The sequence below is a fragment of the Bradyrhizobium sp. CCGB12 genome (assembly GCF_024199845.1).
In the GTDB taxonomy this organism is placed as follows: domain Bacteria; phylum Pseudomonadota; class Alphaproteobacteria; order Rhizobiales; family Xanthobacteraceae; genus Bradyrhizobium.
This window is the reverse complement of record NZ_JANADO010000001.1, coordinates 3,963,441-4,021,111: the sequence shown is the minus strand read 5'-3', so window position 1 is coordinate 4,021,111 and position 57,671 is coordinate 3,963,441. Positions and strand designations below refer to the sequence as shown.

The following is a 57,671-nucleotide window of genomic DNA, read 5'->3' as shown; positions in this document are numbered from 1 at the left end:
CATGGTCGGCATCATCGCGGTGAGCATCGGTCTCACCTTCGGCGTCTGCCTCGGCTTGATCGCATCTGCCAAGCGCGGCTGGACCGAAGAGATCATCATGCGGTTCGCAGATTTCAGCTTCGCCTTTCCGGCCGTGCTCTCCGCGATCATGCTGGCCGCGGTGGTGGGGCCGGGCATGGTGACCTCGATCGTCGCGATCGGGATCTTCCAGATCCCGACGCTGACGCGGCTGACGCGCGGTTCAGCCAACGCGATCTGGGCGCGGGAATTCGTGCTGGCCGCGCGCGCCGCTGGGAAGGGGCGCTTCCGCATCACGATCGAGCACATCCTGCCCAACATCCTGTCGATCCTGATCGTGCAGGTCACCATCCAGTTCGCGCTCGCCATTCTCGCCGAAGCCGCGCTGTCCTATCTCGGTCTCGGCACCCAGCCGCCGCAGCCGTCCTGGGGCCGCATGTTGAACGATGCGCAGACGCTGCTATTCCAGTCGCCGATGCTCGCGGTCTATCCGGGTGCTGCGATCGCGATCGCCGTGCTCGGCCTCAATCTCCTTGGTGACGGATTGCGCGACCTGCTCGATCCCAGACTGGCGCGGGAGCGGTGACGATGCCTGATCACGCAGCCATGCCGCTGATCGAAGTCGGCAATCTTGGGGTCCGCCTCAATACCAGCCGCGGGCCGGCGCAGGCCGTGCGCGGCGTCAGCTTTGCCCTCAAGCGCGGCGAGACGCTCGGGCTCGTCGGCGAATCCGGTTGCGGCAAGTCGGTGACGGCGCTGTCGCTGATGGGCCTCTTGCCGGACAGCGCGGTCGTCACCGGCAGCATCAAGCTGGATGGCAACGAGCTCGTCGGGCTATCGGATGCGGATTATTGCCGCCTGCGCGGCAACCGCATCAGCATGATCTTCCAGGAGCCGATGACGGCGCTCAATCCGATGCACACGATCGGCCACCAGGTCGCCGAGCCGCTGCGGCGTCACAAGAAATATTCGGCGTCGCAGGCGCGGCGCGAGACCATCGCGTTGCTCGACCGCGTCGGGCTGCCTGATGCCGCACGGCGGGTCGATGCCTATCCGCACCAGTTCTCCGGCGGCCAGCGCCAGCGCGTCACCATCGCCATGGCGCTCGCCTGCGAGCCGGATCTTTTGATCGCGGATGAGCCGACCACCGCGCTCGACGTCACCATCCAGGGCCAGATCCTCGACCTCATCGCCGATCTCGTCGAGGAGCGCGGCATGTCGATGATCCTGATCTCGCACGATCTCGGCGTCATCGCCGAGAACGTGCAGCGCATGATGGTGATGTATGGCGGCACCGTCGTCGAGAGCGGGCCAACCGACGAGGTGTTCCGGCGCATGGGGCATCCCTACACGCAGGGCCTGTTCCGTGCCCGCCCCAAGCTCGGCGCACGCAAGGGGACGCGGCTGAAGACGATCTCGGGCACGGTGCCGGAGCTCGCCGATTTGCCTTCCGGCTGCACCTTCTCCGATCGGTGTCCGCTCGTGATCGATCAGTGCCGTGCGGCGTTGCCGCCGATGGTGGACGTCGGCCCAGGCCACTTCGTTCGCTGCATCAGGACTGATGTTTCGATGGCTGAACGCGTCGGAGCGCTAACCGCATGACCGCCGCAGCAGAGCCGCTTCTCGACGTGTCGGATCTGGTGCAGCGTTACACGCTGCCGCGCGAAAGCCTGTTTCGTCCTCCGGGAGAGGTGCGTGCGCTCAACGGCGTGAACGTGCGGGTCGCCGCGGGCAAGAGCCTTGGTGTCGTCGGCGAGTCCGGATCCGGCAAGTCGACCTTCGCACGGCTGGTGATGGCGCTGGAGCGGCCGACGTCGGGACGGGTCGCGCTGCTCGGCCGCGATCTCAACCGCATCCCGGCCGACGAGCTGCGCCGTGCGCGCCGCGATTTCCAGATGGTGTTCCAGGATCCCTATGGTTCGCTCGACCCGCGCCAGACCATCGCCCGCATCGTCGCCGAGCCGCTGACTGTTCTGGAGGGGGCCGACCGCGCCACGTTCCGCGAACGTGTCGCCGCGGTGCTGCGCCAGGTCGGCTTGCGCGATGCCGACATGGACAAATACCCCCACGAGTTCTCCGGCGGCCAGCGCCAGCGCATCGCCATTGCGCGTGCCCTAATCACCCAGCCGAAGCTCATCGTCGCCGACGAGCCGGTCTCCGCGCTCGACGTCTCCGTGCAGGCACAAGTGCTGAACCTGATGCAGGACCTCCAGGAGCAGTTCGGCCTGAGCTACATCCTGATCAGCCATGACCTCGCCGTCGTCGACTATCTCTGCGACGAGGTCGCGGTGATGTATCTCGGCCGGATCGTCGAGCAGGGCCGCCCCGCGGATCTGTTCGAGCGCTGCGCCCATCCTTATACGCGGGCGCTGCTGGATGCCGTGCCGCGGGCGCGCGCCGGTGGCGGCCGGCGCCGGCGCGGGGCCCAGGCGATCGCCTCGCAATCGGCGGCGGCGTCCGGATGCCCCTATGTCTCGCGCTGTGCCCTCGCTGACCAGCATTGCCGCGAGGTTCCGCCTGAGTTACGCAGGGTGGGCGAGGGACACCTTGCCGCCTGCCACAAGGCGGAGGCCGTGATGGCGTTGCCGCAGACGGCCATGGAAGGTTAGTGTCCACCGCGGAATTGGCGTAGGCATAAGACAAGAACAGGCCGGGGAGTTACGCATGTTGAGGAAACTATCGATTGTCGCATTTGCTGCCGCGCTCGTCACGGCGCCTCTGCCCGTGCTGGCGCAGAGCAAGAAGGACAGCGTCGTCATGGCGATGGCGCTGGAGCCGCCGGGGCTCGATCCGACCAACGCCGCTGCCGCCGCGATCGCCGAGGTCACGCTCTACAACATCTATGAGACGCTGACCAAGATCAACGAGGATGGCTCCGTCTCGCCACTGCTGGCCGAGAGCTGGACCGCCTCGCCGGACCTGAAGACCTATACGTTCAAGCTGCGCAAGGGCGTCAAATTCCACAATGGCGAGCCGTTCAATTCCGCCGCGGTGAAGTTCTCGTTCGAGCGCAACGCCGCGCCGACCAGCACCAACAAGGACAAGAGCCTGTTCCAGGCTTTCGAGAAGGTCGAGGCGCCTGACGCCGACACGATCGTGGTCACTTTGAAATATGGCGAGCCGAACCTGCCGTTCCTGCTGGGGCAGGCGAGCGGCTCGATCGTCGAGCCGAAGAGCGCCGCCACCAATGTCACGCAGCCGGTCGGCACCGGTCCCTATCAGCTCGGGGCTTGGGCCAAGGGCTCCTCGATCACCCTGACCAAATGGGCCGACTATCGCAACGCCGCTGCAATCAAGCTGTCCAAGGTGACGATCCGCTTCATCTCGGATCCGGCCGCCCAGACTGCGGCGCTGCTCTCGGGCGACGTCGATGCGTTCCCACGCGTGGCGGCACAGCGGACCATGGCGCAGTTCAAGGCCGATCCGCGCTTCAACGTCCAGGTCGGCGGCTCGCGCGCCAAGACCATCGTCGGAATCAACGAGAAGAAGAAGCCGCTCGACGACGTCCGCGTGCGCCGCGCCATCCTCGCCGCGATCGATCGCAAGGCGATGATCGACGGCGCCGTCGACGGCTTCGGCACGCCGATCGGCAGCTTCTACGTGCCGGGCGCGCTCGGCTACGTCGACACGACAGGCATCAATCCCTACGACCCCGAGAAGGCCAAGAAGCTGCTCGCGGAGGCCGGCGTCACCACGCCGCTCGAATTGTCGCTCAAGCTGCCACCGCCGTCTTATGCGCGGCAGGGCGGCGAAATCCTCGCGGCCCAGCTCGCCAAGGTCGGCATCGTCGCCAAGATCGAGAACGTGGAATGGGCGCAATGGCTGTCGCAGGTGTTCGCGGCGAACGGTCCTCATAACTACGACCTCACCATCGTCAGCCATGTCGAGCCGTTCGACCTCGTCAAGATCACCGAGCCGGACTACTATCTCGGCTACAACAACGAGGCCTTCAACGCGCTCTACAAGCAGATCGTCTCGACGCCTGATGAGGCCGGCCGCGCAAAACTGCTCGGCGATGCCCAGCGCATGCTGGCCACCGACGCGGTCGCCGGCTTCCTGTACCAGCCGCAGCTGATCACCATCACCAACAAGAAGCTGAAGGGCGTCTGGAAGGACGTCCCGCAATACGAGAACGATTTCTCGACCTGGCATTGGGAGTAGGGCCTGCTCGATCAAGTCGAGATAGCCTTCGTGTCGATCTCTCCCCGGCGGGGAGAGGTGACGACGCACCCAAAACAAAAGGCTGAAAAACAACCCCATGCACAGTAGCCGGGGTTAGTCATTTCAATGGCTTGCGTGTTACTTGGGCAATGGTCTGCGCGAGACGTGGAGACATTGACCCGTCGGGCAAAACACTGGCATGATGCCATCGTCGCGGCCTTATGGTCAGGGACGCGCGCCGACAGGCGAGGGCCGCCTTGAAGAAGCCGATCCGCCGCGATGTCGGCATCACGGCGGCGGCCGTCAGTGCCGAGGCGTCGGCCACCCCAAAACTCGACAATGCAGCGATGAGCGATATCGCTCAGGCGCTGGCCAGTGGGCAGGTCAATGCGACGGCACTGACCAAAGCGTACCTCGCGCGCATCGAGGCCTATGATTGCGGCGGGCCTGCGCTCAACGCCGTGCGCTCGCTCAATCCCGACGCGCTTGGGATCGCGGGCAAGCTCGACGGCACAAGACCGTCGGCCAAACGGCCGCTGGCCGGCATCCCGATTTTGGTGAAGGACAACATTGCGACCGGCGACAAGCAGCCGACCACGGCGGGCTCGCTGGCGCTGGAGGGCGCGCGCGCAAAGAGAGACGCGACCGTCGTCAAGCTGCTGCGAAACGCCGGCGCGGTGATCCTCGGCAAGGCAAACCTGACCGAGTTTTCCAACATGCTCGCGATCGACATGCCCCACGGCTACTCGTCGCTGGGCGGTCAGGTGAAGAATCCCTACGCGCCAACGCTGATGGACGATCGGGGCATTCCGGTCGTAACCCCCGGGGGCTCGAGCGCGGGTTCGGCGGTTGCGGTGGCGGCCGGTCTGTGTGCGGCCTCGATCGGCACCGAGACCTCGGGCTCGCTGCTGTTTCCCGCCAGCCAGAATGGCGTCGTCACTGTGAAGCCGACGCTCGGGCTGATCAGCCGTGCCGGCATCGTCCCGATCGCGCATAGCCTGGACACCGCAGGGCCGATGACGCGCACGGTACGCGATGCGGCACTGCTGCTCAACGTGGTGGCCGCGAAGGACCCGCGCGATGCGGCGACAGAGCTGCAGCGGCGGCCAGCCGATTACACCGCCGACCTCACGCGCGATGCGATGAAGGGCGCGCGTATCGGCGTGCCGAGCGACCCCGCCGACCCGCTGAACGATCCTTACTACGGCAAGCTGCCACCCAAATGGGCGGAGGTGACGGCGGAGGCGATCAAGGTGCTGGAGGATCTCGGCGCCGTGATCGTGCGCGCCGGCATGCCGACGGCCGGCTGGATGAGCGGACCAGGTACGATCATGGCTGTCCTCAACCGCAATCCGTTGAGCGGCAGCAAGGGCAATCCGGTCCCCCAGCGGATCGTTTTCCTCTACGAACTGAAGCACGATCTCAACCTCTACCTCAGGGATTGGGTGACCAACACGAAAGTCAGGAGCATCGCAGACATCGTCGCCTTCAACGAGGCGCATGCGGAGAGGGCGCTACGCTTTGGCCATGACAATTTCCTCGCCGCCGACCTCACCAGAGGCGACTTACGCGAACGCGAGTACAAATCGGCACTTGCCATGGACCTGCTCAGCGCCAGGACCCGCGGCATGGATGCCTATATGAACCAGCACAAGCTCGATGCCGTGCTGTTCCCCGGCAGCGGAGGCGCCGCGATCGCCGCCAGGGCAGGCTATCCCAGCGTCATGGTGCCGTGCGGCTTTGTCCACGAGGTCGACGGCAAGGACACTCCCGACTATCCGCTCGGCGTCACCTTCGCAGGCCGCGCCTGGAGCGAGCACAAGCTGCTGCGTCTGGCCTACGCCTATGAGCAGGCCTCCAACATGCGCAAGCCGCCGCCCGGCTTGCCCGCGCTTTAGAGTTCACAGGTAGAGTTCACAGGTCTTCGCGCGCTTGCCAACGAGCGCGCGGCACGCACTCACGAAATCCGGATGTCTGCTTTGGGAGGGATTTTGTTGAAAAAGTCGACGCTTGCGCCGATTGATCTTCGCTGATTCAGTCGTCGCGAGAGGACTGAATCATGATGGGACATCAGCTGGGTGAGCAGGCTGCGTTGTTCTACGAGTTTTCGCTCGAGCGGCACATTCCGAGCGATCATCTGTTGCGATCAATCGACAGGTTCGTGGACCTCGATGGGCTGAGGCGAGAGCTGTCACCCTTCTACAGCACGATCGGGCGTCCCTCGATCGCCCCCGAGCTGATGATCCGGATGCTGCTGGTCGGCTACTGCTTCGGTATCCGATCGGAGCGTCGCTTGTGCGAAGAGGTCCACCTCAACCTGGCATACCGCTGGTTCTGCCGCCTTGGGCTCGATCGTGACGTGCCCGATCACTCGACCTTCTCGAAGAACCGACATGGCCGCTTCCGCGACAGTGATCTGTTGCGACAGCTGTTCGAGGCCGTATTGCGCCGCTGCATCGACGAGGGGCTGGTTGGCGGAGAAAGCTTTGCAGTCGATGCCAGCCTGATCAAGGCCGACGCGAACCGGCAGAACGGCGTCGAGGGCGAGAAGGGGTTGCCCCCACAAGCTGCAAGCCGTGCCATCGACGAGTATCTAGCCGTCTTGGACGATGCGGCTTTTGGGGCCGCGACCGAGATCGTCCCCAAGTTCATCTCACCGGCTGATCCAGCCGCACGCTGGACCGGCGCCCATGGCGGGCAGGCTTTCTTTGCCTACTCTACCAACTATCTGATCGATGTGGAGAACGCGATCATTGTCGACGTGGAGCCGACCACGGCGATACGGCAGGCGGAAGTTCTCGCTGCCAAGCGCATGATCGAGCGAACCGCGAAGAACTTCGCTCTCCACCCGTCCAGACTCCTCGGTGATAGTGCCTATGGTTCAGCCGACATGCTGGGCTGGCTGGTCGATGAACACGGCATCGAGCCGCATGTGACCGTGTTCGACAAATCGGCACGCAAGGACGGCACCTTCGCACGGGAGGACTTCAATTATGATCCAGCCGGCGACGTTTATATCTGTCCTGGCGGCAAGACACTGACCACAACAGGGACACGTGTGAATGATGGCGAGACGTTGCTTTATCGAGCGAGCAAGGCTGACTGTGACGCTTGTGCTTTGAGGCCACGCTGCTGCCCGAACACGCCTGCTCGAAGGGTGCCTCGTTCGATTCATGAGGAGGCCCGCGACATGGCGCGGGCGATTGCCAACACCTGGGAGGGGCGAACATCAAGACGACTGCGCAAGAAGGTCGAAATGTTGTTCGCTCACCTCAAACGCATTCTCAGGCTAGACCGACTGCGACTACGTGGACCGAATGGTGCCCGTGACGAGTTCCTCCTCGCAGCAGCCGCGCAGAACCTTCGGAAACTAGCTAAGCTGGTCCCAATGCCGCAGCCAAAAGCGGCCTGAGAGATGGTCGGTTCGCGCTGCAATTTGCGGCCGCCTCTGCCGCGAGACGGACTTCTTCAACGGAATCGACCCAGAGCGGACACTGAGCTGGGTCCGATTTTTATCTGGCCTTCGGATCACGTTTCAGGGACGCCGGCTAGGCGCATCCCCTCATAGAACCGAAGATGAGCTGTATTATTGACTCTGGCCTTGGTGCGGTAGCGGCGGATCGTGAAGCTGGGATCGACCGCAAGGCCGGCTAAGGTGGCGGCGCGTGCCTCCCCTAGGTCTCCCACCAGCGCCAGCGCGGTTGCGAAGTGAAAATGGGCGAGCGCGTGATTTCGGTTGCATTCGATGCTCCGGCGAAACCAATCAACGGCTTCGCCGTCTGCGCCGATGCTCAGCTTGCCGAGCCCGACAAACATGTACCAGAGGTAGGTGCGCGTATCGTGCGGTGACAGCCGGAGTGCTTCACGGATATGTTCCTCGACCTCTTCGCCGCGACCGAGCAGAAACTTGCCAAGTCCGATGAACCCATGTGCATCCGCCAAATTCGGATCCAGCAGGAGTGCCTGTCGGCATTCGGCGATGCCACTCAATGCGCGCCTGGTCTGCATCTGAACGGCGCCTAGCAGCATGTGGGTTCTTGGATGATTGGGCGCATGAACCAGAACCTTATGCAAGGCGGTCTCTGCGGATTCGAAATGCACGGATGGGTGATCGGTCAGGAAGGCTGATGCTACGGACACGTCGATCTGGGCCGCAGCGACGGCCGCTTCGACGTTGCCAGGATCAAGCGCGAGCGCGCGCGCGAAGAAATCCCGCGCCTGTGCCAAGAACACCGGCGTCACGCCCTTGTTGATGCAAGCCCTACCTTGAAAGTACAAATCCATTGCGTCGGGTCGAGGCGAGCGCTCTGCACGTCTCGCTTCGGCCTTGATGAGCTCGGCGTTCAAGGTATTGGCGAGGCGCGAGACGATCTCGTCCTGCATGTCCAGCAGGTCGGCTGCGGGCTTGTCAAATCGCTCAGCCCACACATGGCTTCCCGTCTCGGTGTCGGTCAACTGCGCATTCAGGCGAAAACGGTTGCCGCCACGCTGCACCGAGCCTTCCAGCACATAGCGCACGTTCAGGTCTCGACCGATCCGCCTGGCGTCGACGGCTTTCCCTTTAAAGGTGAAGGCAGTGTTGCGGCCGATGACGAACGACCCGGCAAGGCGCGACAAGTCGGTCGTCAGGCTTTCGGTCACGCCGTCGGCGAAGTAGTCTTGCGTGGAATCGCCGCCAATATTGGCAAACGGTAGCACTACGATCGATAGGTGTGGCATCGGTGAAGATGGCGGCAGTTCTTCGAGTTCGGATGGCCGCGCCGTGTCGCAGGAAACGGCGAGGGTGTCGATAGGCATTTCATCGACGACCAGCATGTAGCCGCGGCGCGGCAGCGTCTTCAGGGCCGACCGACCCGCGTCTCCCAAAGCGCGCCTGATGTCACCGACGGCCTGGACGAGGGAGTCCTCCGTGACCTCGCAGTCGGACCAGACCTCAGCCATGATTTCGTTCTTGCTGACCATCTGTCCGGCCCGTGTCGCAAGCAGCCGAAGCACCGCCCAGGCGCGCGGGCGCAGGGAGACGATGTCGCCCCGGCTGTCGCGCAGGGTTTCGCGGGCCAGATCCAGGATCCGGTCGCCGACGACGATTGTGTGCTGCGATGACCTCAACAAGGGGTGGCTCGTGAACCCAGCTTTCGGAAAATTTCGGCGGAGTTTCGGGACGCAGGGACGATTGTACAGCATCATCTTGCGACTCGGGATAGCAAATCGCTCTCCTTCGAAGCCGCCAAGACGAGGTATTCCTCCATGATCCGGCCCCTTATCCTTGCTGCTTTAAGTCTTTCAGTCGCTGCTTCGTCAGCTGTCGCGGCCGACAGGAAGTACGGTCCCGGCGTTAGCGACACCGAGATCAGGATCGGCCAGACGGTTCCCTATAGTGGGCCGATCTCGTCGCTGAGCCGCTTCGGCCGGATTGAAGCGGCCTACCTCAAAATGATCAACGCGGCCGGCGGCATCAACGGGCGCAAAGTGACGCTGGTTTCGCTCGACGATGCCTTCACGCCGGCGAAGACGGTGCAGCAGACGCGGAAACTCGTCGAGGATGACGAGGTGCTGGCGATCGTCGGATCGATCGGCACACCGACCAACCTGGCCGTAGCGAAATATCTCAACAGCAAGCAGGTTCCGCAGATCTTGTTGCTCGCCAGCACACCAAAGCTAGACGATCCCGAGAACCTGCCATGGACGACTACATTCATGTTGCCGCAACCGCTTGAGACCAAAATCTATGCGGATTATCTGCTGACGAACAAACCTGACGCAAAGATCGCCGTGATTTATCAGAACGATGATCTTGGGAAGGGCAATCTGGCCGGCTTCAAGGCCGCTCTGGGATCACGCGCTGCAACGATGGTGGTGGCAGAGGCTAGCTACGACATCATGGAGCCGACGGTCGATTCCCAAATCCTGGCGCTCAAGGCCTCTGGTGCCGATACGTTGTTTCATGCGTCAAACGCACGCTTTGCGGCGCAATCGATCCGCAAGGCGCACGAGATCGGCTGGAAGGTGCAACATGTTCTGCTGTCCGGCGTCAGTAGCATTTCGGCTGTGCTGCGACCGGCCGGACTTGCGGCCTCGACCGGCGCAATCAGCGCGTTCTGGCTGAAGACCTCGGAGGATCCCGCGTGGGATGACGATGCTGGAATGCGCAAGTATCGCGCCTTCATGAAGGCGTGGGCGCCGAACGACGACGTCGAGGAATCGATTTTTCCCTATGCGACAGCTCAGATCATGGTGGAGGTCTTGCGGCAGTGCGGTGATGACCTATCTCGGGAAAATCTCATCAGGCAGGCCACCAACATTCAAGGGGTTCAGCTGGCGACGTTCCTGCCAGGCCTAACCATCAACGTCACCCCGTCCAATCGGATTGGCTGGCGAAAGGCCAGGATGGCACGCTTCGACGGCACCAGATGGGTGCTGTTCGATAAGGTGGCCGGAAATTGACGATCGGCTGTTTCGCACAATCAGAATGTTCGCTAGGGATCGGATCATGCCCGTTGCACTGAATATTGCCATCGTCGGTGCGGGCATTGGGGGATTGTCTGCCGCGCTCGCGCTAGGTGTGAGGGGCATGAGCGTCACAGTTTTTGAAGGCGCAGAGGCTCCACGTGAGGCCGGCGCAGGTATTTCTATCCCGCCGAATGCATCGATGTTGCTTAAACGCCCCGGCCTTCGCGGTGCGCTTGAAAAGCTCACCACGAGGAGCTCGGGTCTCACGCTGCGAACGTCGCAAGGCGAATGCGTTGCGCGCCCGAATGCGCCCACGGTGCCGAGTTATCAGATTCATCGGGTCGATCTCCTTGAGATGCTTCTTGGCATGGTGAAAGCACCGGTCAAGTTCGGGCATCGCTGTATTGCCGTCGATGAGACGCAGGACGGTGCGCGGATGTCCTTTGACAATGGCGCCATCTGCGATGCGGATGTAGTCATCGGCGCGGACGGCATCCATTCGGTGATCCAGCGGCAGATCGGCTTGACGACGCGGCCGATCAGCGAAGGCATCGTGGCCTACAGGGGCTTGGTGCATACCGAAAAACTCGCATGGGGCGCGGAGCTGCACGGTCTGAACATGTGGATGGGGCTTGGCCGCAGCCTCATTTGCTTTCCGGTATCGCAGGGGCGGCTGATCAACATTGTCGCATTTGTTCCTAGCATGCACGACCTCGAGGAGACCTGGTTCGCGCCGGGCAACGTCGGCACGCTGGCAGCCGAGTACGAGGGCTGGGATGCGCCGGTCCGCGACCTGATTGCCGCGCTCGACCATACGTTTTGTTGGGGAATCTACGATCGGCCGCCGCTGCCATATTGGTCGTGCGGTCATGTGACGTTGCTCGGCGACGCCGCCCATCCGATGGTGCCGCATTTCGGTCAAGGAGCCGGGCAAGCCATCGAAGACGGTTTTGCACTTGCCGTGCTACTAGAGGACGCGCGACGTGATGAGATTCCGGCGCGTCTGAAAGCTTACCAGGATTTGAGATTGACGCGAACTAGCCGCGTGCAAATCGCCTCGCGCCTCGCCGGCCGGTTCTACCGATCCGCGGGCGGAGATCCCGCAGAACAGGCCGAACAGATGCGCGGTTGGGCATCGGCAGCGGAGTGGATATTTCCCTACGACGCGGAAAAGGCCGCCTTGGCTCTTCGGTAGGTTTGTCCTCACCTTTGAGCCCGTGCAAGGCTGGACGTCCGCTTATAGCCCCCAAAGCGGACATCTGGTCCCGATACGCCGTAGGCTTTGTTGCCCCAAGCTGATATGGTTGAAACTAAACTAGGGCCAAATGCTGTGAAGCGGCGCTATTTTATAAGCGTCATGGGTGGCGCATCCTTGTCAGTTGCGATGTCGCGTTGGGTAAATGCTCAGCGTCAAAGTCCGCGGGTGCGTCCGCTCGTGGTGTGGCTGATTTCGTTCACTCCGAGAAAGATGGCGGGCGTCAGCTTTTTCGAGATTTTCACCCAAACCATGCAGACCTATGGGTACGTCAATGGCCGCAACTTCGACCTGATTATGCGCTCCGCGGAGGGCGTGCTGGAAAGGCTGCCCGCGATCGTGCAGGAGGTCGTTGATCTCAAGCCTGCCGTCATCGTGGCGGGGGCCACTCTGGAAGCGGTGGCTCTGCGGAAAGCTACCTCAACCATTCCGATCGTGTGTCCGGCGCTCGCCGACGCGATCCATCTGGGGCTGATCGAAAGTGAGTCGCGGCCGGGAGGAAACGTCACCGGGATCGAACCATATATCGCAGGCCTGCCCGCAAAGCAGATCGAACTTGCACGAGAACTCATTCCCGACGCCCGCAAATTGGGGTTGCTTACTAATCAGGAAGATCCGAAAGGGCCACCACAGGCAACGGAACTGGAGGCCGTCGGCAAGGCCGTCGGCCTAACTATGGTCGTCGCAAATGCCAGTAGCCGAGACAACATCGAGGGAGCATTACAGGCGTTGGCAGGCGAAAAGGTAGACGTTGCGATCGTGCTTCAGACTAATCTGCTCATTTTAAACAATGAACTGATTGCGAAATCGTCTCTGGAGAAGCAACTCGCTACTGTGTATGGATATCGTGAAAACGTTGTCGCCGGTGGACTTGTCAGTTACGGGGTTGATTTGCGCTGGTGCTTTCGTCACGCCGCTTATTTCGTCGACAGAATCCTTCGCGGCGCGTCACCCGACAATTTACCTATCGAATTCCCAACCGGCTTCTGGTTGGCCGTGAATGTCAGGACGGCCAAGGCGCTCGGCATCGTTGTGCCCGCGTCAATGCTTGCTCGGGCTGACGAGATTGTCGAATAAGATCCGTTTGTCCGCTTCTGACCGATTTTGTTGAAAAAGTCGATGCTTGCGCCGATTGATCTTCGCTGATTCAGTCGTCGCGAGAGGACTGAATCATGATGGGACATCAGCTGGGTGAGCAGGCTGCGTTGTTCTACGAGTTTTCGCTCGAGCGGCACATTCCGAGCGATCATCTGTTGCGATCAATCGACAGGTTCGTGGACCTCGATGGGCTGAGGCGAGAGCTGTCACCCTTCTACAGCACGATCGGGCGTCCCTCGATCGCCCCCGAGCTGATGATCCGGATGCTGCTGGTCGGCTACTGCTTCGGTATCCGATCGGAGCGTCGCTTGTGCGAAGAGGTCCACCTCAACCTGGCATACCGCTGGTTCTGCCGCCTTGGGCTCGATCGTGACGTGCCCGATCACTCGACCTTCTCGAAGAACCGACATGGCCGCTTCCGCGACAGTGATCTGTTGCGACAGCTGTTCGAGGCCGTATTGCGCCGCTGCATCGACGAGGGGCTGGTTGGCGGAGAAAGCTTTGCAGTCGATGCCAGCCTGATCAAGGCCGACGCGAACCGGCAGAACGGCGTCGAGGGCGAGAAGGGGTTGCCCCCACAAGCTGCAAGCCGTGCCATCGACGAGTATCTAGCCGTCTTGGACGATGCGGCTTTTGGGGCCGCGACCGAGATCGTCCCCAAGTTCATCTCACCGGCTGATCCAGCCGCACGCTGGACCGGCGCCCATGGCGGGCAGGCTTTCTTTGCCTACTCTACCAACTATCTGATCGATGTGGAGAACGCGATCATTGTCGACGTGGAGCCGACCACGGCGATACGGCAGGCGGAAGTTCTCGCTGCCAAGCGCATGATCGAGCGAACCGCGAAGAACTTCGCTCTCCACCCGTCCAGACTCCTCGGTGATAGTGCCTATGGTTCAGCCGACATGCTGGGCTGGCTGGTCGATGAACACGGCATCGAGCCGCATGTGACCGTGTTCGACAAATCGGCACGCAAGGACGGCACCTTCGCACGGGAGGACTTCAATTATGATCCAGCCGGCGACGTTTATATCTGTCCTGGCGGCAAGACACTGACCACAACAGGGACACGTGTGAATGATGGCGAGACGTTGCTTTATCGAGCGAGCAAGGCTGACTGTGACGCTTGTGCTTTGAGGCCACGCTGCTGCCCGAACACGCCTGCTCGAAGGGTGCCTCGTTCGATTCATGAGGGGGCCCGCGACATGGCGCGGGCGATTGCCAACACCTGGGAGGGGCGAACATCAAGACGACTGCGCAAGAAGGTCGAAATGTTGTTCGCTCACCTCAAACGCATTCTCAGGCTGGACCGACTGCGACTACGTGGACCGAATGGTGCCCGTGACGAGTTCCTCCTCGCAGCAGCCGCGCAGAACCTTCGGAAATTAGCTAAGCTGGTCCCAATGCCGCAGCCAAAGGCGGCCTGAGAGATGGTCGGTTCGCGCTGCAATTTGCGGCCGCCTCTGCCGCGAGACGAACTTCTTCAACGGAATCGGAGGCAGAGCGGACACGCGGCCCCGCCCACTGCTTTTGGCGACAGGGAGGCTGTTTTGCGCGCCAAACCGATGTTCCCGGGGCTCGAGCCTGTGCGCGCTTTGGCGCGCCACGGCTTGCGATCATCGAACACGCCACTATCGCCGCAATCGGCGACGCATCGCGGAGATAACCGTGTGTCTTGAACGTCTATCAACTCTTCGTTTCTCGGCTTGCTCCACCCGGCTGCGAAGACTTTGAAGCTCTTCCAGTTGAGAGCTCAGCAACCAGATGCGCTCGCGCAAAATCACTATGCGGTCACGCACCAGACCACGACTACACATCAGCGCCCCTTTATTGTGACTGTTTAAAAACAACTGTCGGCGGGCCGAAAAATGGAAAATAACTGCAGGTCCAAATTAAATCGTAACGCAGGTTCATGAAAAAGCTGTGAAACACCTCACAAGCACGGGGAAGATGCATTTTTGAGCAGTTCGTCAGCTTTTAATTTGGCATCAAGCGCCCGAATTAACCATTTCGGCAGTTTCAATTTTAATGAGGCAATAATACTGCTTGTCTGCGCAGGCCGCGCAGATCAACGTGCAAATCTTGCTGTTTTCCACGCGTCGGCGGGAGCGGAAAACTGATCTTGCAGAGAGTACCATCGCGGTCGCTGCGATCGTTCGATGGGAAGTTATCTCTTCGTTCGGAGACTCTCGCCATGATCGAACGTCGTGCAATGAACCGGATACCGATCAACCGGGCGGCCCGTCTGTCATTTGGTGGAATTAGTGGAGCTCACCCATGCATCGTGCGCGACATCAGCGCTCTCGGGGCCTGCATCTCCACGCCGTACTACATATTTGCCAACGAATTTGCTCTGTCGTTCGACGGCCATTCCGGGATCTTCTTCTGCCGCGTCGTGTGGAGGAAGGGGACGCTTTGCGGCGTATGCTTCGTTCTGCGCCGCCGCTCGCCGCAATCAGCGAATGATTGCAGCAACACGACAAACGTGGTCCGACTTGGCCACGCTTGATCGTGTGCCGGCGTGGGCGTTTTTTGGCCGGACCGCAAAAACGACCGACCAGCACTTGGCGGCCCTGCAGCGGGATGTCGCTGCCGCCCAACGGCGTCCGTTCGGAAGCGTAGGTCACTCGATCACCTCATCTGCGCCGGCAACGAACGCAGAGGAGAACGCGTGACCTAGCAGTTTGGCCGCCTTCAAATTGATAACGAGCTCAACCTTCGTAACGAGCTGGACTGGAAGATCAGAAGGCTTCTCGCCCATCAGGATCCGTCCGGCATAGATTCCTGCGCGCCGGTGCGACTGCATGAAATCTCCTCCATAGCTCATCAAACCGCCAGCAATGGGAAAATCTCGGGTCTGTGTGATTGCGGGCACGCGATACTTGACCGCGAGGGCAGCCAACTGCGAGCTGCGAAAGGCAAAATAGGGATCGGAGGTAAACACAAGTCCGCTTGCCCCGTCCTTGGCCACGGCAGCGAACACCGAGTCAAACTCAGCTTCCTTGCTTGCGCCCAAGATTTCCAATCGAACACCCAGGGTGTCTGCGGCTGCGTGAAGCTTCTGCAATTGTGACTGTGCGGTCGGACTTGTGGGGTTGACGACAACCATCAGCTTCGTCGCGGTGGGCATCAGGTCGCGCATGAATTCAAGCCGCTTTGGCGAAACGTCGACACTCAGGCTCGAAACCCCCGTGATATTTCCGCCCGGCCGCGACAAGCTATCGACCACGTGGAGTTGGACGGGGTCGCCGCCCATCTCAAAAACGATTGGCTTTGTCGTACTCGCGGCTTTCGCGGCGAGTGCCACGGGAGCGCCCCCAGGCGCCACGAGGACATCCACATTGCGGGCGACCAGTTCGGCGGCCAAGCCAGGCAATCGAGAATATTGTCCGTTGGCCCATTGAAAGTCGATCTTCACGTTGCGTCCCTCGACAAAGCCGGCTTCTCCCAGTCCCTGATGGAAGGCCTGAAGTCGACTCGCAAAGAGCTCGGGCGACTCCGGACAAAGATAGCCAATGACGGGCATGGAGGGTTTCTGCGCATACGATCTCGTCGTCCACGTCGCGACGCCTGCCATCAAAAGCAGGACATCTCGCCGCTTGACGCGTCTTCGCAGCGTCACTGCTCTGGAGTTGGCGCATCTCATGGCTACGAACCCGCTGCCGTCAGCCGATTGTCGGAGCATAGCCCCGAACGCTCAAGCAGTCCTCAAGTTGATTATGCTAGCCATCCGGCGAGCGGCCCGCCTCTGCTAGAGAGAGGGAATTGAAGGATATCCCGAAGATCGGAATAGCTTCGTCAAATCCCTTGATTTTGCGCCCACCAAGATCCTCAACGGGCCGCTTGCCTTTGACGCCGGCGGCGACTTTGGCGTCGATCAGGATTTCCTTGTCTGCGGCAGATGCGCACAGTCGGGCGGCGAGATTCACGACGCTGCCAATGGCGGTGTAGTCGAGCCGGTCCTTGTAGCCGATCCGGCCGACAGTCGCGGGCCCGCTGGCAAGGCCGATTCCGAAACCAACGTGGTAGCCACGTGATCGCCAGCCGGCGATCAGGGCTTGCACATTCTTCTGCATGTCGACGGCAAGATCGATAGCTCTCAAAGCAGGTTCTTCGATGGGGACTGGTGCGTTCACCAGAACCATCAGTCCGTCTCCGGAGAAGTTGATCAGCGTTGCTTCGAATTTCGCGACGACAGTGCCAAGGCTCTCATAGTACTCCGACAGTACGCTCATGACCTCGTCAGGCGTAGCTCCTGCTGAAAACGCGGTGAAACCTCTCAGATCGCAGAAGACAACGACGACGTCCGTGCGGCGGCCGTCCAGCACACTGTCGTCGCCGGCTCTATCGACGAGATCTGCGACCTGAGGGGCAAGGAACCGCTTGAGCTTGGCTATGCGCTCCTGGTGCTGCTGCGCCAGCTCCAACTCGGAAGCCATTCTGTTGAAACTGTCTGCAAGGCGTTGGAATTCGTCCCCGGTGTGTATTGAAATGCGGTGGTCAAGGGCCCCGGCACCAATTCTCTCTGTGCCCTCCTCGAGCAATTTGATTGGCTCCGTCATTCGGTCCGCCAATGCATAGGCCAGAATCCCCGCGAGTATGCTGCTTATTGCGAGCAGCATTGCGGTCCGCCACAGGGCGGCATAGAGCGGCGCGTAGGCTTCAGATAGCGGTTGCGCGACCACGACCGTCCAATCGGGGCCCTGTACGGGAGCCGCGCTGGCAGCAACATAATGTCCTTGTGCATCCCGGCTCGTTGCGAAACCCCGTGTCGGACCTATCGCATCCCGCACGGCGCGAAAGGGTTTGGAGGTTGCTTCTTCCGCCCCGCGCAGAACGAGGCTGATATCGGGATGGGCGATAAGGCGGCCCGATCGATCCAGGATGAAGGCGTAGCCGGTCCTGCCAAATTTGAGCGCCGAGACCACGTCCCAAATCAGCTTGAGGTTGACTTCGGCCACGACGGTGCCGACAGCCGGTCGGTTGCCGACCATCGCAACCGTCAGGTACGGTTCGGAGCCTCGATTGTAGCTGACGTCGCTGAACCAGATCCGGGCTGCCCGGGCACCGACAAGGGCGGGATCGGCTGATCGGTCTGCGCGGCTCTCAATGCGATTGAGACCGATCCGCGAGATGTAGAGACGCTCCAGACCGTTGCCGTCGAGGAGCGTGAGACTGGCGATGGCAGGCGTCTGTCGAAGGAGGCGCAACGCGTCGGTTCGCCGGCGTTCGTCGGGCTCCTCGGTCCACGGAAGCTGGACCAGCCAGCCAAGCTGAGTTGTGATGCCGTGGATGAAATCGTGTATTTCGGCGGCCGCTGATGCGGACTGAAGACCAAGCCACTGGTCAAGCCTCGCGCGCTGATCGCGATAACCGAACCACCCTTCGATAACGGCGCTAAAAGCCAGTGGGGTTGCGACAGCCACGAAAAGCGCGAGGAAATACTTATAAAAGAGGCCGCGAAACCGATCTCGAGGAAACATCATCCGGTCTCCTGTACAATCACAACAGAATAGTATGGTTTGGATTAAATGTCGCTCCGCCCTCCAGCGGAGTTGAATTGAGAGGGTGAAGCTCAAGGCGGTACGCTGGCAAGGTCGTCGACGCGATCTCTTCAAGCAATAGCGTGTTCAAGTTGACGCAAACCGCAAAACCAGGGGCCTGAGTGTTGAGGCCGGTGAGGGGGGCTGCGCCGCCAAGGACATTGAACGTTTGGAACCGTCATGCGTTAGCCGGAAGAAGTCCGGATGCGACATCCGGCATGATGAAGCGGCCACGGAGTTCGGTTCTTGCTTAAATTTTTCAGGTGGCCGACCGAGGACTGGCGAGGCATCGGCCCGGAACTACCCTCGGAGATCATCTGGGCCGATCTCTTGAACGCGACTGATGAGGAAAAGCAGTTTGTCGAACAACTGCTCGGGATCCGCGTTCCCTCGGAGGAGTCCCTCAGCGAGATCGAGGCGTCGAGCCGCCTGATCCTCGACCGCGGCACGCTCTATCTCAGCGCGCCGGCGGTCCGACTCACCGAGGACAACGAGGCCGAGATCACTCCGGTGGGGTTCGTCATCGGCCCTCATGTGTTGGTGACGGTGCGCTTTGCCGAGCTGCCGATTTTCAACGATATCGGCGAACGCATCGGCTCGGACGACAGCCTGGAGAACGGCATGTGCGTGTTCACCAGCCTGCTCGAAGCCATGATCAACCGTGGTGCGGATGCTCTGGAGCATCTCGCTGCGAAACTCGACAAGCTTTCGCGTGGTGTCTTCAAGGGCGGACTCGTTCGCACCAGGCGGCCGGTTCGCTCCAGCCGCCGGATGCGCGAGGCGCTGGAGAATATCGGCGAGTTGGCCGACCGATTGGCCAAGGCACGCGACGTTCTGCTCGGCGTCGGCCGTATCGCCTCGTTCGCGGGCGATGTTGGAAACGAGTGGATCACGGCCGGCTCAAAGAGGCGCCTCGAGGCCGTGTCGAAGGATGTCGTTTCGCTCAGCGACTACGAGACGCGACTGTCCGACAAGATCCAGCTTCTGCTCGATGCGGTGCTCGGCTTCGTCAACATCCAGCAGAACGAGCTGTTCAAGATCCTGACGATCGTCTCCGTCGTCGGTGTCCCGCCTACCATTTTGGTCGGAATCTGGGGAATGAACTTCAAGCATATGCCCGAGCTGGATTGGACCTTTGGCTACCCGCTGGCCTGGCTTGGGATCATCGCCAGCGCCTTGCTGCCGCTCATCTGGTTCAAGCGGCGCGGTTGGTTCGAGTGAAGCTGCGGCGCACCGTTCGCAAACGATGCGCCGCTGCTTGATCATGCTGCCCTGGCGTCGACGTTGCCGATCCAGTCGCGGGCCAGCGTCACGTCGGCTTGCGACAATTGGTGGCCTGCCGGCAACACCTTGTGGTCGACACGCGCTCCGGCTTGCGACAGCAGTGCCGCAAGCCTTGCGGAATTGCTCGCCGGGACGATCGGATCGGCTTGGCCGGAGAGCAGCAGGATCGGCTTGCCACCAAGCTCTGCTTTTGGCGGATCCGACAGCGGCACCATGGCCCGCAGCAGGATCGCGCCTGCAAGCGCGTCCGGCCTGAGCAGCAACAGCGCCGCGGCGATGTTGGCGCCGTTGGAGAAGCCGACCGCGACCGGGGCGGCGATGCCGTATTGCTCCCGCGCCTCCGCGACGAAGTCGCCGAGATCGCCTGCGCGGCGGCGTACGTCGTCCTCGTCGAACACACCCTCGGCGAGACGGCGGAAGAAGCGCGGCATGCCGTGCTCGAGCACGCGGCCGCGCGGCGAGAGCAGGGCGGAGCCGGGCGAGATCATCTTGCCGAGCCCGAGCAGGTCGTTCTCGTCGCCGCCGGTGCCATGCAACAGGAGCAGAGGCGGAGAGCCCGCGCCGGCCGCGGGCTCGAAACGATGGATGAAGGCACGCTCGATCATGACGCGGTCTCTTCCAAATTTGGCAGAACGCCCTCGATCTGCTTGCGATGCGCTTCGAGGAAAACAGGCAGCTTCAGGTCGCGACCCAAGGTTGCGACGGGTTCATCGACGGCAAAGCCGGGGATGTCGGTCGCGATCTCGAACAGCACGCCGCCGGGCTCGCGGAAGTAGATCGAGCGGAAGTAGTTGCGGTCCTTCTGCTCGGTCGGGTGCAGGCCGTGATTGTTCACGAGTCTCTCCGCCATCTTGCTCTGCTCGGCATCATCAGCCGCGCGGAAGGCGATGTGGTGTACCGAGCCGCCGCCTTGATGGCCGCGCAGAAAACCCTTGGCCTCGTAGATGTCGACGACGCTGCCCTCGGCATTATCAGGTGCCTTGAAGCGGATCACTGAGCCTTCGCGTCCGGTCTCCTTGAAGCCGAATACGTCGGTGAGGACGGCAGCCGTCTTCGCGGCGCTGTCGAGCAGCAAGGTCACGCCGTGGAAGCCGCGGATCGCATGCTCGGCCGGCACGTCGCCATTGCTCCAGCCGGGCTCGTTCTCGGCGCCGGGAATGCCGACGAGCGCAAGTGCCATGCCATCGGGGTCGGTGAACGGCAGCACCGATTCACCGAAGCGCTTCTCCAGGGCTTCGTACGCAATGCCCTTCTCGGTGAAGCGCTGCGTCCAGTAGCCGAGCGAGCGCTGCGGCACGCGGAAGGCGGTCTGATGGGTCTCGCCGACGCCGCGGCGCCCGGCCGAAACGCCCGCCCACGGGAAGAAGGTCAGGATGGTCCCGGGCCGGCCGGTCTCGTCGCCGTAATAGAAGTGATAGGTGCCGGGATCGTCGAAATTGACGGTCTTCTTGACGAAGCGCAGGCCGAGATCCCGGGTGTAGAAGCCGAAATTGCGGATGGGATCGCCGGCGATCGCGGTGACATGGTGCAGTCCAGACATTGTCGTCCTCCAGAATTCGGGGAGCGGTCTTGCTCTGCCTGGAAATATCGTTCCGCTTTGGATTGGAGACAATCCATGCAAATATGACGGCTATGTCTACGATTTGGAAACAATCGCCGGGGAGGGCCCTTGGATAAAGTTGCCAGCCTCCGGGCGTTCGTCAAAGTGGTCGAAAGCGGCAGCTTTGCCGAGGCCGGCCGGCAGTTGCGACTGTCGCGCTCGGCGATCAGCAAGTACATCGCCGATCTCGAGGAGAGCCTCGGCGTTCAGCTCCTGAACCGGACCACGCGCCACGCCAGTCCGACCGAAAACGGCCAGCGCTATTTCGAGCGCGCGGTCGTGATCCTCTCGGAGATCGAGGCCGCCGACCAGGCCGTGACGCAGGCCCAGTCGGCGCCGCGGGGGCTGTTGCGCGTCAACGCGCCGATGTCGTTCGGCACGATGCGGCTCGGGCCGGTGCTCGCCGATTTCATGGCGCGGTATCCGGAGCTTCAGCTCCAGATCGTGCTCAGCGACGACCTGCTCGATCCCGTGCAGGACGGCTTTGACGTGACGCTGCGGATCGCGGAGCTGGAATCCTCGAGCCTGATCGCGCGAAAAATCATGCCGGTGGCGCGCATGATCTGCGCTTCGCCCGACTATCTCGCGCGTCACGGCACGCCGGGACATCCGCAGGATCTGCGCGAGCACGCCTCGCTGACCTATGGCTTCCTGCTCACCGGCAATCAGTGGAAGCTCACCGGTGCCGACGGCGATCATTGGATCCAGCCGGTCTGGTCGCTCTGCGTCAACAATGCCGAGGTGCTGCGCGACGTCGCGATCAAGGGCAGGGGGCTGGCGTTGCTGCCCGAGTTCATCGCCGTTGACGCTTTGCGGAAGGGCGAGCTGCGTACTGTGCTGGATGACTATTTTGCGCCGCCGCTCGCGCTCTATGCGGTCTATCCGCCGACGCGGCATCTGTCGGTGAAGGTGCGGCTGTTCATCGATTTTCTGGTCGAGCGGTTTGGGCGCGAGGAGGGAGAAGGCGGCGAGCGCAGATACGATTTTACCGGAGCGCAAATCTGAACTTTCTTCTCGTCGCTTGGGACACATATTTGCGTCCCGGCTTCGCGCCTTAGGACGGAGAGCTTCAGCCGCTGCCGGGTCGTTACCAAGGGCTCTCTTCCGTGCCACCGCAAAGAACCGGGGCATGACGAGTAGCTCGCCAGCACTTCTCGACTTGATTTCAACAAGCGCAGGAGGAAGCTATGCGGAATTCTCTCACCTTTTTCCTTTCTGGCGTGGCATTAGCCGTCGCGGCGTCAACAGCCGTAGCCGGTGAGAGGGTGCTCGAGTTCAAGTTGGTCACGAAGGCGATCGACCTCAAGGTCATCGAGGCCGCAAACGTCGAGGGACAGTCGGTTGTGTCCGGCAAATTCTTTGGCGTCGCCGTATTCAACGATGGCCGTATCGGAGTGAAAGAGTTCGTCCATAGTTCGGACTTGCTCAAAGGGGCGGGCCCCTTCTTCGGCTACAGCACTTACACGTTCGAGGAAGGCTCGATTACGGCGCGCTACACCGGTTCGGCCAAAGACGGCAAATCGACCGGCGAATACACGATCCTGTCGGGCACAGGTGCCTATGCGAACGCCACGGGTACGGGAACGATTGAAAACGCGCCGAACCCATTCAAGGGCGCCAACATGTGGAACATAAAGCTCGTCGTTAAAACTTCGGGCTCGTGACGGCGCAATGTTCTCAGGTCCCGCACTAGGGAAGTTGATCCCTTCTGTGGCGCATTGGCCCGGTCGGAAGCACATCGCCGGCCGGGCGACCCGCTGAAGAAACAACTGGAGTCGTGAGATTGATCACCCACCCGGCCGGCTGACTGGGTCGATGTCCGCGGTAGGAGCGAACGCTTGGGAGCTCCAATCTGAGCAAATCTAGCTGACGGAACGTTGCCCGGCGGGCTGAAGCAGATCATCCAGCGCGCGCATCGAGGCCTGCTGAAGCGCGGCAAGCTCACGCGCAGCATTTTGATGCTCGGGCGGTGACATCGCAGGCGCTGTCAGCTCGACGTCGCGGCAGCGATCGAACAGGCGGACGAGCCCGAGCGCGCTGGCGGCACTGCCGAGCTGGTGCGCCGAACGTGCGAGCTGCGCGTGATCGCCGCTCGCGGCAGCCTTGGCGATGTCCTCGATCAATCTTGCGCTGGTCTCGCCCAGCAGATGGTGGAGCTTTTCGATCTGCGCAGACCCGAGCAGCTCCCGCTGATCGTCGAGGAAGTGTCGGTCGATCAATTCGTCTGCGGCAAGTTGCGATGCCGCCGGAGCGTCCCAGGGATCGTCCTCGATCGCCTCGCGCAGCGCGTTGATCAGGATCGGCTTGCTGACGACCTTGGCGATGCCGGCGCCTGCGAGCCGTTCGCGGGCGCTGGTGGACACATCGGCGGTCACGGCGATGATGCGCGGCATCTTGGGCAGATCGAGCTTGCCGATCCGCGACGACGCCTCCACCCCGTCCATGTCCGGCATGTGCAGATCCATCAGGATGACGTCGAACGCCTGGTCTCGGGCGAGCTCTATGGCCGATGCGCCGTTCCTTGCGATCATGGGGCGATGGCCAAGCTTGTTCAGGATCGCTTCGCCGACCTCGCAATTGACGGGATCGTCGTCGACCAGCAACACGCGGAGCCGTCGCGACGGCGGCGCAAGCGCGCCTTGCGCGATGCCGTTTCCGGCAAGGCCCAGCGGCACTGCAAGCGTGAACGTGCTGCCCGCGCCCGGCGTGCTCTCAACCGTCAGCTCGCCGCGCATCAGGCGCGTGAGGCGGCGCGCGATCGCGAGGCCCAGGCCCGTGCCGCCGAACCGCCGCGCGATGCTGTCGTCGGCCTGGACGAAATCCTCGAAGATCCGCTCGTGCAGGTCGGGCGCGATGCCGATGCCGGTGTCGCGAACGCTGATCCGCAGCAGGACATGATGGTCGTGCCGCTCGGCCACAGCGCTCAAGCCGATCCCGCCGCTGGGGGTGAACTTGATCGCGTTGCCGATCAGGTTGAGCAGGATGCGGTTGAGCCTGACGGGATCGCCATGCACTGCGGTGTTGACCGTCGCATCGCAGGCGAGGTCGAAGGTCAGTCCCTTGTCGAAGGCCTGCGGGCGCATCAGGTCGGCAGCGACCTCGATGAGTTGGTCGAGCCGGAAGTCGCGCGTCTCCAGCATTTCCGTGCTGGCCTCCAGGCGGGCATATTCCAGCACCGCATCGACCAGCGCGATCAGGGTTTCCCCCGACGCCGCCGCGGTGGCGAGATGGCGGCGCTGGATTTCGCTGAGGCTGCCGTCGTTGAGTAACTGCAGCACGCCCATGACGCCGTTCAGCGGCGTACGCAGCTCGTGGCTGACGACGGCGAGGAAACGCGACTTGGTCTCATTGGCCGCTACGGCCGCGCTGCGCGCGCGCTCGGCGGCGTCGTGCTCGGCAAGTGCGTGATCCCTGGCCTTCTCGAGCTCGGAGGTCCGCTCGACCACCTTGCGCTCCAGCGTCGCGTAGGACTCGCGCAGATGCGCGGCCATCCGGTTGAACTGGTCGCCGAGCGCCTCCAGCTCGTCACCGGTCTTGATCGCAAGCCGCTGGCCGAGATCGCCGCTGCCGATCCGCCGCGCGCCCTGCGTCAGGATCTGGATCGGCACGGTCATGCGCCGGCTGAGAAAGAGGGAGACTAGAACGGCACCGGCCAGCAGGATGAGCAGCAGAAACGTCGAGCGCCCGATCGATGCATAGATCGGCGCGTAGGCTTCGGTGAGCGGCAGCTCGACGAACACCAGCCAGCCGAGCGAGGGCACGGTCGCATAGGTCGAGAGCACGCGTTGGCCGGACAGATCCTCCTTGACCAGGCCGCCCGAGGGCGGCCCGACGCCGTCGAGCGCGGCGCGGACGTCCGCATGGCCGGAGAGATCACTGCGCTGCAGCGCCCGCCACAGATCGGGGTGCGCGATCAACACCCCCATGCGATCGACAACATAGGCTTTGCCGGTGTTGCCGACCCTGATGCCGGCGACCAGGTCCCAGATGAAGCGTAGATTGACCTCAGCAACGATCACGTCGGCAGCGCGGCCGGTGCCGCGCGTGGCGAGCGTCATGAACGGCTCGGTGTCGCCGAAGAAGTAGACGGGTCCGTAATAGGCCCGGCTTTCGTTGGCGCCGCGGAAGGCCGGCGTCGCGGAGAGATCGAGCTTGCTGCCGATCCTGTCGGCGACACGGCGCGATACGCGCACCTGCTCGCGGCCTTGCGCATCGAGCTGGGCGATCTCCGCGATCGCGGGCGAGAGGCGCAGGAGACGGATGGCGTTCAGCCGCTCGTCCTCGTTGGTCGACAGCTCCGGGGGCAGGCGCGAGAGCCATCTGATCTGGTTTTCGATCTGGCCGATGAACTGGCCGATCTGGATGGCGGCGCTTGCTGCCTGCTCGCGCTGGGTTGCAGCGAGAAGCTGCTTCTGCTCGCGATAGGAGAACCAGACGTCGAAGCCGGTATTGATGGCGAGCGCGGCAAAGGCGAGGGCGACGATCGAGTAGAGATATTTGCGGAACAGCCGGCCCGGAGGCGTCCGCAAATGTCCCTGGTCGATCTCTTCGTTCACTCGCGGATCTCGTCGGCGCGCGCCAGCAGCGTGAACGGGACCGTCAGCCCGAGCGCCCTGGCAACGGTGCGGTTGATCAACAGCTCGTATTTTCGTGGCGACTGCACCGGCAGATCGCCGGCCTTGGTGCCGCGCAGGATGAGATCGACGTAATCGGCCGAGCGCACCTCCAGCGTCGGCCCGTAGCTCATCAGCCCGCCCGCATCGATGAAATAGTGGAAGGGATAGATCATGGGCACGCGATACTTCGCGGCCGCCGCGACGATCGCTTGCCGGTTGATCACCAGAAAACTGTCGACGAGCGAGATCATCGCTGCCTTCGGAGGCTCGGCGAAGCGTCCGATTGCGCCGTCGATCGCCGCTGCCGTGCCGATGGGCGCAAGGACCACGGCAACGCCGGATGAAGCGGCCTCCTGCTCGAGGGAGTCAAGGTAGTAGCGCCCGGCACGAGGGGTGGTCGCCGGATTGAACAGGATGCCGACGCGCTGGATATCCGGCACAGCCTCCTTGATGAGCTGAAGCCATTTGCCGCCCATCTCGGGGGTGCTGCTGGTGAAGCCCGTGACATTGCCGCCGGGATGGGCGAGGCTTTGAACGAAGCCATTGCCGACGGGGTCGTTTGAGGTCGCGAAGACGATCGGGATCGTCGTGGTGGCCGCCATGACGGCCGCGGTATCGACAGTCGAGCCGGTCAGGATGACATCCGGCTTGAGATCGATGAGCTCCTGCACCGCGGTCTTCAGTCTGTCCGGTGCGCCGAAGGTCGAACGGAGCTCGAAACGATAGTTGACCCCTTCGAGCCAGCCGCGCTGTCGCAAGCCCGCGATCAGCGCGCCGAGGCGAGAGTTCGAACTCTCGGTCATGCTTCGTCTGGTCAGCTCGTCGTTGAGCGGCAGGCCGGTGATCGAGGCGACGATTCGCATGCGATCCGACGTTGCGCCGAGTGCAAAGAATCCCGCGGCAGTTGCGCCCGCAAGCCGAAGCACATCGCGGCGGGCGACCGCCGGCACAACGCGGGCAGGAGCAGGCCGCTCAATCATGAAATGTTTCGCAAAAGTTGTCCCCGGGAGATGTGCATAACGCGAAAGGCTGGTGACCACAATTGATGAAAAAATGCGCTTGTGAATGTTCATTCGCAGCGTTTGGCAGCCCGATACCGTATGGCTTTGCTGCCAAAGAGTCGCTGTTTCGATCCTTGTCTTCTCCGTGACGCTTTGTAACGCCTTGTAGCGTTGCAACAATTTCCGTCCCGGGTGCGATCACGGTGCGGGGAAGTCGATTTCGTAGCTGCTGATTTTTGAAGCATTGTTTCAGGTTGTTTCGAAGGTTTTCGATGCGCAAAATCTATCTCGTTCCGGCCCTCGTCGGCCTGCTCACCTGCGTTGCAATCGGGCCTCTCGCGGCTCAGGGCGCCGTGCCGAAGCAGAAGGCCGCGCCGGCACCCAAAGCCGCCGCGGCCGCGGCGCCGGTTGCCGCCGGCGCGACATCGGCGGCGGCGGCCGAGACGCCGGCCGCCGACGACAAGACCAAGGCGATCGACGGCTTCCGCTCCGCCAAGTTCGGCATGATCGAGACCGACGTGCGCGCGGCGATGGCCAAGGACTTCAACGCCAAACCCGATACCATCAAGGCGCAGGACAATGCGTCCGAGCTGACGCGCAGCATCTTGCTGTCGGTTCCAGAGCTGCTGCCGAACGGTGGCACCGCCGAGCTGTCCTACACGTTCGGCTACAAGTCCAAGTCGCTGATCCAGGTCGGTGCGGTCTGGTCAAAGGGGACCGACGCGGCGATGACGCCGGAGAAACTGTTCTCCAACGCCAACATTCTGCGCGCCCATTTCATGGGCGAAGGCTTCAAGCCTGATTCGATCGCGGTGAACATGCCCGTCGCCGGCGGCATCGTGATGTTCCGCGGCAGCGATGCCAAGGATCGTTCAGTGATCCTGCTGCTGCAGGGCACGTTCGAGAACAAGGAGAACAACCAGCGAGTGCTGACGCCCACCAGCCTGCTGCTGTTCTACGTCGCCGACGCCAAGAGCCCCGACATCTTCAAGCTCCCGCCCGGCCAGTTCTGATGCCGGACGGTCGCGACATTCTCCCACCGGTCGTGGATCGGCGCCAATGCCGATGACGGGGATCTGAAATGCGCGGACCATCTGCGAGGCGAGACAATGACGAACGGGGTTTGCGCGGACTTGCGCATTTCCGTTCGATGTCGCTGCTCTGCGCGATGCAGATGGTCTTCCTGCCGGTGTACAGCGTCCGCGTCCAGGCGCAGACGGCGAACGTCATCGTCCCGGATGGGCGCACCGGGACCAGCCTTCAGACCTCCGGCAGCGTCACCAATGTCACGACCTCGACGGTCTCGGGCAACAACGCCTTCAACTCGTTCTCGCAGTTCAGCGTCGGGCAGGGCAATACCGTCAATCTGCAACTGCCGACCGGCACGCAGAACCTCGTCAACATCGTTCGTGACGCCCCGGTCTACGTCAACGGCACGCTGAACTCCTACATGAACGGCGCGATCGGCGGTAACGTCTATTTCGCCGATCCCAAGGGGTTCGTGGTCGGCCGCAGCGGCGTGGTCAATGTCGGCAGCCTCAACGTCTCGACGCCGACGCGCGAGTTCACCGACAGCCTGATCGGCGCGCAGGGGCAGATCAACGGCACGGCCGTCGGCAACCTCATGGCGGGCTCGTTCCCGGTCTCGCCCGACGGCAACATCCGCATCTACGGCCGGGTCAATGCTCAGGACGGCGTGCGCCTGACCGGCCAGAACGTCTATGTCGGTGGCGCGAGCCAGCGCGACATCGCCAATCTCGATCACGCCGCGAAATTCGCCGCTTCCGTCAACTCCAAGGGCCTGCGCAGCGCCAGCTCAATCACCGTGAGCAACGGCTCGATCCATATCGGCGCCGTCAACAACGCCAGGGTCAACGGACGGCTGACCGCGCGCAGCAAGACCTCGACGCCGAGCAACATCACCGTTCAGGCGGGCAACAACATCGACATCGGCAAGAACGCCAGGCTCAGCGCGGCCAGCAAGATCGGCGACGCGGGCGACGTCCGCCTGAAGGCGGCCCAGAACCTGAGCGTGGCGGGCGGGGCCAAATTCGACGCCAGCTCCAAGACCGGCAATGCCGGCCTGGTCGAGTTCAGCGCGAACGGCGTCATCGACGTCGGCCAAGGCATCAAGGTCAATCTCGGCGCGGAAAACGGCAAAGCCGGCACGCTGCTGATCGATCCGACCGATGTGGTCGTCGGCGATGCGAGCCAGGGCGACACCGGTGTGACGCTGTCGAATACCGCGATCGCGAACACCATCGCCGGGATAACCGGCGGCGCCAGCGCCAGCTACCTGATCCAGGCGGACAATTCGGTCACGCTGGCGGCACATGCGGTGATCGATACCCGCCACCTCGACGCCAATGGCCATTCGACGGGCGATGCCAACAACGTCCTGATCCACGCGCAGACGATCAATATCCAGAACGGTGCGCAGATCCTCACGCAGGCGGTCAACTCCGGCACGAACTACAGCGACGGCAACGTCACCATCAACAACGACGTCGTCAACGGCGCCGCCGCCCCGGCCGTGGACGTCACCATCGACGGCAAGATCCTGGCCGGCAACGTCACCATTCAGGCCAGCAATTCCGTGACGCTGTCCTCGCACGCCCAGATCGATACGCGCGCGCTCGACAGCGCCAACCATTCCTATCGCAACGCCCATAACGTCACGATCACGGCGCCGACGATCAGCGTGAACAATGGTGCGAAAATCCTGGCGCAGGCCGCCAATTTCGGCGGAACGACCTATACCAGCGGCAGCGTCTCGCTGACGGCAACGGCGACCGACACCAAGCTGTCGGGTCAGGCCACCGCGACCACCGGGATCACGATCGACGGTCAGATCACCGGCGGTGACATCACGATCGGCGCGACCTCGACGGCGACGTCGAGCTTCACGAGCTCGGTCCCCGGTCTCATGGCGCTGGTCGGCACCACCCTTGCGGCATCGCTGCTCGGCATCAACGGCGGCTACGTGGCCGCGAGCGCCACGGCGACGGTCAACATCAACGGCACCGCCAACATCAGCGGCACCGGCAACGTCAGCATCACCTCCCACGGTTCGGAGACGGCACAGGATCCGGCGATTGCCAGCACCTTGCTCGGCGGCTCGCCGATCGGCGCCTCCGCGGTCGTCGGTAAGATCGACGGCAACGTCACCACCAATGTCGCTTCCGGCGCCACCATCAGCGCGGGCGGCAACCTCGCAATCCACGCCACCAACGATGCCACGTTGGCCGTCTCCGCGGTCGCGGCGACCTCCAGCGCGCAGTTCGTCGAGACGGTGGCCTATTCCACCGGCTCGGTCTCGACCACGGCCAATGTTGCGACCGGCGCGAACCTTTCTGTCGGCACCGTGAATGCATCCGGCAACTCACTGACGCTGCGTGCGATCAACAACAACTCGTTCTCGACCGGGGCCACGTCGGTTGCGCTGAGCACGCCGGCCGCGAGCGGCGGCACCGGCGGAGCGCTCGCCATCAGCGACGTGACAACGTCGGCAACCGCGAAGCTGGGCGCGTCGCTTGGCACCAGCGCGTCGTCCAGGATGAACGGCTCGGTCATGGTCGAGGCAACGTCGAACACGACGAGCAACTCGACCATGGCATCGACCATTGTCGGTACGCCGGCCTTGATCGGTGCGATCCAGGATTTCATGGTCTCCACCGCCAGCCCGGGTTCGCTGATCGCTCAGCATATGGTCCCGCTGATGCCGGTGAACTTCAATTTCAAGGCCGCCGGCGCGCTGTCGCTGGCCAACAGCACCGAAAACGCGACGGCTTCGATCGATCAGAATCCAAACGGCGGCGCGCCCAGCCTTTATGTGAGCGGCAACGTCGCCGTCGTCAGCACCGTCATCGACCGGGGCGTGCGCAGCAATGCGACGGCCGCCGCAATCACCAAGGACGCCACGACTGGTGAGGGCGTCGCGATCAGTGCGGCGGTCGCCTGGGGCAATTTCAACCACAATTCGAACGCCTATATCGGCGGCGGCACCACCGTCAACGCGGCCAACATCGCGGTCGACGCCAACACCTGGATGCCGATCACCAACACCTGGTTGAAGTGGGACGGACTGACCGAGGTCCTGAGCCACCTCAACGGCAATCTCGGCGTCGGCGGCAATATCCTGACGAGCTATGCCAACGCCACGGCCGACGCGGGCGATGTGATCGGTCTCGCCGGCTCGATGAACCATTTCGTCGTGAACAACAACACGACGGCATGGGTGGCCGGCGGCGCCAGCCTGACCGCGACCTGCACCACCGCGGCCTGCGGCAGCAGCTGGTCCGCGACGGTGAACAATGGTGACGTCCGCACCTACGACGCCAGCATCCAGGTCGCGGCGACGACGACGACGGCGTCGATCGATGCCGCCGGCAACGTCGGCACGCTCGGCTTCCTGCCCGGCAATACGTCCGGCGGTTCCTCGATCGGCGGTTCGCTCAATTTCGTCCAGTTTAACACCAGCACCATCGCCGGCATTTCGGACCGCGCAACGGTGCGGGCGGCGGACGACATCGCCGTCAACGCGATCACCTCGGACCAGTTCGTCGCGGTAGCGCCGTCGTCCGGAAAGGCCGCCGGTACGCTGGCGTTGAACGGCATCACCTCGCTCGGCTTCCTCAACAACACGACCCACGCGTCGATCTCGAGCCAGGCCAGCGTCTTTTCTCCGACCGTCGGCATCCTGGCGCAGCAGGATCTGTCGGTCGTGACGATTGCCGGCGCGGTCAATGTCGGCGGCGGTTCGGCCGTCGGCTTGTCCGTGGCCTATATGGGCGCGAATGTCGATACGTCCGCCTATATCGGCGACAATCATTCCGACATCCGGCCCGGTCCGTTCAGCACCAACGATCCGTTTGCCGGCAACAGCGGCGGAAGCGGCTCGGTCAACGCCGACAACCTTGCGGTCAGCGCCACCACTTCGGGCCGGATCACGGCGGCCGCAGTCGCGGCGTCGATTACCGAGCCGTCATTGTCCAACTTCGCCGACAAGGCGAACGCTGCCGGTGCCGCTGCGACCGGCGGGCCGGCCGGGATTGCGTTGGCTGCGAACAAGATTAGCTCGACCTCGGGATCGAGCACGAGCGGCTTCAGTCTGGATCTGGCGGGCAGCTCGTCGGTGACCGACGTTTCGTTCGGGACCAGCGCCTATATCAAGAACGCGTCGGTCAACAAGTTCACTACGGCCACTGCGGTGAATACGAACACCGTCGTGCAGGCCCTCAACGATACGATCCTCAGCAACGGCTCCGGCTCTGCCGCGGCCAACATGTCGGGGGCGTCGGCGCAGGGGGCCGCGATCGGCGGCGCCATCGCGGCGGCGATGTCCAACAATGCCACGCTCGCCTATATCTACGGCACCACGATGCAGAACCAGAGTTCGCTGACGGTGCAGGCGCTCAATGGCGGCTCGGAGACCGTGGTCGCCCTCGGCGTCGCGGGTGGAACATCGGCCAATGCGGCCGCTCTGTCGGCGTCCGTCGGCATCATGACGGACAGCGCTAATGCCTACATCCAGAGCTCGACCATCACGGGCCAGGCGACGGGGGTCAACCGCGCGCTCGAGGTCGATGCCTACCAGACCACCAACATCGCGATCGGTGGCGGCTCGCTCTACATGTCCGGCGGCAAGGTCGGCATCGGCATCGCGCTGACCTATGCCTCGATCGGCGATCCCGTGGACGGCAAGGCCACGGACGCGCATATCCTCAGCTCGTCGATCTCGAATTACGACAGCCTGCTGGTGCTGGCCGACAGCGCATCCGTGATCGCGTCCGGTGCGGCCTCGGGCGGGGCAGGGGCCAACGGACTTGCCGGCGCGATCGTCGTCGGTGAGATCACGCCGACCACGACGGCCTATATCAACAGCAACTCCACGGTGAACATCAATGTCGGGCGCGTGACGGTGCTGGCGGACAGCGGCGCGGTGGCGTCGCTGGATACGGCGCTCGGCAACCTCGTCAAGAAGTCGAACAACAACCATCTCGCCTCGGACACCTGCACGGCGGCCGGCGGAACGGGCGGGCAGAACTGCGTCGATTTCAGCGCAGCGGCACTCAACGACGGCGTGGCCAACGGGCCGGGGGCCAGCATCGTCTCCGTTGCAGGTACCATCCAGGCCGGCAAGAACAACGTCGGCGCCTCGCTGATCTACAACACTATCGCGACGACGCATTCGGCCTATATCGCCAACGTGCTGATGGCGGCCGCAACGTCCAACGGCAATGTCAGCGTCAGCGCGCAGGACACCACGAAGATCCAGGCGGTCACGATCGGCTTTGGCCTGGCGACCGGACAGTTTGCGGGCGTCGGCGGCACCACGATCAGCTCGATCGCCAATACGGTGTCGGCGTCCATCGGCAACGGCCAGTCCAGCGCGTCGCAATCATCCGTCTCGGGCCACAATATTTCCGTCACCGCGACCGATAATTCCAGCATTACCGGAACCGCCGCCGTTGCCGGGGCCTCGACGCAGGGAAGCGCCGCGGGTCTGGCGCTCGTCTACAGCAGCATCGCCAACAATGTCAGCGCCGGCGTCACCGGCTCCAAGCTGGTCGCCTCGGGCAATGTCGGGGTCGGCGCGAACTCGAACGCTGGCATCTCGACCGTCGCCGTCGGTGTCGCGATGTCCTCGCAGGTCGGCCTGGCCGGCTCGGTCGCCACCAATCTGATGGGAACCAACGTCACCGCCAGCATCACGGCGGCCGGTGCCAACGGCGTCAATGGCGCCGACGTCACCGCGACCAACAACGTTGCCGTGATCGCCGGCAACAACGACAAGGCGGCCGTGTTCGCCGGGGCGGTGTCGATCAGCAAGGGTGCGGCCGGCGGTGCGGGTTCGCTGGTGACCAACCAGATCACCGGGACCACGGCCGCTTATATCAGCGGGGCGAACACCAAGGTCGATGCACTCGGCACCAGCTCGACCGATACGCTGTCGGTCAACAACGGCACGCTCGTGCATGCCTTCGATCTCGGCACCGCCCACGCGCCGAGCGACGCTACGCCCGATCTGTCCGAGAATCAGGATACCGTGCGCGGCCTTGCCGTGGTCGCGAGCTCGCATCAGGCGGTCGTGACCAACGTTGCCTCGCTCGCCGCGAGCAGCGGCATCGCCATCATGATCAACCCGATCACCAATGTGATGAGCGGGACGACCCAGGCCTATATCGACAGCGCGGCCATTGACACCCGCCTGACCTCGTCGACGCTGGCGCCGCAGATCGAGGTCGCCGCGTCGAGCTTCTCCTATTCTGGCGCGTTCGGCGCCGGCATCGTCCCGCCCACCGGCAATGGCGGCGGCGGCGCCACCATCATCAGCACCACGATGCGGCGCGGTACGTTCGCCTACATTACCAATGCGACGGTCGGTGGCGTGCAGTCGTCGAGCCCGACGGTCGGCGCCGTCACCGTGAAGGCCAATGCCGAACAGGATGCGTCCTCGATCGCTGTTGGCTTCAACACCGGCTCGGTCGGGCTGAACGTGTTCCAGGCGACGACGGAAGCCTATGTCGACGGTGGCGCGCTGACGGCGGCGTCACTGATGGTGAACGCCACCAACAACACGGGCATCTTCTCCGCGAATGGGTCGGGCGCCTATGGCAGCCAGGCCGCGATCGGCGCGGCGTTCCTGGTCCAGGTCTCCTCGAACCGGACCGAGGCCTATGTCGGCGACGAGTTCCACTATCAGGGTAATGGCGCGGCGCACACGACCGCGCTCAATTTGAGCGGTGCGCTCGACGTCGAGGCCAACACCAAGAACCGCTTCGAGGCCTATGCGATTGGCGGGGCGCTCTCGACCGGGACGGCCGCGATCGCCGGCATGGCCAACATCGAGATTGCCAACAACACCACCATCGCCGGCGTTTACGACACCACGCTGCAATCGGTGACGGGCGGTGCGGCCGGTGCGGTCACCATCAACGCCAACGAGGACGTGGCGATCAAGGAGATCGCCGGCGCGCTTGCGGTCGGCGCCAGCGGCGCAGGGGTTGGCGTCGGCGCGGCCGCCAACATCATCGTCTTCAAGAGCCAGACCATTGCGGAAAGCCGCAACAGCAACCTGAATTCATCAGGCGCGATCAACGTCAATGCGCTCAGCACCAAGGAAGTGCTGTCCTACGCGGTGACGGCCGGCATCGGCGGCAGCGTCGGCATCGGTGCGACCGTCGGTGTCATCATCATCGGCACCAACACTGCCGATCCAGATACGCAGGGGCAGCAGACCGGCCAGCTCAACCAGGGTGGCAACGGTACGATCGCGTCCGTGAACAACGGCACCAATAACACGCATGGCAGCAACGCGGTCGCGAGCGGCACCGCCGGCAATCCGAACAACGCCAACGTGACCTCGACCTACGACGTCAGCACCGTCCTGACCGGCGGCAACGACGGCGTCACCGCGCAAATCGCAGGCGGCAACGTCACCGGCTCCGAGGTCCATGTCGCCGCCACCAGCGCCAACGCGGCCAAGATGTATCTGCTCGGTGCGGGCTTCGCGAAGAACGTCGGTATCGGGGCTGGCATCGGCTACACCAGCGTCGACAGCAGCGTGCTGGCCAATCTGAGCGCGATCGTGTCCGCGCCGTCCGTGACCGTTGCGGCGGTCGTCAAGGACGCCAGCACCGGACCTTATGGCGGCAAGACCATCGACACCGAGGCGATCGCGGGCGGCGCGGCGCTTTACTTCGGCGCGCAGGCGGCCGTGGCGGTCGGCAATGTCGCCAATACCGTGACGGCCCAGCTCGGCGGCCAAGTCACCGGCACGGGCGGCACCGGCGTCGCGGTCATGGCGCAGGACTCCTCGACCCAGGTCGTCTTCACGGGCGGCGTTACCGCCGGCGCCGCAGCGGTCGGCGCTTCGGTCGCAACGGCCGGACGGTCGAGCTCCGTCGCGGCGAAGGTTCTGGACGACGCCACGGTCAATGTTTCGACGCTGGCGGTTGGGGCAGGTGGCGCCGGCACATTGTCAACGACGGCAACGGCGCTCGGCGGCGGTATCCTCGCCGGCGTCGGCGCGGATGCGGAGGCGACCGAGAGCTCGACCGTGCTGGCGGAGATCGGCTCCGGCGCCTCGATCACCACATCCGCAACCGGCGTCGGCACGCTGGTGTCGGCATCGATCACGCCGAATCTTTCGAGCAGCGCGATCGGTGTCTCGGTTGGCGGCGGCGCTGTCGGCGTTGCCATCGCCCAGTCGACGGTCGGAGCCACGGTTACGGCCGATGTCGGCAACGACGTCACCTTCTCGGGCGGTGCGCTGGCCGTGACCGCCATGGCGTTGGTACCGGCTGGCGGCACGACGACCTACGCTTGGGCACTCGCAGGCGGCGGCGGCTCGCTGATCGGCGCGCAGGGTAGCTACGCCAAGGCATCCGAGAACGCGACGGTCAGCGCGTACGGCGGAACGGGGATCGAGCTTCCCAACGCCGATATCGTCATTGCAGCTCAAAACGACAGTGCTCAATACGCCGAGGCGACCGGCCTCTCGACCGGGTTCCTGGCACTGGGCGCGACCGTCGCCCAGACGTCGTCAAGCGCGCACACCTACGCCTATCTGGGTGCGCCCGCGGACATGGATAACCTCAATCATACCAACTACACCGGCATCCTCCAGATCACGGCGACCGGCACGGATACCAATGTCTCCAACGCGACGGTCGGCGCGGGCGGCACCTATGCCGGTGCGGCTGCGGTAGCCACGACCAGCTCGACCGCCGTGACCGACGCGCGGTTCGATGGCGGCACGACGGATGACACGCTCTATTTCGGCGGCCTCAAGATAGCGGCGGAGCACACCACCAACTATGCTGCGAGCGGCGACGCCTTCCAGGCGTCCACGGCCGGCGTCTCCGCCGGCAAGGCGCAGAACGACGTCAACTCGACCACCACTGCCGAGATCGGAACCCATCTGATCATCAACTCGGATGGCGGCGACATGATCGTCACCTCCAAAGATAACGTGAACCAGGCCGGTGGCGGCGCGCGTTCGGGCTCCGGCGGTTCGTTCTCGGGTGCGGCTGCGCTGAGTGATTCCACGGTCACCCAGACCGTCACCACCAATATCGGCGCCGGGACGATCCTGAGCCTCAACGGTGACCCGCGCACGTCGATCGGCGTGATCGACATCGAGGCCTACAACACGCTGAACACACGGGACACAGCGAGCCTCGCCACGGCCAGTTTCTTCGCCGGCGGCGGCGCCGAATCCAACATGACGGCGAACGCCACGCTCGCGGTCAACATCCATGCCCGGGAGCTGTTCAGCGTCGGCAAGATATTCATCGGCACGGCTGCGACGATGGCCGCGTCCAACAATGCCAATGCCAGCCTCTACGGCGCGATCGCGGGCGTTGGCGCCAGCACCAACAGCTGGGTCCACGCCAACCAGGACGTCACCGTCGACAGCGGCACGACGATCGAGGCCTGGCGCGACATCAACATCTTTGCTGGCATGTCCGGCGATACCATCACCTTCAGCAGCATACAGGCGACGGCAACGACGGTCGTCTACAACAATACCGCCATTCCGATCTCGACCCTCTACCGCGGCACGGCCAATGCCGGCGGCGACAGCACCCTGACGCTCTCCGACGGCTCGCGTGTGCTCGGTGTCCGCGACATCTACCTGGGCGCAACGCAGGGGCAGGTGACCGCGTCCGGTAACGGCAGCAACTACAATCCGTATCTGGACATCTTCAGCGCCAAGAACAGCGACAACCACAGCCACACCAGCGGAACCGGCGACGTCGCGCTCAACGGCCTGGTGGTGGCGGGCATCAACAACGACGTGACCATCACGATCGATCTCGGTGCAAGCGCGCCGACCCTGAGTACGACGAGCCCTTACTCTTCGCTGTCACCCAACCTGGAATACGTCTCCGACGTCGATCATTTCAGCCCGGTGAAGAGCTGGAACCACCAGACGGTGCAGTACACCACCGTCGGCAGCTTCAATCCCTACGATAACATCGTCAACCAGCTCGTCACCCTGACCGGCCTGACCGATACGCAGATCCGGACCCAGCTCGCGACATCGACGACCGCAAATCCCACCACGATGGCGCCGTCCGGCGCCGACCCGACCGGCGACGTCCAGCGTCAGATCAACGCGTTGATCCAGCAGGTGCCGTATACCTCCAACGCCCCCGGCGCCGCCTTCGCGTTCGGCGACATGCTGGTGTCCGCTGGCAACGTCTCGATCCTGGCGCAGAAGTTGACCGGAAACAGCCTCGCCGGTCACTCGGCGCCAGCGGTCATCGCGCGCGGCTCGCCGCTGATCAAGGTCGAGAACCGCGGCCTCGACTTCATGGACTTCGCGAACCTCACGGTCACCAACGTGACCGGCGGTAACATCACCTATCGCCAGATCGACCATGTCGATCCGGATTCGCATTCCAACGTGACCTTCACCGCCACGCCGAGCGCGACGCCGATCATCGACATTTCGGCGACCTACAACCGCGTCGATCCCGACAGCGGGCTCGGCGTCGACGGCAACGGTAACCAGCTGACCCGCAAGCCCGACATCTACTTCGACGGCATCGTCACCAACGAGGGTGGTCTGCTCAAGATCACCAACAATCTCGGCAGCATCGTCGCCTCGCAGTCGCTCAACGCCGCGACCATCCAGATGGTGGCGCCCAACGGCTCGTTCGTCTTCCTCGGCGGTCTCGGCAGCTTCTACAACTCCAACCACGATGTCACCGCGCAATGGGCCGGTGTTCAGTACAAGCCAGCCGACAACGACACGCTGACGGCGGTGATGGCGGCGGCGACCTATCTCGGCGCCTATGGCGACTACGCGACCAGCCCGCATATCGGCGCGGGCGGCAACCACCCGTATTTCTATTACTGCTGCGTCGACGGCAATACGGGCGTTCAGCAAACGGCGGCCAACAGCACGATCTTCACCGCGCGCATGCTGATGACGTATTACGACGGCCTGTCGCTCTATTCGGCGATCTTCCTGCCGATGGGATCTGGCGCGCCCGGTGGCGGCAATCCCAATGCCGGCAGCGTGGGCAGCACCGCCACCCTCGCGGCGATGGAAGGACCGACGGTTCAGACCATCTCAACGGCGCCGTGGGAGCGGAATACCTATACGGGCCAAGGCGTCTACAGCAACACGACCTATGACTACACCACGACGTCCACGGATGCCCAGGGCAACACTGTCACCACGAATCACACGGCCACATATTATTCTCCGTTCAATTGCTCGGGATGCTCGGCCTATTTCCAGGTCGTCAACATCCAGAACGACGTGATCACGCCGAGGACTGCGAACACCAACGCCAGCACGAACTGGTCCTCGACCACGCCTTCGGGGTACCAAAACCCCGCGAACGCGCCCTTCATTCTCGGCCAGGCGATCATCATCTCGGCGGGTGTCATCAACGTCAACGGCCTCATTCAGAGCGGCACGAGCAGCAATTACTCGGTCGACATCGGCGGCGGTGCGTTGTCCGCCATCAACAGCCTCAAGAGCGACAGCGCGGCCTTTGCCCAGGCCCAGGCCAATGCGCGCAACGGCAGCTACTACGACATCACCGCCGCTGCGGCGCCGCTGGTCGCCAGCGATATCAAGATCGGCGTGAGGTACAACGCGCTCACCGACCAGATCCTCGTCAACGGCGTGGTGCAGGGCTCGGGCGGCTACGTCTATCTGAACGGCAAGATCATCTCGACCTCGACCGACGGTACTGCCCAGGGCACGATTGCGGTCAAGGGTGGTGCCGGCTCGATCACGGTCAACAACTCAACCGGGCTCCAGCTCGTCACCAATACCATCAACACCGGCGTCAGCGCGCCCAGCGTGATCCAGATCGTCGATCAGCTCCAGCAGCAGACAACCTGGTACGTCTACAATCCCTCCGCTGCGGGCGCCCAGCAGGTGTCGACGTATAGGACGAGCGGCGTCAACGCGAGCGCGTACACCGCCTCGATGCTGGCCGGCCTCAGCGGCACGGCGAACATCCAGTACGCGGTGAAGCCCAACATGTACTACCAGTGGGTCGACACGGCGACGCTCGATCGTCCGGCGACCAGCACGCAGTTCGACTATGGCTGGCATTACACGCCGAGCGCGCAAGGAGAGAACTGGACCCGCACCATCAGCCTGGTCGAGAACGTGATGCAGGCCACGGGCGGCGGCGGCAATACCGGGCAATTGCAGACCGCGAACTTCCAGGAAGTCATCACCGCGACCGGCGGCTATCACAATGCCGGCGGCAACACTCATCCCGAGAAGTGCTGCGGCGCGGACGCCCAATATAACTGGTATCAGCAGATCTACGATCACCTGACCCTGACGCTGACCAATACGGTCAAGGCGTCGAACCCGATCAACATCCAGTTCAGCGGCGGTGGCGCCAGCACGGTGAGCGTGAGCTCGAACTCCGGCATCGTCATCAACGGGCCGATCAACAACCTCTCGGGGTCGACGACGGTCACCGCCACCGGTGCCAATTCGGCCATCACGTCCGCCCCGAACGCGAACAACCCGATGATCTCGGGCAAGAGCGTGACGCTGTCGGCGGATGGCGGCATCGGCTCGCTCGGCGCAAACGGCGTTCCCGTCCAGGTGCAGGTCTACGGTGGCAATCTCACCGCCAGCTCGATCGATCATGACATTGCGATCGCGGCCGTTGGGGCGCTGTCGATCAACCAGGTGAAGGTGAATTCGGCAGGCGCCACGCCGCAGGGCAGCGTCTTCCTCTCGGCGACCGGCGACATCAACTCGGCGGCCCCCTATAACGCCGCGAACCCCGTCGTGATCGGCAAGAACATCGAGATCAATTCCACCGGCGGCGCGATCGGCGCGACGAGCAGCGTCGTCAACGGTGCGACCACCCTGACCAACATCAATCCACTGGTGATCCAGGCGACGGGCACGACGCAGGCCGACGGCACTGTCGACGGCGGTGTTCTCGACAGCACTTCGGCCACCGGCACCTACATCGTCCAGTCCAAGGGTGATTTGCGCCTTGGCACGATCCAGTCGACCGGCGGCCCGGTCTTCCTGGAGGCGGCCGGGTCCGACGGCAACCAAGCCAGCATCCTGAACGGACGGGCAGTGGTTGGTCTCACCCAGGCGCAGAGCCAGCATCTTCAGGACGTCTGGACCAGTCTCGACCTGCTCAGCGGCAACGCCGCCACCAATGCCGTCAACAGCTACCAGTCGATGGTGACGTCGGCCTACAACGACTACTTCCAGCTCAAGAACATCGCATTCCCGAACGGCAGCACCTACAACCCGACCTCGGTGGGGCTGACGGTGCTGCGGGCGCAGGTGGCTGCCAAGCTGGGCATCGATCCCGCCGACGTCACGACGACGCAGATGAAGAACGAGGCCACGACGCGGTTCCTGAGGGATCAATTCCTGCTTGGCCAGATCACCACCGACGAGCTCAAGAGCTCGCTGACGACCTTGCTCGGCACCGCGCCCGCGGACCCGCTCGGGACGCTGTTCGGCAGCTCGTTGTCGACAACCCTGTTCACCAAGCTGTTCGACGGCGTTTCGACAGCCAATCAGCGCATGCCGAGCAACACGGCGCTGCAAACGGCGCTCAACGCCTACAATGCGAGCTACACCTACACGCTGGCGTCGACCGAGCGGGTCTACGGCATCATCACCGCGGGCTCGCAGTGGACGCAGAGCCAGCTCGCCTACACCGTCTCCTCGTCGGCCGTCGGCGCGGCGCCGCCGCCGATCGACGAGAACGTCGTGGCCAATGTCAGCGCCAACCAGATCATGCTCTACGCGCCGCGCGGCTCGGTCGGCAATTCGGCCGCGCCCCAGACCTTCACCTTCACCAGCGTCGATTCCTCGTCGCTGACGCCGGAGCAGAGGGGCTTGCTCGCCACAGCCGGTCCCGGCCAGCTCACCGTCGGTGCGGTCACGGACCCGACGACCCATGTCACGACCTATACGGTCAGCCTGTCGCAGCAGAACCTCGTCGTCGTCGACAACCCGATCGCGATCTCGGCCAAGGCGCTGACCAATATCTATCTCGGCAGCAAGAACAGCCTCGCGCTCGGCGGCATCACCGCCAACTACGGCCCGATCACCGCGGCACAGGCCAACGGCATCGAGGTGACCGGTCGCGGCGACGTCAAGCTCGACGCCGTCACCAGCGTCTCCGCCAATGCAAGCGGGCCGGTGATATCAGGTGACATCAGCAACCTGACCCTGATTGCCGAGCATGGCAATGTCGGTACCAGCGCGAACGCGCTCCAGATCGCGTTCGCCGACCCCGGCAACGACCAGCTCGACCGGGTCTCGTCGGCGCAGGGCATCTATGTGAAGCAGACCACCGGCGATCTCATCCTCGGCAACATCTCCGCCGGCAATGCGATCCAGCTCGCCGCGACCGGCAGCATCTACGCCGAAGCCGGCTTCACCGACCGCACCGCGATCCACATCCTCGGCACCGACCTCGATTTGCGGGCCGGCGGCAATATCGGCTTCAACGGCTCGGCCTTCCAGCCGCTCCAGGTGAACATCTCCGGCGCGCTGACCGGCTCGGCCATCGGCGACCTCAGCATCCTCGCGGTCACCGGCGACCTCGTGGTCGGCAGTACCTCCGGGACGCTGACGGCCGGCGGTGCTCTGACGCTGAACGTTTCGCGCGGCGCGCTCACCGTCAATGCCGACATCACCAGCGGTGGCCTGATGCAGCTGCTCGCCAACCGCGGCATGACCTTTGCCGCCGGCACCAGCGCGGCGCCGGTGGTTGCGACCAGCAGCGCCAATGGTGTCACGCTGGTCGCAGCGACGCTGTCGATGGGCGCCTATTCGGCCATCAATGCGGCCGGACTGATCTCGGTGACCACCACCGGCGATGCGACGATCGGCCAGCTGAACTCGTCGCTGTCCTATGCAGCGGCCTCGAACGCGCCGTCGATCATCGTCACCGCCGGCGGCGTCGCCTCGCTCGGAGCGATCATCGACAATGGCGACGGACAGACCAAGTTCGTCGCCTCCGGCGCGGGCGCCGAAGTTTCGCTGAGTGCATCGAACGGCATCGGCAACGCGGCCAGCCGGTTCGTTCTCAGCGCCGCACGGCTGTCGGCCAGCGCGAGCGCCGGTGACATCTACGTCAAGGTTCTCACCGACACCGAGGCGAGCCTGTTGTCGGCAGCGAGGGGCAGCGTGGACATCATCGGCACGGGCGGCCTGACGCTCGATCAGGTGCTGGCAGGCACGGCGGCCGGCGCGAGCGGCAGCTTCAGTGCGGTCGCGAACAACGGCAGCATCGTCATCGGCACCGCCGACAGCAGCGGCTCGCAGACGGTTCATGCCACCCAGAACGTGACGTTCAACTCGCTGGTCGCCACCGGCAATGCCGGCGACGCCGGCAATATCAACGTCACCGCCGACAACGGCTTCATCCTGGCGCAGACGGTGATCTCGGGTGGCGCGACCACGCTGGGCTCAGTGTCGGCCCATGGCTCGGCGACGCTGCTGGCCGCCACGACCATCACCGGCAACACGCTCGCGGCGACGACCGGCTCGGGCTTGCTCACCGCGGGCGGCCCGATCAACTGGAATACGCTCAATGTCGGAACGACGCTGGGGGCGACCGCGAGCCAGGGCAGCATCACGTTCCAGACCGCGCAGAGTGGGGGCACGCAGACCATCCACGCCCACGACAACGTCATCTTCAACGCACTGACGGCGACGGGCATCAACGGCGATGTCGGCAATATCAACGTCGCCGCCGACAACGGCTTCATCCTGGCGCAGACGGTGACCTCGGGCGGCACGACCACGCTGGGCTCGGTCACGGCCAACGGCTCGGCGAGGCTGATTGCGGCGGGGACCAATACCGGTCACAACCTCACGACTTCGACCGGCAACGCCGTGCTGCAAGGCACCGTCGTCCATTGGGACAATCTCAATGTCGGCGGCACGCTCGGCATCACCGCGACGACGGGTGCGATCACGCTTGGCACCGCCGTGAGCGGTGGCTCGCAGACCCTGCATGCCGTGAACGACATCGTCTTCAGTCAGCTCACCACGACGGGCATCCCGGGGGATGCCGGCGACATTGACCTGCGCTCCGACGCTGGTTCGATCCGCGGCGGATCGATCTCCGCCAACGGCGATACGCACTTCGTTTCGGCTGGTCCGGTCTCGCTCGACCGCATTAGGGGCAACGTCATCAAGCTGACCTCGCCGGGTGACCTCTCGATCGGCTGGGTCAGCGTCGTGAAAGAGCTCGACCTCGCGGCTGATACGATCAACGTAAGGGGCGAGCAGATCCGCTCGACGCCACAGGTCCCGCTGATCATGAACGTCACCGGCCATAACGGCGGCGTCGCGAAGTCCGCCAACATCTCGATCGACCCCGATCACATCATCATCAACCAGTTCAGGGTGGTGGACGCGACGTTCTGGACCGATGCGCCAGCCGTCTCGATCGTCAACGGCTATGTTCCGGGACAGCTGATGCTCACCACCGCGAACGCGCAGGTGCTGCTCAACAACCGTACGCCAGCGCCGTCCAATTGGCCCGCGCTCCAGCTCTACCAGCCGGGCGGCGTGTTCACGATGAGCCAGATCGGCAACGCCAATGTCAGCAACGCCTATGTGGTGTTCTACACCGGCGACATCTCGGCGACCGTGACCAATTACGGGCCGACCCACACCTGCTGCAACGACTTCACCGGCGCCAGCATGATCCGCAACATCTCGGTCGACGGCGAGGGCAATGAGAGCATCGAGACTTGGCTCGCGAAGAAGGACGGCGGGACGTTCTACCTGCTGGGCCTCTCCGGCCAGGCGCGGCTCGACGCGCTGCTGACGCCGCGTCCGGTCGAGACCATCGGCGCCGGCCCCGCGGTCAACATCGAGGGGCTCAGCGACATGCGCAAGCTGCGCCAGAAGGGGCAGCGTGCGGGGCGTCCGGGTTGGAAGGATGCGGCGATCGAGACGGCGAAGCCGGCGATTGGCCGTCTCGCAGAGGCATGGTAGCTGGATTCGGGATGCGGATTCGGGGCGCAGTATTGGGGATTGGGCTGGCAGCGTCCTGCATCGCCTCCGCGCGCGCCCAGGTGCCCTCGATCAATCCTGGCGTGATCCAGAACGACGTCGACCGTCAGCGGCGGCAGCTCGAGCAGCAGAGTGCTCCGCCCAAGCTCACCGGGCCGGCGGTGATCGGCGGCGAGCGGGAAAAGTCCCAGCTCTTGAAGCCGGGCGGGCCGAAGTTTCGCCTGCGCAAGGTCACGTTCGGCGAGTCCAAGTTCATCACGCCGGCCGAGCTGGACGAGATCGCGAAGAAGTATATCGGCAAGGACGTCGACATCGCCGCGCTGCTGCAGCTCGTTGCCGACATCAACGCCGTCTACGCCGCGCGCGGGATCGTCACGGGCATCGCGACGTTGCCGGAGCAGGACGCCAAGGGCGGCATCGTCCGCGTCAAGCTCACCGAAGGCCGACTCCAGAAGACGACCGTCGAAGGCAACAAGCAGACCCGCACCGACTACATCCTCGATCGCGTGAAGGAGCCCGAGGGCGAGGTCCTGGACGTTCCCAAGCTCAATCGCGACGTGATCTGGTTCAACCGCACCAACGACGTGCAGATCAAGGCACTGCTTCAGCCCGGCGCGAGCTTCGGCCTGACCGACCTCCAGTTCGCGGTGATCGAGCCCCCGGTCGACACCTGGCAGCTGTTCGTGGACAACCAGGGCGTGGAGAACACCGGCCGCTGGGAAGGCGGCACCTTCTATAAGCGCCACGGCCTGTTCGGCGTCGACGACCGCCTGACCTTCTACGGGGTGCGCTCCGACGGCAATCTCAACGGCAACGCCGCGTACAGCATTCCGGTCAATCCCTGGGGTGGCCGTATCGGCGTCAGCTACACCGAAGGCAAGATCAAGATCATCCAGGGGCCGTTCGTCGCGCTCGACGTCACGGGACGCTCGAGCCAGGCCGCCGTCAATTTCAGCCAACCGGTCTGGGTGACGCAGGACTGGCTGGTGCTGCTCAACGGCGCCGTGACCGAGGGCAAGACGGTCAGCCGCTTCGCGACGGTCGCCGTCACCGACGATCACTACGACAAGGCCACCGCCGGCGTCTCGGTGACCAATTCCGGCAACACATATTCGATCACGGTTTCGCCCGCCGTCAACTACATCGAATGGCAGGATCACGTGCTGGGCAACAACCGCACGTTCAACACCTATACCGGCTCGCTGATCGCAACCAGCGCTGCGGGATTGCCGAACTTGAGCGCCAATGTGCTGGCGAGCTGGCAGTACACCCAGGAAAAGCTGCTGCCCGGCGACCAGATCTTCTCGATCGGCGGCCCCACCACCGTGCGCGGCTATCCCTCCAACTCGGCGGCCGGCGACAGCGGCTATTATTTCAACGCCGAGCTGCACTACAACTGGTCGCAATGGCTGAGGGGTTTCGACACCTATATCTTCACTGACTGGGGTGCGGTGTATTCGACATTCCCTGGAGTGACCGAGCTGAGCTCGGTCGGCGTCGGCTTCTCCTGGACTTACGCGCCGTTCATGACGTTCGAGGCAAATTACGCGACGCCGCTGAAGATGGCGGTCTCGACCCAGAACCACTACGAGGCCTATGGCCGCGTCATCTTCCGGCCGTTGTTGATGTTCCAGAAGCCGGAAAGCCCCGCGCCTGTGGCGGCGGTGGCCGGCAGAAGCAAGTCGTAGCCGCGGGCTGCGCCCCTCTCTCCGTCGTCATTGCGAGGAGCTCGTGCGACGAAGCAATCCAGACTGGCGTCGCGGCGGGATTCTGGATTGCTTCGCTATGCTCGCAATGACGGAGGATGGATCAACTGCCGGCGTCTGACTGGCGAGATCGGGGCGAGTTCTAATCAACGCCGCAGCGTAAACTCGTCGGCGCCGCGCCGATGCTCCCATTTTGCCTGCTCCAACTCGGGCCGATCGCATTCGGTCTCGGGATGGCCGATGCAGAGATAGGCGATGAATTTCCAGGATTGCGGCACGTCGAGGATGGCGTGAATGCGATCCGGATTGAGGATCGACACCCAGCCGAGACCAACTCCTTCCGCGCGCGCCGCGAGCCACATCGCGGTGATCGCGGCGACGACGGAATATTCCGTCGTCTCGGGCATCGTCGCGCGGCCGAGGCCGTGACCGATGTCGCTGGCCTTGTCCGCGAATACGGCGAGATGGCCGGGCGCCTGTTCGAGACCCGACAGTTTCAGCGTGGCATAGCGCGCCGCGCGCTCGCCGACATAGGCGTTCAGCGCATCGGCGTTGCACGACTTGAAGTCCTCGATTATGGCGCGGCGGCGTGCGGCATCATCGACGATGACGAAGCGCCAGGGCTGGCTGAGGCCGACCGACGGCGAGAGGCAGGCGGTCTCGATCAGGCGGTCGATGGCGCCGGCCGGCAGCGGGTCAGTTCGAAAGCGGCGCACGTCGCGGCGCCACACGAACAGCTCGCGCAAATGTTGGCGGAAGGTGTCGTCGAACTCGACCATGAGTCATCGCCCGATCTGGAAAGCGGCGGCCACCAGCAGGATCAGGATCTCGCCGGTCTGCTCGAACGCACCGAGGATGTCTCCGGTCTGCCCGCCGATCTGGCGGATGGCAAGCCGCGCCAGCATCAGGCCGGCGAGCGACAGCAGGACGAGGCCGACCAGCGCCTTGCCCGGTCCGAGGGTGAGGGCGAGAACGAGCGTTCCGAGGGCGAACGCGACGGCCACGCTGCGGCCCGGCGGCGATCCGGCGCTTGCCGATAGACCGTCAGGCCGCGCCGGCGGAACCAGCGACATGAAGGCCGGCACGCCGGCACGGGCCGCGGCATGCGCCGCGCACAGTGCAAGCATCACTGACCAAGGATTGGCGATCGTCGCGAGCGCGCTCCAGCGCAGGCCGAACGACAGGATCAGAGCACAGACGCCGTAAGTGCCGATCCGGCTGTCGCGCATGATCTCGAGCTTGCGCTCGCGCGTGCGTCCGCCGCCGAGCCCATCGGCGGTATCAGCCAGCCCGTCTTCGTGCAGCGCGCCGGTGATGAGCGCGGTCGTGCCTAGCGCGAGCAGGGCGGCAAGGTCTGGCGGCAGTCCAAGCCGGCTGGCGATCTTGTAGACCAGCGCGCCAGCAAGGCCGACCAGCAGTCCCGCGACGGGCAGAGCCCAGGTCGCGCGCGCGATCGCGCCGTCGCCTGCGGGCTTCGACGATGCCACGGGAAGAATCGTGACGAAGGATGCCGCCATCCTGAGATCGGCGATGACATCTTTCAAAAGCTCAGCGCGCGGCATCATTTCAATTTCATCGGCAAGCCGGCGACGACGAACTCGACTTCGTCGGCAGCGGTCGCAATCGTCTGGTTCATGATGCCGGCGGCGTCGCGAAAGCTGCGTGCCAGTGCGTTGTCGGGTACGATACCGAGACCGACCTCGTTGGTGACGAGAACAATCGGGCTTTTCAGCCGGGGCAGGGCACCGGCAAGGGCCTTGACCTCACTCTCCCAATCGCGCTCGGCCTGCATCAGGTTGGAGAGCCACAGCGTCAGGCAATCGACGAGCCTTGCGCCGCCGCCATCGCTTGCGACCAGTGCGGGCACGAGATCAAGCGGCACCTCGCGTTCGATCCAGTCGGTTCCGCGGCGCGCGCGATGCTCCGCGATGCGCCCCTCCATTTCCGCATCGAGCGCCTCGGCCGTCGCGACATAGACGGGCCGGCCGGAAAAGGCCTTCGCGCGCGCTTCCGCACGCCTGCTTTTGCCCGATCGCGCTCCGCCGGTGATCAAGATGACGGCCATGAAAGTCTCCTGTCGGCAGCACTAATCATCAAACGCGGCCAAAGACAAAGGCGAAATCAGGCGAGCAGGGGCTTGCGCTCACCCCTCGCTTTGCCGCAACAGGGGCGGGACAGGAGGCGTGTGTGGGCTTTGCGGGGGCGATGGTGGTGGCGATGGCGATGGATGCCCTCCTGGGCTGGCCGGCCCCGCTGTTCGCGCGGATCGGCCATCCCGTGACCTGGCTCGGCCGACTGATTGCGGCGATCGACGCCGCCTGGAATCGAGCGTCCGATCCGCCCTCGTTTCGCCGCGCCGCGGGCGTTGCCGGAGCGTTCTTGGTGATCGCGGTTTCCGTGGCGCTTGGCTGGATGCTTCAATCCATGGTTTCTCTCGGCTGGATCCAGATGGTCTTGGTCGGCGTGCTCGCCTGGCCGCTGGTCGCACTGCGTTCGCTGCATGATCATGTGGCCGCCGTCGCGAAGCCGTTGAAAGCCGGCGACATCGCCGCTGCCCGCGAGGCGGTCTCGCGTATCGTCGGCCGCGATCCTGCGACGCTCGATGAAGCAGGCATCGCGCGCGCGGCGATCGAGAGCCTCGCCGAGAACGCCTCCGACGGCATCGTCGCACCGGTGTTCTGGGGCGCACTGTTCGGCCTACCCGGAATCTTCGGCTACAAGGCGATCAACACGCTGGACTCCATGATCGGCCATCGCAGCGAGCGGCACGAGACGTTCGGCTGGGCTGCGGCGCGGATCGACGATGTCGCCAACTTCATTCCGGCGCGCCTGACCGGGTTTCTGTTCGTGCTGCTGGCAACACGGCGATCCGAGGCGCTGTCGTGCATGACGCGGGATGCGCGCCGTCATCGCTCTCCTAATGCCGGCTGGCCGGAAGCGGCCATGGCGGGCGCGCTCGGCGTCCGGCTCAGCGGTCCCCGCATCTATCACGGCAGCATCACAGACGAGCCCTGGCTCAACGAGGGCGCCCGCGATCCGCTCGCCGCTGATATCAGCGAGGGACTAACGGTGTACCGCCGTGCGATGCTGCTGCTCGCCGGCGTGCTTGCGATCCTGGCCTTCGCGTGAAAGAACAGGACATGCGCGAGCACGGTGGAAATCTCGATCTGGCACAGCAGCGCTTTGGCGGACGCGCTGAGGATTGGATCGATCTGTCGACCGGCATCAACCGGTTGCCTTATCCGGTAGGCGAGGTGAGCGCCCGCGCATGGAGCGCGTTGCCCTCGCGCGCGGAGATTGACGCCCTGCATCAGGCCGCGCGGGGCGCCTACCGCACGAGCGCACCGGTTGTTGCCATGGGTGGCGCGCAGGCCGCTATTCAGTTGCTGCCGCAACTCGCTGCGCCCGGCCGTGCGCGCATCCTCGCGCCGACATACAATGAATACGCCGGGGTCCTGTCGGCCGCGGGCTGGGATGTCGAGGAAGTCGGGGAGCTCGATGCGCTTGCGGGCGCGGACCTCGCCGTCGTCATCAATCCCAACAATCCCGATGGCCGGTGTCATATGCCGAAGGGCTTGCTGGCATTGCTGCCGCGCGTGCGCCGTCTCGTCGTCGACGAGAGCTTTGCCGATGCCGCTCCGCAACTGTCGCTTGCGTCCGAAGCGGATCGGCCGGGAGTGTTGGTGCTACGCTCGTTCGGAAAGTTTTATGGCCTTGCCGGCCTGCGGCTTGGCTTCGCGATCGGCAATGCGGCCGACGTTGCGAAGCTCGCGGCGATGTCGGGACCATGGCCGATCTCCGGTGCAGCCATTGCGATTGGCTGCCGCGCCTTGCGCGATGACGCGTGGGCCGAGACCACGACGGCGCGACTCGCGCGCGACTGTGTTCGTCTCGACGCCATGACGCAGTCGCAGGGCTGGCGGCTTGTCGGCGGCACGCCGCTGTTTCGTCTCTACCAGACGCCAGATGCACTGGGGGCGCAGGAGAAGCTCGCCCGCTGGCAGATCTGGTCGCGCGTGTTCGCGCGGGAGCCGTCATGGCTACGTCTTGGGCTTCCCGGCAGCGAATCCGAATGGACGCGCCTTGCCGAAGCCCTAGCGGGCTAGCGCGAGCAGTCCTTCGACGTCGAGATGCTTTTCGATGTGATCGGCGAGGGCATCGAGCGCGCTCTCGACCCTGCCGCGATAGGGCTCGTCCCCTGCGGTAATGTCGAGCTTGGCCAAAAATGCCCTGCGGAAATCATCCGACGTGAACAGGCCGTGCAAATAGCTGCCCTCAACGCGCCCGTCGCCCGAGATCGCGCCTTCCGGCTCGCCATTCAGTCTCGCAAATGGTTGCGCGCGATCCGGCCCATCAGTGCGGCCAATGTGGATTTCGTAGGCCTCGATCGGCTGCTGCGTGGCGGCGTGCACGGCGGCAACGCGCGTCAGCGTTTTCTGCGGGCTCATCACGGTTGTCACATCCAGCAGCCCGAGGCCTGGCGTGTCCCCGGCAGGGCCTTCGATGCCATCGGGATCAGCGACGCTGCGCCCGAGCATCTGATAGCCGCCGCAGAGGCCGAGCACGTGGCCACCCCTGCGGTGATGCGCGAGGAGATCGATGTCCCAGCCCTGCGCGCGCAGGAAGGCGAGGTCGCCGCGGGTGGATTTGGAGCCGGGAATGATGACCAGCCTCACATCGCCGGGAATGGCATCGCCCGGACGCACCATCATGAGATCGACACCAGGCTCGAGCTTGAGCGGATCGAGATCGTCGAAATTGGCGATCCGCGACAACGCAAGGCAGGCGATCTTGCACTGGCCCGGCTTGCGCGCGTCGCTCAGGCCAAGCGCATCCTCGGCCGGCAGCTCGCCGGCGCGTGCGAACCAGGGCAGCACCCCGAAACCAAGCCAGCCGGTCTTTGTTTCGATCAGCCTGTAGCCGTCGTCGAACAGCGTGGGATCGCCGCGAAACTTGTTGATGACAAAGCCCTGGATCATCGCGGCATCGTCAGGATCGATCACCGTCTTGATGCCGACGAGCTGGGCAATGACGCCGCCGCGGTCGATGTCGCCGACCAGCACGACCGGCACGTCCGCCTTGCGCGCAAAGCCCATATTGGCAATGTCGGCCTTGCGCAGGTTCACCTCGGCCGGGCTGCCGGCGCCTTCCACCAGCACCAGATCGGCCCGTGCTTTCAGCCGCTCGAAACTCTCCAGCACGGCGCCCATCAGTGACGGCTTCATCGCCGCATAGTCGCGCGCCCGGGCGGTTGCGATGCGCTTGCCGTGGACGATAACTTGTGCGCCGACGTCGGTCTCCGGCTTGAGCAACACCGGGTTCATGTCGGTGTGCGGCTCGACACCGGCGGCGAGCGCCTGAAGCGCCTGGGCGCGGCCGATCTCACCCCCATCAACGGTGACGGCCGCGTTGTTTGACATATTCTGCGGCTTGAAGGGAAATACGCGCAGGCCGCGCCGCGTGAAAGCGCGCGCGAGGCCGGCGACGATGAGCGACTTGCCCACGTCCGAGCCGGCCCCCTGGATCATCAATGCGCGCGCCATCGGTGTCTTCTAAAGCGCACTGGGATTGAGTTGAATCAGGCGGCCGCAGGCTCGATGCACCTCTCCCGCTTGCGGGAGAGGTCGGCGCAACGCGCCGGGTGAGGGCTCTCTCCTCTTGGGGGTTCTCGATTGCGGAGAAACCCTCTCCCCAGCCCTCCCCCGCAGGCGGGGGAGGGAGCGCACCTCCTTCGTTGCAGCATTTGAACCTAATCTCATCATGCTTCAGAACTCGACGCCGGCCTGCGCCTTGATGCCGGAGCGGAAGGGATGCTTGACCAGCGTCATCTCGGTGACGAGATCGGCGATCTCGATCAGCTCATCCTTTGCATTGCGCCCGGTGAGGACGACATGTGACGTCGGCGGCTTGTGCGTCGTCAGGAAATCGACGACTTCCGCAATGTCGAGATAGTCGTAACGCAGCGCGATGTTGATCTCATCGAGCACGACCATGCGCAAATTGGGATCCGATATCAGCTCCTTGGCCTTCTCCCAGCCGGCGCGCGCGGCCGCGACGTCGCGGGCACGGTCCTGTGTCTCCCAGGTAAAACCTTCGCCCATGGCGTGGAACTGACAGAGCTCGCCGAAATGGCCGGTGAGCAGGCGCCGTTCGCCGGTATCCCAGGCGCCCTTGATGAACTGCACGACCGCGCAGGGAAAGCCATGGGCGACACAGCGGACGATCATGCCGAAGGCGGATGACGATTTGCCCTTGCCGGCGCCGGTGTGGACGATGATGAGGCCTTTGTCGCCGCTCTTGGTCGCCATGATCTTGTCGCGGGCGGCCTTCTTCTTCGCCATTTTTTGGGCGTGGCGGGCGTCGGTTTCCTCGCCCGTTTGGGCATCCGGTTCAGGCGTCATCGGTCCCGGTCCTTCGGCTTGACAAGTGGCGGCCGGCGGCAAATGGTGGGCCGGCGTTGGTTCCTGTCCTATGACAGGCGAAGAGGGAATGCGATAGGGTCCGAATCGGCAAGATTTGGGTCCAAAATGCAGCCGCCCCCGCGACCGTGACCGGAGAGATGCCCGAAGCCACTGACTCCCGAAAGGGAATCGGGAAGGCGGGGATCGAAGGGCAAAACCCTGCTCCGCAAGCCGGGAGACCTGCCAGCGCGGACGATTTTGGACCGGCGGACGGGGTGTTCCGCGACGGGGAAACGGGCCTCTCGAAAAGCGGTCCGTGCGCCTCTTCGCTTCCCGCTGTTTATTCTGGAAGAGGCGATGACGGTCACACTTCACGTCTGCATTACCTGCCGTGCCGGCGAAACGCTTGGCGAGGGCGACGTCACGCCCGGCAAGCGCCTGCATGGTGCGATCCTTGACGCCGGCGTACCCGACGGCGTCAATGTAGTTCCCGTCGAATGCCTGTCGGCCTGCAGCCAGGGCTGTTCGGTCGCGCTGAGCGCGCCCGGCCGCTGGTCCTATGTCTATGGCCGCCTGTCGGATGTGAATGCACACGACGTCGTCGCCGGCGCGGCGGCCTACGCGGCCGCGCCCGATGGCCTCGTGCCCTGGCGCAGCCGCCCCGAAATCTTCCGCAAGCAATCGCTTGCCCGCATTCCCCCCATTGCCGTCGTGCCGGAGGCCGCCGAATGAACCCGCTCGCAAAAGTCCCTGTCACGGTGGTCACCGGTTTTCTCGGCTCCGGCAAGACGACGCTGATCCAGCATCTGCTCGCCAATGCGGGCGGCAAGAAGCTCGCCGTGCTCGTCAACGAGTTCGGCAGCGAGGGGGTCGACGGTGAGATCCTGAAGTCCTGCGCCGACGCCAACTGCCCGGAAGAGAACATCGTCGAGCTCGCCAATGGCTGCATCTGCTGCACCGTCGCCGACGATTTCATTCCGACCATGGAGCAGCTTTTGGCGCGCCCGGTGCGGCCTGATCACATCCTGATCGAGACCTCGGGCCTGGCGCTGCCAAAACCGCTGCTGAAGGCGTTCGACTGGCCGGAGATCCGCTCGCGCATCACCGTCGATGGCGTGATCGCGCTGGCTGATGCCGAGGCGGTGGCTGCCGGCCGCTTCGCGCCGGACCCGGCTGCGATCGAAGCGCAGCGCGCAGCGGATGAAAATCTCGATCACGAGACGCCATTGTCGGAAGTGTTCGAGGATCAGATCGCCTGCGCCGACATCGTGCTGCTGACTAAGGCCGATCTTGCCGGCAGCGCAGGGATCGAAGCCGCCAAGGCCGCGATCACCGCCGAAATGCCGCGCCGCGTGCCGATGCTGCCTGTCACCGACGGCGCGATCGATGCGCGCGTGATCCTCGGTCTCGGTGCTGCCGCGGAGAACGATCTTGCCGCGCGCCCGTCTCATCATGACGGGGAGGAGGAGCACGAGCACGACGACTTTGCCTCCGTCGTGATCGATTTGCCGGAGGTGGCTGACGTCGATGCGCTGGTCGCCTCGGTCCAGCGGCTGGCGCGCGAGCAGAATGTGCTGCGTGCCAAGGGCTACATCGCGGTCGCGGGCAAGCCGATGCGCCTGTTGCTGCAGGCGGTCGGCGAGCGCGTGCGACACCAGTTCGACAAGCCCTGGGGCGCAAATATCAGGCAATCAAAGCTCGTCGTGATCGGCGAGCACGGCGATATCGACGAGGCCTCCATCAAGGCAGGACTTGGTATCTGATGCACGTCGTCTTCCGCGAGAGCCGCGGTCTCGAGGAGACCGCGACGCCAAGAGACATCGGCCAGGACCCGGCCGATCTCGTGGTGCTCTCGTATTCGGATTCCGACCTGGCCGCCTTCGCGGCCGGCTGGCGTCGTGGCCGCGACAGCCTGCCGTCGCTGCGGCTCGCCAATCTCGCGGAACTGCGTCATCCGCTTTCGGTCGACACCTATATCGAACGCACGCTGTCGCAGGCGCGCGGCATTCTGGTGCGCCTGATCGGCGGTGAGTCCTACTGGCCGTACGGGTTGGCTGCACTTCAACAACTCGCCAAAGACCGCAACATCGTAGTCGCCGTGCTGCCGGCGGACGGCCGCGATGACACGCGGCTCGATGCGTACTCGACCTTGCCGGTCTCGACACTGCGCCGGCTCAAGGTGCTCTGCGACACCGGTGGTCCGGTCGCGGCGCAGGCGGCGATTGCGCAGCTCGCGCTGGCCTCGGGTCTCTATGCCGGCCCGGTCGTCGGCGAGATGAATGTGCCCGAGATGGGATTCTATGATCCCGCACGTGGTGTCATTGCGGCGCCGTCGGCGGGTGAGGGCAAGCCGCTCGCGCTTGTGACGTTCTATCGCTCCTATCTCACCTCCGCGGATACGGGGCCGGTTGATGCCTTGATCGCCTCGCTGCGCGAGCGCGGCTTTGACGCCTATGGCGTCTTCGTCACCTCGCTGAAAGCTGCGGGCGTCGCCGATTGGTTGCGCGCGCATCTCGCGCAAAATCCTGCGGCGGCGATCGTCAATGCGACGGCGTTCTCTGCCGTGGGCGACGATGGCACGACGCCGTTCGATGCCGCGTCCTGTCCGGTATTTCAGGTCGCGCTTTCGACGGCGCGGCGCGAGGATTGGGCGGAGTCGCTCCGCGGCCTGTCGCCCGGTGATCTCGCGATGCATGTGGTGCTGCCCGAAGTCGACGGCCGCGTATTTACGGGTGTCATTAGCTTCAAGTCGGCAGCCGAGCGCGATCCGGATCTGCAATTCTCGCATCTGGCGCACCGGCCTGATGAGGAGCGCGTAAAGGCTGTCGTGGCGCGCGTCGCGGCCTGGCGTCGCCTTGCGGAGACGCCGGTTGCCGAGAAACGGCTGGCGATCGTGCTATCGAACTATCCGGGCCGGCCGCACCAGATCGCGCATGCGGTTGGGCTCGACGCGCTGGCATCGGTCGAAGCACTGGTGTCCGATCTCGCGGCGGTCGGCTTCGACATTGCGCCGGTCGATGCGCTCGGTGAAGCGCTGCTGAAGCAGAGTTTGAGCTGGAGCGTTGCCGATTATCGCGCGGCGCTCTCGCGCCTTCCGCTAGTTCTGCAAGACGATCTCGCGCAAGCCTGGGGGGCGCCGGAGGATGATCCGACCTGCGGCGACGGCGCGTTTCATTTCGCTGCGATCCGATGCGGCCGCTCGATCATCGCGGTCCAGCCGGAGCGCGGCGATACGTCCGCGCGCGATGCCGATTATCACGATCTCGCCCGCACGCCGCGCCATGGCTATGTCGCGTTCTATCTCTGGCTCCAGGGGCAGGGCAGCGATGCCGTCGTGCACATGGGCGCGCATGGCACGCTGGAATGGCTGCCCGGAAAATCCGTGGCGCTGTCATCCGCCTGTTGGCCGGAGGTGCTGATCGGCGTTCTCCCCGTCATCTATCCTTTCATCGTCAACGATCCCGGCGAGGCCGCGCAGGCCAAGCGACGTATCGGCGCCGTTACGATCGGTCACCTGCCGCCACCGCTGGAAAATTCGGCGGTGCCGGAGGGCCTGCGCCGGCTTGAACGCCTGCTCGACGAATACTCGACGGCCGATGGTCTCGATCCCGCCCGCCGTCAGCGCCTGATCGCCGCGATCCGCGACGAGGCGCGTACGGCCGGGTTGGAAGATGATCTTGGCCTCGATGCATCGGCGGCTCCGGCCGAAGCGATCCCGCGGATCGACCGCTTCGTCTGCGATCTCAAGGAGAGCCAGTTCGGTGACGGCCTGCACGTGTTCGGCCGCGGAGCCTGCGGCGAGGCGGAGCGCGATGCTCTGCGCGCCGCGCTCGCGGGCCAGCGCATTGCGCCGGGGCCGTCCGGCTCGCCCTATCGCGGCCGCCAGGACGTGCTGCCCACGGGGCGCAATCTCTTCGCCGTCGATCCGCGCGCGGTGCCGACGCCATCGGCGCATGCGCAGGGCATCAAGCTCGCCGAAGAGCTGCTCCGCCGTCATTTGCAGGATCACGGCGATTGGCCGAAGGGCCTCGTCGTCGACCTCTGGGGCTCGGCGACGATGCGTACTGCGGGCGAGGAATTCGCGATGGCGCTGCATCTCGCCGGCCTTGCGCCGCGCTGGGATCACGCCTCCGGCCGCGTCACCGGCTACGACATCATCGCGCCGGCCGAGCTCGGCCGCCCCCGCATCGACGTCACGCTGCGCGTCTCGGGTCTGTTCCGCGATGTCTTCTCCGGCCTTGCGCAATTGTTCGAAGCTGCAGCCGAGGCGCTCGCGAGCCGCGAGGACGAGAGCGACGACAATCCCTATCGTCATCGCACCTCGCGCGTATTCGCGCCGCGGCCCGGACAATACGGCGTCGGCCTGTCGGCGATCCCGGATGCCTTCACGCCCGAGACGCGTGATGCCGCCGGGGAAGCCTGGCTGTCGGCGTCGTCCTGGGCATTTTCCGCGGATGGCGCACTGCAGCCGGATCGCGCCGGCATCGAACAGCGGCTCGCGTCCGCTGACGCTTTCGTCCATGTG

Annotated in this window: 34 protein-coding genes and 1 riboswitch (2 of these 35 cut by a window edge); of the genes, 22 read left to right on the top strand and 12 right to left on the bottom strand. The window is 64.1% G+C overall.

Annotation, left to right across the window (positions count from 1 at the left end; translation table 11 throughout):
• The 6 genes from NLM27_RS18940 to NLM27_RS18915 form a co-directional block, all read left to right on the top strand.
• On the top strand, positions 1 to 604 hold the 3' portion of the coding sequence (locus NLM27_RS18940; RefSeq protein ID WP_254144750.1) for an ABC transporter permease. Its footprint begins 284 nt before the window's first position; the window shows 604 of its 888 coding nt (coding positions 285-888); its start codon lies beyond the left edge, outside the window; its stop codon occupies positions 602 to 604.
• 2 nt (positions 605 to 606) lie between these two features.
• Entirely contained in the window at positions 607 to 1,620 is a 1,014-nt protein-coding gene (locus tag NLM27_RS18935; protein WP_254144749.1) for an ABC transporter ATP-binding protein, read from the top strand.
• The gene (locus NLM27_RS18930) at positions 1,617 to 2,627 is read left to right on the top strand and encodes an ABC transporter ATP-binding protein (RefSeq protein WP_254144748.1); all 1,011 of its coding nucleotides are present in this window, start codon (positions 1,617 to 1,619) and stop codon (positions 2,625 to 2,627) included. Before NLM27_RS18935 ends, NLM27_RS18930 begins: the two co-directional genes overlap by 4 nt.
• A 55-nt stretch (positions 2,628 to 2,682) precedes the next feature.
• Positions 2,683 to 4,179, top strand: a complete 1,497-nt coding sequence (locus tag NLM27_RS18925; RefSeq protein WP_254144747.1) for an ABC transporter substrate-binding protein — start codon at positions 2,683 to 2,685, stop codon at positions 4,177 to 4,179.
• 257 nt (positions 4,180 to 4,436) lie between these two features.
• Positions 4,437 to 6,077 (top strand): amidase family protein, encoded by a 1,641-nt coding sequence (locus NLM27_RS18920; RefSeq protein WP_254144746.1) that lies wholly within the window; start codon positions 4,437 to 4,439, stop codon positions 6,075 to 6,077.
• Positions 6,078 to 6,238: 161 nt separating this feature from the next.
• Positions 6,239 to 7,591 carry a transposase gene (locus NLM27_RS18915; protein WP_254144745.1) on the top strand — a complete coding sequence of 451 codons (1,353 nt, stop codon included), beginning with the start codon at positions 6,239 to 6,241 and terminating at the stop codon, positions 7,589 to 7,591.
• Positions 7,592 to 7,707: 116 nt separating this feature from the next.
• Here the strand turns inward: NLM27_RS18915 and NLM27_RS18910 are convergent, their stop codons facing one another.
• Positions 7,708 to 9,291: a winged helix-turn-helix domain-containing protein gene (locus NLM27_RS18910; RefSeq protein ID WP_254144744.1), complete on the bottom strand. Its 1,584-nt coding sequence runs from the start codon at positions 9,289 to 9,291 to the stop codon at positions 7,708 to 7,710.
• Positions 9,292 to 9,294: 3 nt separating this feature from the next.
• Between NLM27_RS18910 and NLM27_RS18905 the strand changes: the two genes are divergently transcribed.
• The 5 genes from NLM27_RS18905 (at position 9,295) to NLM27_RS18885 (ending at position 15,491) form a co-directional block, all read left to right on the top strand.
• On the top strand, positions 9,295 to 10,623 hold the full coding sequence (locus tag NLM27_RS18905) for an ABC transporter substrate-binding protein (protein ID WP_309144752.1): 1,329 nt from the start codon (positions 9,295 to 9,297) through the stop codon (positions 10,621 to 10,623).
• Positions 10,624 to 10,669: 46 nt separating this feature from the next.
• Positions 10,670 to 11,824 carry an FAD-dependent monooxygenase gene (locus tag NLM27_RS18900; protein WP_254144743.1) on the top strand — a complete coding sequence of 385 codons (1,155 nt, stop codon included), beginning with the start codon at positions 10,670 to 10,672 and terminating at the stop codon, positions 11,822 to 11,824.
• Positions 11,825 to 12,001: 177 nt separating this feature from the next.
• Entirely contained in the window at positions 12,002 to 12,961 is a 960-nt protein-coding gene (locus NLM27_RS18895; protein ID WP_254144742.1) for an ABC transporter substrate-binding protein, read from the top strand.
• 95 nt (positions 12,962 to 13,056) lie between these two features.
• Positions 13,057 to 14,409 carry a transposase gene (locus tag NLM27_RS18890; RefSeq protein WP_254144035.1) on the top strand — a complete coding sequence of 451 codons (1,353 nt, stop codon included), beginning with the start codon at positions 13,057 to 13,059 and terminating at the stop codon, positions 14,407 to 14,409.
• Between the two features lie 767 nt (positions 14,410 to 15,176).
• Positions 15,177 to 15,491: a PilZ domain-containing protein gene (locus tag NLM27_RS18885; RefSeq protein WP_254144741.1), complete on the top strand. Its 315-nt coding sequence runs from the start codon at positions 15,177 to 15,179 to the stop codon at positions 15,489 to 15,491.
• A gap of 114 nt (positions 15,492 to 15,605) precedes the next feature.
• Here the strand turns inward: NLM27_RS18885 and NLM27_RS18880 are convergent, their stop codons facing one another.
• Positions 15,606 to 16,559 (bottom strand): ABC transporter substrate-binding protein, encoded by a 954-nt coding sequence (locus NLM27_RS18880; protein ID WP_375142255.1) that lies wholly within the window; start codon positions 16,557 to 16,559, stop codon positions 15,606 to 15,608.
• A gap of 145 nt (positions 16,560 to 16,704) precedes the next feature.
• Entirely contained in the window at positions 16,705 to 18,465 is a 1,761-nt protein-coding gene (locus tag NLM27_RS18875; protein ID WP_254148864.1) for a cache domain-containing protein, read from the bottom strand.
• A 306-nt stretch (positions 18,466 to 18,771) separates the two neighbouring features.
• Between NLM27_RS18875 and NLM27_RS18870 the strand changes: the two genes are divergently transcribed.
• Positions 18,772 to 19,746 carry a magnesium transporter CorA family protein gene (locus tag NLM27_RS18870; protein ID WP_254144739.1) on the top strand — a complete coding sequence of 325 codons (975 nt, stop codon included), beginning with the start codon at positions 18,772 to 18,774 and terminating at the stop codon, positions 19,744 to 19,746.
• A gap of 41 nt (positions 19,747 to 19,787) precedes the next feature.
• Here NLM27_RS18870 and NLM27_RS18865 read toward each other — a convergent pair whose 3' ends face one another.
• Together NLM27_RS18865 and NLM27_RS18860 are read right to left on the bottom strand one after the other, a co-directional pair.
• The gene (locus tag NLM27_RS18865) at positions 19,788 to 20,414 is read right to left on the bottom strand and encodes an alpha/beta hydrolase (RefSeq protein WP_254144738.1); all 627 of its coding nucleotides are present in this window, start codon (positions 20,412 to 20,414) and stop codon (positions 19,788 to 19,790) included.
• Positions 20,411 to 21,349 (bottom strand): ring-cleaving dioxygenase, encoded by a 939-nt coding sequence (locus NLM27_RS18860; RefSeq protein ID WP_254144737.1) that lies wholly within the window; start codon positions 21,347 to 21,349, stop codon positions 20,411 to 20,413. Before NLM27_RS18860 ends, NLM27_RS18865 begins: the two co-directional genes overlap by 4 nt.
• A gap of 129 nt (positions 21,350 to 21,478) precedes the next feature.
• Between NLM27_RS18860 and NLM27_RS18855 the strand changes: the two genes are divergently transcribed.
• Both NLM27_RS18855 and NLM27_RS18850 read left to right on the top strand, forming a co-directional pair.
• A complete protein-coding gene (locus tag NLM27_RS18855) occupies positions 21,479 to 22,414 on the top strand; it encodes a LysR family transcriptional regulator (protein ID WP_254144736.1) in 936 nt (311 codons plus the stop codon).
• A 182-nt stretch (positions 22,415 to 22,596) separates the two neighbouring features.
• Positions 22,597 to 23,073 carry a hypothetical protein gene (locus tag NLM27_RS18850; RefSeq protein ID WP_254144735.1) on the top strand — a complete coding sequence of 159 codons (477 nt, stop codon included), beginning with the start codon at positions 22,597 to 22,599 and terminating at the stop codon, positions 23,071 to 23,073.
• A 198-nt stretch (positions 23,074 to 23,271) separates the two neighbouring features.
• On the opposite strand, the gene NLM27_RS18845 is transcribed toward NLM27_RS18850, so the two are convergent.
• Positions 23,272 to 25,965: a hybrid sensor histidine kinase/response regulator gene (locus tag NLM27_RS18845; protein ID WP_254144734.1), complete on the bottom strand. Its 2,694-nt coding sequence runs from the start codon at positions 25,963 to 25,965 to the stop codon at positions 23,272 to 23,274.
• Positions 25,962 to 27,005: an ABC transporter substrate-binding protein gene (locus NLM27_RS18840; RefSeq protein ID WP_254144733.1), complete on the bottom strand. Its 1,044-nt coding sequence runs from the start codon at positions 27,003 to 27,005 to the stop codon at positions 25,962 to 25,964. The genes NLM27_RS18845 and NLM27_RS18840 overlap by 4 nt, the downstream gene beginning before the upstream one ends.
• Before the next feature lie 293 nt (positions 27,006 to 27,298).
• On the opposite strand from NLM27_RS18840, the gene NLM27_RS18835 reads away from it, so the two are divergent.
• The 3 genes from NLM27_RS18835 to NLM27_RS18825 all read left to right on the top strand — a co-directional run bounded on the left by NLM27_RS18835 (position 27,299) and on the right by NLM27_RS18825 (position 46,727).
• Positions 27,299 to 28,039 carry a hypothetical protein gene (locus NLM27_RS18835; RefSeq protein ID WP_254144732.1) on the top strand — a complete coding sequence of 247 codons (741 nt, stop codon included), beginning with the start codon at positions 27,299 to 27,301 and terminating at the stop codon, positions 28,037 to 28,039.
• 68 nt (positions 28,040 to 28,107) lie between these two features.
• Positions 28,108 to 45,021 (top strand): leukotoxin LktA family filamentous adhesin, encoded by a 16,914-nt coding sequence (locus tag NLM27_RS18830; protein WP_254144731.1) that lies wholly within the window; start codon positions 28,108 to 28,110, stop codon positions 45,019 to 45,021.
• An 11-nt stretch (positions 45,022 to 45,032) separates the two neighbouring features.
• On the top strand, positions 45,033 to 46,727 hold the full coding sequence (locus NLM27_RS18825) for a ShlB/FhaC/HecB family hemolysin secretion/activation protein (RefSeq protein ID WP_254144730.1): 1,695 nt from the start codon (positions 45,033 to 45,035) through the stop codon (positions 46,725 to 46,727).
• 164 nt (positions 46,728 to 46,891) lie between these two features.
• Here NLM27_RS18825 and bluB read toward each other — a convergent pair whose 3' ends face one another.
• Genes bluB through cobU form a run of 3 tightly spaced genes read right to left on the bottom strand, consistent with a single transcriptional unit; the run spans position 46,892 to position 48,810 of the window.
• The gene (bluB, locus tag NLM27_RS18820; RefSeq protein WP_254144729.1) at positions 46,892 to 47,524 is read right to left on the bottom strand and encodes a 5,6-dimethylbenzimidazole synthase; all 633 of its coding nucleotides are present in this window, start codon (positions 47,522 to 47,524) and stop codon (positions 46,892 to 46,894) included.
• A gap of 3 nt (positions 47,525 to 47,527) precedes the next feature.
• The gene (gene cobS, locus NLM27_RS18815) at positions 47,528 to 48,310 is read right to left on the bottom strand and encodes an adenosylcobinamide-GDP ribazoletransferase (RefSeq protein ID WP_254144728.1); all 783 of its coding nucleotides are present in this window, start codon (positions 48,308 to 48,310) and stop codon (positions 47,528 to 47,530) included.
• Entirely contained in the window at positions 48,307 to 48,810 is a 504-nt protein-coding gene (gene cobU, locus NLM27_RS18810; protein ID WP_254144727.1) for a bifunctional adenosylcobinamide kinase/adenosylcobinamide-phosphate guanylyltransferase, read from the bottom strand. Before cobU ends, cobS begins: the two co-directional genes overlap by 4 nt.
• Before the next feature lie 122 nt (positions 48,811 to 48,932).
• On the opposite strand from cobU, the gene cbiB reads away from it, so the two are divergent.
• Positions 48,933 to 49,874 carry an adenosylcobinamide-phosphate synthase CbiB gene (gene cbiB / locus NLM27_RS18805; RefSeq protein ID WP_254144726.1) on the top strand — a complete coding sequence of 314 codons (942 nt, stop codon included), beginning with the start codon at positions 48,933 to 48,935 and terminating at the stop codon, positions 49,872 to 49,874.
• Positions 49,875 to 49,885: 11 nt separating this feature from the next.
• Entirely contained in the window at positions 49,886 to 50,851 is a 966-nt protein-coding gene (cobD, locus tag NLM27_RS18800) for a threonine-phosphate decarboxylase CobD (RefSeq protein WP_254144725.1), read from the top strand.
• On the opposite strand, the gene NLM27_RS18795 is transcribed toward cobD, so the two are convergent.
• Positions 50,840 to 52,288, bottom strand: a complete 1,449-nt coding sequence (locus tag NLM27_RS18795; RefSeq protein WP_254144724.1) for a cobyric acid synthase — start codon at positions 52,286 to 52,288, stop codon at positions 50,840 to 50,842. The two genes, cobD and NLM27_RS18795, sit on opposite strands and share 12 nt — an antisense overlap.
• Positions 52,289 to 52,510: 222 nt before the next feature.
• Positions 52,511 to 53,146 (bottom strand): cob(I)yrinic acid a,c-diamide adenosyltransferase, encoded by a 636-nt coding sequence (cobO, locus tag NLM27_RS18790; protein ID WP_254144723.1) that lies wholly within the window; start codon positions 53,144 to 53,146, stop codon positions 52,511 to 52,513.
• A gap of 40 nt (positions 53,147 to 53,186) precedes the next feature.
• A riboswitch (cobalamin riboswitch) is annotated at positions 53,187 to 53,409 on the top strand.
• Between the two features lie 94 nt (positions 53,410 to 53,503).
• Here cobO and NLM27_RS18785 point away from each other — a divergent pair.
• The 3 genes in view from NLM27_RS18785 to cobN are tightly spaced (each overlapping or abutting the next) and all read left to right on the top strand, a layout consistent with a single transcriptional unit that may run on beyond the window.
• Positions 53,504 to 53,878: a DUF1636 domain-containing protein gene (locus NLM27_RS18785; protein WP_254144722.1), complete on the top strand. Its 375-nt coding sequence runs from the start codon at positions 53,504 to 53,506 to the stop codon at positions 53,876 to 53,878.
• Positions 53,875 to 54,909 carry a cobalamin biosynthesis protein CobW gene (gene cobW / locus NLM27_RS18780; RefSeq protein WP_254144721.1) on the top strand — a complete coding sequence of 345 codons (1,035 nt, stop codon included), beginning with the start codon at positions 53,875 to 53,877 and terminating at the stop codon, positions 54,907 to 54,909. The genes NLM27_RS18785 and cobW overlap by 4 nt, the downstream gene beginning before the upstream one ends.
• On the top strand, positions 54,909 to 57,671 hold the 5' portion of the coding sequence (gene cobN / locus NLM27_RS18775; RefSeq protein WP_254144720.1) for a cobaltochelatase subunit CobN. The gene runs 486 nt beyond the window's last position; only the first 2,763 of its 3,249 coding nucleotides appear in the window; the start codon lies at positions 54,909 to 54,911; the stop codon falls past the right edge of the window. Before cobW ends, cobN begins: the two co-directional genes overlap by 1 nt.

Bases quoted from the DNA above. Each gene is read 5' to 3' on its own strand.
- NLM27_RS18935 (WP_254144749.1), top strand. From the start codon at position 607: ATGCCTGATCACGCAGCCATGCCGCTGATCGAAGTCGGCAATCTTGGG.
- NLM27_RS18930 (WP_254144748.1), top strand. From the start codon at position 1,617: ATGACCGCCGCAGCAGAGCCGCTTCTCGACGTGTCGGATCTGGTGCAG.
- NLM27_RS18925 (WP_254144747.1), top strand. From the start codon at position 2,683: ATGTTGAGGAAACTATCGATTGTCGCATTTGCTGCCGCGCTCGTCACG.
- NLM27_RS18915 (WP_254144745.1), top strand. From the start codon at position 6,239: ATGATGGGACATCAGCTGGGTGAGCAGGCTGCGTTGTTCTACGAGTTT.
- NLM27_RS18900 (WP_254144743.1), top strand. From the start codon at position 10,670: ATGCCCGTTGCACTGAATATTGCCATCGTCGGTGCGGGCATTGGGGGA.
- NLM27_RS18890 (WP_254144035.1), top strand. From the start codon at position 13,057: ATGATGGGACATCAGCTGGGTGAGCAGGCTGCGTTGTTCTACGAGTTT.
- NLM27_RS18885 (WP_254144741.1), top strand. From the start codon at position 15,177: ATGATCGAACGTCGTGCAATGAACCGGATACCGATCAACCGGGCGGCC.
- NLM27_RS18880 (WP_375142255.1), bottom strand. From the start codon at position 16,559: ATGGCAGGCGTCGCGACGTGGACGACGAGATCGTATGCGCAGAAACCC.
- NLM27_RS18875 (WP_254148864.1), bottom strand. From the start codon at position 18,465: ATGTTTCCTCGAGATCGGTTTCGCGGCCTCTTTTATAAGTATTTCCTC.
- NLM27_RS18865 (WP_254144738.1), bottom strand. From the start codon at position 20,414: ATGATCGAGCGTGCCTTCATCCATCGTTTCGAGCCCGCGGCCGGCGCG.
- NLM27_RS18860 (WP_254144737.1), bottom strand. From the start codon at position 21,349: ATGTCTGGACTGCACCATGTCACCGCGATCGCCGGCGATCCCATCCGC.
- NLM27_RS18850 (WP_254144735.1), top strand. From the start codon at position 22,597: ATGCGGAATTCTCTCACCTTTTTCCTTTCTGGCGTGGCATTAGCCGTC.
- NLM27_RS18840 (WP_254144733.1), bottom strand. From the start codon at position 27,005: ATGATTGAGCGGCCTGCTCCTGCCCGCGTTGTGCCGGCGGTCGCCCGC.
- NLM27_RS18835 (WP_254144732.1), top strand. From the start codon at position 27,299: ATGCGCAAAATCTATCTCGTTCCGGCCCTCGTCGGCCTGCTCACCTGC.
- NLM27_RS18830 (WP_254144731.1), top strand. From the start codon at position 28,108: ATGCGCGGACCATCTGCGAGGCGAGACAATGACGAACGGGGTTTGCGC.
- NLM27_RS18825 (WP_254144730.1), top strand. From the start codon at position 45,033: ATGCGGATTCGGGGCGCAGTATTGGGGATTGGGCTGGCAGCGTCCTGC.
- bluB (WP_254144729.1), bottom strand. From the start codon at position 47,524: ATGGTCGAGTTCGACGACACCTTCCGCCAACATTTGCGCGAGCTGTTC.
- cobS (WP_254144728.1), bottom strand. From the start codon at position 48,310: ATGATGCCGCGCGCTGAGCTTTTGAAAGATGTCATCGCCGATCTCAGG.
- cobU (WP_254144727.1), bottom strand. From the start codon at position 48,810: ATGGCCGTCATCTTGATCACCGGCGGAGCGCGATCGGGCAAAAGCAGG.
- cobD (WP_254144725.1), top strand. From the start codon at position 49,886: ATGCGCGAGCACGGTGGAAATCTCGATCTGGCACAGCAGCGCTTTGGC.
- NLM27_RS18795 (WP_254144724.1), bottom strand. From the start codon at position 52,288: ATGGCGCGCGCATTGATGATCCAGGGGGCCGGCTCGGACGTGGGCAAG.
- cobO (WP_254144723.1), bottom strand. From the start codon at position 53,146: ATGACGCCTGAACCGGATGCCCAAACGGGCGAGGAAACCGACGCCCGC.
- NLM27_RS18785 (WP_254144722.1), top strand. From the start codon at position 53,504: ATGACGGTCACACTTCACGTCTGCATTACCTGCCGTGCCGGCGAAACG.
- cobW (WP_254144721.1), top strand. From the start codon at position 53,875: ATGAACCCGCTCGCAAAAGTCCCTGTCACGGTGGTCACCGGTTTTCTC.